Source organism: Kosakonia oryzae, assembly GCF_001658025.2.
GTDB classification, from domain to species: Bacteria; Pseudomonadota; Gammaproteobacteria; order Enterobacterales; family Enterobacteriaceae; genus Kosakonia; species Kosakonia oryzae.
In genome coordinates this window covers 4,132,835-4,190,016 of record NZ_CP014007.2, presented here as the reverse complement: position 1 = coordinate 4,190,016, position 57,182 = coordinate 4,132,835, and the positions used below count along the sequence as shown (strand labels likewise).

The 57,182-nt window shown below is 53.9% G+C and carries 55 protein-coding genes and 1 pseudogene (2 of these 56 running past the window's edge); 44 read left to right on the top strand and 12 right to left on the bottom strand.

All coding sequences use genetic code 11. The features are described from left to right. Positions 1–213, bottom strand: the 5' portion of a protein-coding gene (locus AWR26_RS19930) for a DUF2755 family protein (protein WP_064568237.1). The gene continues 96 nt to the left of window position 1, outside the view; 213 of the gene's 309 nt are visible here — the first part of the coding sequence; its start codon is at positions 211–213; its stop codon lies beyond the left edge, outside the window. Between the two features lie 283 nt (positions 214–496). Between AWR26_RS19930 and AWR26_RS19925 the strand changes: the two genes are divergently transcribed. Next, positions 497–718 (top strand): DUF2754 domain-containing protein, encoded by a 222-nt coding sequence (locus AWR26_RS19925; protein ID WP_043954691.1) that lies wholly within the window; start codon positions 497–499, stop codon positions 716–718. Positions 719–721: 3 nt separating this feature from the next. On the opposite strand, the gene ddlA is transcribed toward AWR26_RS19925, so the two are convergent. Then, positions 722–1,822 (bottom strand): D-alanine--D-alanine ligase, encoded by a 1,101-nt coding sequence (gene ddlA, locus AWR26_RS19920; RefSeq protein WP_064568236.1) that lies wholly within the window; start codon positions 1,820–1,822, stop codon positions 722–724. Positions 1,823–1,973: 151 nt separating this feature from the next. On the opposite strand from ddlA, the gene AWR26_RS19915 reads away from it, so the two are divergent. From AWR26_RS19915 to AWR26_RS19890, 6 genes are all read left to right on the top strand, one after another. Next, the gene (locus AWR26_RS19915) at positions 1,974–2,612 is read left to right on the top strand and encodes an extensin-like domain-containing protein (RefSeq protein WP_064569070.1); all 639 of its coding nucleotides are present in this window, start codon (positions 1,974–1,976) and stop codon (positions 2,610–2,612) included. Positions 2,613–2,787: 175 nt separating this feature from the next. Beyond that, the gene (locus tag AWR26_RS19910; protein ID WP_064568235.1) at positions 2,788–3,978 is read left to right on the top strand and encodes a multidrug efflux MFS transporter; all 1,191 of its coding nucleotides are present in this window, start codon (positions 2,788–2,790) and stop codon (positions 3,976–3,978) included. 268 nt (positions 3,979–4,246) lie between these two features. After that, entirely contained in the window at positions 4,247–4,507 is a 261-nt protein-coding gene (iraP, locus tag AWR26_RS19905; RefSeq protein WP_064568234.1) for an anti-adapter protein IraP, read from the top strand. Between the two features lie 99 nt (positions 4,508–4,606). Beyond that, the gene (phoA, locus tag AWR26_RS19900; RefSeq protein WP_064568233.1) at positions 4,607–6,022 is read left to right on the top strand and encodes an alkaline phosphatase; all 1,416 of its coding nucleotides are present in this window, start codon (positions 4,607–4,609) and stop codon (positions 6,020–6,022) included. Positions 6,023–6,113: 91 nt separating this feature from the next. Further along, positions 6,114–6,434 (top strand): phosphate starvation-inducible protein PsiF, encoded by a 321-nt coding sequence (psiF, locus tag AWR26_RS19895; protein WP_064568232.1) that lies wholly within the window; start codon positions 6,114–6,116, stop codon positions 6,432–6,434. A 181-nt stretch (positions 6,435–6,615) separates the two neighbouring features. Next, entirely contained in the window at positions 6,616–8,139 is a 1,524-nt protein-coding gene (locus tag AWR26_RS19890; protein ID WP_064568231.1) for an FAD-dependent oxidoreductase, read from the top strand. Between the two features lie 38 nt (positions 8,140–8,177). Here the strand turns inward: AWR26_RS19890 and proC are convergent, their stop codons facing one another. Continuing rightward, positions 8,178–8,984 carry a pyrroline-5-carboxylate reductase gene (gene proC, locus AWR26_RS19885; RefSeq protein ID WP_064568230.1) on the bottom strand — a complete coding sequence of 269 codons (807 nt, stop codon included), beginning with the start codon at positions 8,982–8,984 and terminating at the stop codon, positions 8,178–8,180. Positions 8,985–9,122: 138 nt separating this feature from the next. On the opposite strand from proC, the gene AWR26_RS19880 reads away from it, so the two are divergent. From AWR26_RS19880 to ppnP, 5 genes are all read left to right on the top strand, one after another. Then, entirely contained in the window at positions 9,123–9,584 is a 462-nt protein-coding gene (locus AWR26_RS19880) for a YaiI/YqxD family protein (RefSeq protein ID WP_007373463.1), read from the top strand. A gap of 270 nt (positions 9,585–9,854) precedes the next feature. Next, entirely contained in the window at positions 9,855–10,379 is a 525-nt protein-coding gene (aroL, locus tag AWR26_RS19875) for a shikimate kinase AroL (protein WP_043954681.1), read from the top strand. Between the two features lie 49 nt (positions 10,380–10,428). Beyond that, the gene (gene yaiA / locus AWR26_RS19870; protein ID WP_007373465.1) at positions 10,429–10,620 is read left to right on the top strand and encodes a protein YaiA; all 192 of its coding nucleotides are present in this window, start codon (positions 10,429–10,431) and stop codon (positions 10,618–10,620) included. A 219-nt stretch (positions 10,621–10,839) separates the two neighbouring features. Further along, complete coding sequence (locus tag AWR26_RS19865) at positions 10,840–11,517, top strand: AroM family protein (RefSeq protein WP_064568229.1); 678 nt, start codon at positions 10,840–10,842, stop codon at positions 11,515–11,517. An 86-nt stretch (positions 11,518–11,603) separates the two neighbouring features. Beyond that, positions 11,604–11,888, top strand: coding sequence for a pyrimidine/purine nucleoside phosphorylase (gene ppnP, locus AWR26_RS19860; RefSeq protein WP_043954677.1), 285 nt, complete (start codon positions 11,604–11,606; stop codon positions 11,886–11,888). Positions 11,889–11,933: 45 nt separating this feature from the next. Here ppnP and rdgC read toward each other — a convergent pair whose 3' ends face one another. After that, entirely contained in the window at positions 11,934–12,845 is a 912-nt protein-coding gene (gene rdgC, locus AWR26_RS19855; RefSeq protein ID WP_064568228.1) for a recombination-associated protein RdgC, read from the bottom strand. Positions 12,846–12,945: 100 nt separating this feature from the next. Here rdgC and mak point away from each other — a divergent pair, with 100 nt between their 5' ends. Next, complete coding sequence (gene mak, locus AWR26_RS19850) at positions 12,946–13,854, top strand: fructokinase (RefSeq protein WP_064568227.1); 909 nt, start codon at positions 12,946–12,948, stop codon at positions 13,852–13,854. Positions 13,855–13,981: 127 nt separating this feature from the next. Here the strand turns inward: mak and sbcC are convergent, their stop codons facing one another. Together sbcC and sbcD are read right to left on the bottom strand one after the other, a co-directional pair. After that, positions 13,982–17,122 (bottom strand): exonuclease subunit SbcC, encoded by a 3,141-nt coding sequence (gene sbcC, locus AWR26_RS19845; RefSeq protein WP_064568226.1) that lies wholly within the window; start codon positions 17,120–17,122, stop codon positions 13,982–13,984. Further along, positions 17,119–18,321, bottom strand: a complete 1,203-nt coding sequence (gene sbcD, locus AWR26_RS19840; protein WP_064568225.1) for an exonuclease subunit SbcD — start codon at positions 18,319–18,321, stop codon at positions 17,119–17,121. Before sbcD ends, sbcC begins: the two co-directional genes overlap by 4 nt. A 201-nt stretch (positions 18,322–18,522) precedes the next feature. Here sbcD and phoB point away from each other — a divergent pair, with 201 nt between their 5' ends. From phoB to proY, 4 genes are all read left to right on the top strand, one after another. Further along, positions 18,523–19,212: a phosphate response regulator transcription factor PhoB gene (gene phoB, locus AWR26_RS19835; protein WP_007373472.1), complete on the top strand. Its 690-nt coding sequence runs from the start codon at positions 18,523–18,525 to the stop codon at positions 19,210–19,212. A gap of 21 nt (positions 19,213–19,233) precedes the next feature. Continuing rightward, positions 19,234–20,532, top strand: coding sequence for a phosphate regulon sensor histidine kinase PhoR (gene phoR, locus AWR26_RS19830; protein ID WP_064568224.1), 1,299 nt, complete (start codon positions 19,234–19,236; stop codon positions 20,530–20,532). Positions 20,533–20,938: 406 nt separating this feature from the next. After that, on the top strand, positions 20,939–22,258 hold the full coding sequence (gene brnQ, locus AWR26_RS19825) for a branched-chain amino acid transporter carrier protein BrnQ (RefSeq protein ID WP_064569069.1): 1,320 nt from the start codon (positions 20,939–20,941) through the stop codon (positions 22,256–22,258). A gap of 84 nt (positions 22,259–22,342) precedes the next feature. Then, on the top strand, positions 22,343–23,692 hold the full coding sequence (proY, locus tag AWR26_RS19820) for a proline-specific permease ProY (protein WP_064568223.1): 1,350 nt from the start codon (positions 22,343–22,345) through the stop codon (positions 23,690–23,692). A 68-nt stretch (positions 23,693–23,760) separates the two neighbouring features. Here the strand turns inward: proY and AWR26_RS19815 are convergent, their stop codons facing one another. Further along, positions 23,761–24,702, bottom strand: coding sequence for a 2-hydroxyacid dehydrogenase (locus tag AWR26_RS19815; RefSeq protein ID WP_064568222.1), 942 nt, complete (start codon positions 24,700–24,702; stop codon positions 23,761–23,763). A gap of 228 nt (positions 24,703–24,930) precedes the next feature. On the opposite strand from AWR26_RS19815, the gene malZ reads away from it, so the two are divergent. From malZ to AWR26_RS19795, 4 genes and pseudogenes are all read left to right on the top strand, one after another. Beyond that, positions 24,931–26,748, top strand: coding sequence for a maltodextrin glucosidase (gene malZ, locus AWR26_RS19810; protein ID WP_064568221.1), 1,818 nt, complete (start codon positions 24,931–24,933; stop codon positions 26,746–26,748). A 334-nt stretch (positions 26,749–27,082) separates the two neighbouring features. Then, a pseudogene (locus tag AWR26_RS19805) lies at positions 27,083–27,551 on the top strand (hydrolase). Between the two features lie 47 nt (positions 27,552–27,598). Then, on the top strand, positions 27,599–28,144 hold the full coding sequence (locus tag AWR26_RS19800) for an antibiotic biosynthesis monooxygenase (RefSeq protein WP_064568220.1): 546 nt from the start codon (positions 27,599–27,601) through the stop codon (positions 28,142–28,144). Between the two features lie 18 nt (positions 28,145–28,162). Further along, on the top strand, positions 28,163–30,031 hold the full coding sequence (locus tag AWR26_RS19795) for an amidohydrolase (protein ID WP_064568219.1): 1,869 nt from the start codon (positions 28,163–28,165) through the stop codon (positions 30,029–30,031). Between the two features lie 61 nt (positions 30,032–30,092). Here the strand turns inward: AWR26_RS19795 and AWR26_RS19790 are convergent, their stop codons facing one another. Continuing rightward, positions 30,093–30,695, bottom strand: coding sequence for a peroxiredoxin C (locus AWR26_RS19790; RefSeq protein ID WP_064568218.1), 603 nt, complete (start codon positions 30,693–30,695; stop codon positions 30,093–30,095). Between the two features lie 115 nt (positions 30,696–30,810). After that, a complete protein-coding gene (acpH, locus tag AWR26_RS19785) occupies positions 30,811–31,392 on the bottom strand; it encodes an ACP phosphodiesterase (protein WP_064568217.1) in 582 nt (193 codons plus the stop codon). Between the two features lie 183 nt (positions 31,393–31,575). Here acpH and queA point away from each other — a divergent pair, with 183 nt between their 5' ends. The 10 genes from queA (at position 31,576) to AWR26_RS19735 (ending at position 44,312) form a co-directional block, all read left to right on the top strand. Beyond that, the gene (gene queA, locus AWR26_RS19780; RefSeq protein WP_064568216.1) at positions 31,576–32,640 is read left to right on the top strand and encodes a tRNA preQ1(34) S-adenosylmethionine ribosyltransferase-isomerase QueA; all 1,065 of its coding nucleotides are present in this window, start codon (positions 31,576–31,578) and stop codon (positions 32,638–32,640) included. Between the two features lie 205 nt (positions 32,641–32,845). Further along, positions 32,846–33,973, top strand: coding sequence for a tRNA guanosine(34) transglycosylase Tgt (gene tgt, locus AWR26_RS19775; RefSeq protein ID WP_035887253.1), 1,128 nt, complete (start codon positions 32,846–32,848; stop codon positions 33,971–33,973). Positions 33,974–33,995: 22 nt separating this feature from the next. Then, positions 33,996–34,328 (top strand): preprotein translocase subunit YajC, encoded by a 333-nt coding sequence (gene yajC, locus AWR26_RS19770; RefSeq protein WP_007373486.1) that lies wholly within the window; start codon positions 33,996–33,998, stop codon positions 34,326–34,328. A 28-nt stretch (positions 34,329–34,356) separates the two neighbouring features. After that, a complete protein-coding gene (gene secD, locus AWR26_RS19765; protein ID WP_071892756.1) occupies positions 34,357–36,204 on the top strand; it encodes a protein translocase subunit SecD in 1,848 nt (615 codons plus the stop codon). A 10-nt stretch (positions 36,205–36,214) separates the two neighbouring features. Next, a complete protein-coding gene (secF, locus tag AWR26_RS19760) occupies positions 36,215–37,186 on the top strand; it encodes a protein translocase subunit SecF (RefSeq protein ID WP_007373488.1) in 972 nt (323 codons plus the stop codon). A 215-nt stretch (positions 37,187–37,401) separates the two neighbouring features. Further along, a complete protein-coding gene (locus AWR26_RS19755) occupies positions 37,402–38,034 on the top strand; it encodes a response regulator transcription factor (RefSeq protein WP_064568214.1) in 633 nt (210 codons plus the stop codon). A gap of 35 nt (positions 38,035–38,069) precedes the next feature. Next, positions 38,070–38,795, top strand: a complete 726-nt coding sequence (locus AWR26_RS19750; RefSeq protein WP_082934121.1) for an Hpt domain-containing protein — start codon at positions 38,070–38,072, stop codon at positions 38,793–38,795. A 55-nt stretch (positions 38,796–38,850) separates the two neighbouring features. Then, positions 38,851–41,295: an ATP-binding protein gene (locus tag AWR26_RS19745; RefSeq protein WP_064568213.1), complete on the top strand. Its 2,445-nt coding sequence runs from the start codon at positions 38,851–38,853 to the stop codon at positions 41,293–41,295. 129 nt (positions 41,296–41,424) lie between these two features. After that, positions 41,425–43,119: a glycosyl hydrolase family 18 protein gene (locus AWR26_RS19740; RefSeq protein WP_064568212.1), complete on the top strand. Its 1,695-nt coding sequence runs from the start codon at positions 41,425–41,427 to the stop codon at positions 43,117–43,119. A 263-nt stretch (positions 43,120–43,382) separates the two neighbouring features. Beyond that, complete coding sequence (locus tag AWR26_RS19735) at positions 43,383–44,312, top strand: lytic polysaccharide monooxygenase (RefSeq protein ID WP_064568211.1); 930 nt, start codon at positions 43,383–43,385, stop codon at positions 44,310–44,312. Positions 44,313–44,697: 385 nt separating this feature from the next. Here AWR26_RS19735 and AWR26_RS19730 read toward each other — a convergent pair whose 3' ends face one another. Beyond that, positions 44,698–45,381 (bottom strand): LuxR C-terminal-related transcriptional regulator, encoded by a 684-nt coding sequence (locus AWR26_RS19730; protein ID WP_064568210.1) that lies wholly within the window; start codon positions 45,379–45,381, stop codon positions 44,698–44,700. A 274-nt stretch (positions 45,382–45,655) separates the two neighbouring features. On the opposite strand from AWR26_RS19730, the gene gspG reads away from it, so the two are divergent. The 13 genes from gspG to AWR26_RS19665 all read left to right on the top strand — a co-directional run bounded on the left by gspG (position 45,656) and on the right by AWR26_RS19665 (position 55,664). Then, entirely contained in the window at positions 45,656–46,075 is a 420-nt protein-coding gene (gene gspG, locus AWR26_RS19725; protein WP_043954658.1) for a type II secretion system major pseudopilin GspG, read from the top strand. 2 nt (positions 46,076–46,077) lie between these two features. Then, the gene (locus tag AWR26_RS19720) at positions 46,078–46,527 is read left to right on the top strand and encodes a lytic transglycosylase domain-containing protein (RefSeq protein ID WP_064568209.1); all 450 of its coding nucleotides are present in this window, start codon (positions 46,078–46,080) and stop codon (positions 46,525–46,527) included. Between the two features lie 5 nt (positions 46,528–46,532). After that, complete coding sequence (locus tag AWR26_RS19715; protein WP_064568208.1) at positions 46,533–47,711, top strand: type II secretion system F family protein; 1,179 nt, start codon at positions 46,533–46,535, stop codon at positions 47,709–47,711. After that, positions 47,711–49,351 (top strand): GspE/PulE family protein, encoded by a 1,641-nt coding sequence (locus tag AWR26_RS19710; RefSeq protein ID WP_064568207.1) that lies wholly within the window; start codon positions 47,711–47,713, stop codon positions 49,349–49,351. Before AWR26_RS19715 ends, AWR26_RS19710 begins: the two co-directional genes overlap by 1 nt. Then, positions 49,329–50,000 (top strand): hypothetical protein, encoded by a 672-nt coding sequence (locus AWR26_RS19705; RefSeq protein WP_064568206.1) that lies wholly within the window; start codon positions 49,329–49,331, stop codon positions 49,998–50,000. The genes AWR26_RS19710 and AWR26_RS19705 overlap by 23 nt, the downstream gene beginning before the upstream one ends. Before the next feature lie 152 nt (positions 50,001–50,152). Next, a complete protein-coding gene (locus tag AWR26_RS19700) occupies positions 50,153–50,665 on the top strand; it encodes a hypothetical protein (RefSeq protein ID WP_064568205.1) in 513 nt (170 codons plus the stop codon). 4 nt (positions 50,666–50,669) lie between these two features. Next, positions 50,670–51,203, top strand: coding sequence for a hypothetical protein (locus AWR26_RS19695; RefSeq protein ID WP_064568204.1), 534 nt, complete (start codon positions 50,670–50,672; stop codon positions 51,201–51,203). Next, on the top strand, positions 51,200–51,694 hold the full coding sequence (locus tag AWR26_RS19690) for a hypothetical protein (protein WP_064568203.1): 495 nt from the start codon (positions 51,200–51,202) through the stop codon (positions 51,692–51,694). The genes AWR26_RS19695 and AWR26_RS19690 overlap by 4 nt, the downstream gene beginning before the upstream one ends. An 11-nt stretch (positions 51,695–51,705) precedes the next feature. Then, positions 51,706–53,577 carry a secretin N-terminal domain-containing protein gene (locus AWR26_RS19685; RefSeq protein WP_227121589.1) on the top strand — a complete coding sequence of 624 codons (1,872 nt, stop codon included), beginning with the start codon at positions 51,706–51,708 and terminating at the stop codon, positions 53,575–53,577. After that, positions 53,574–54,047, top strand: a complete 474-nt coding sequence (locus tag AWR26_RS19680) for a type II secretion system protein (protein ID WP_052502048.1) — start codon at positions 53,574–53,576, stop codon at positions 54,045–54,047. The genes AWR26_RS19685 and AWR26_RS19680 overlap by 4 nt, the downstream gene beginning before the upstream one ends. Continuing rightward, the gene (locus AWR26_RS19675; RefSeq protein WP_064568201.1) at positions 54,022–54,396 is read left to right on the top strand and encodes a type II secretion system protein; all 375 of its coding nucleotides are present in this window, start codon (positions 54,022–54,024) and stop codon (positions 54,394–54,396) included. Before AWR26_RS19680 ends, AWR26_RS19675 begins: the two co-directional genes overlap by 26 nt. Next, positions 54,383–54,919: a type II secretion system protein gene (locus tag AWR26_RS19670; protein ID WP_139227852.1), complete on the top strand. Its 537-nt coding sequence runs from the start codon at positions 54,383–54,385 to the stop codon at positions 54,917–54,919. The genes AWR26_RS19675 and AWR26_RS19670 overlap by 14 nt, the downstream gene beginning before the upstream one ends. Then, the gene (locus tag AWR26_RS19665; RefSeq protein ID WP_064568199.1) at positions 54,909–55,664 is read left to right on the top strand and encodes a prepilin peptidase; all 756 of its coding nucleotides are present in this window, start codon (positions 54,909–54,911) and stop codon (positions 55,662–55,664) included. Before AWR26_RS19670 ends, AWR26_RS19665 begins: the two co-directional genes overlap by 11 nt. A 54-nt stretch (positions 55,665–55,718) precedes the next feature. On the opposite strand, the gene AWR26_RS19660 is transcribed toward AWR26_RS19665, so the two are convergent. After that, a complete protein-coding gene (locus tag AWR26_RS19660; protein ID WP_064568198.1) occupies positions 55,719–56,603 on the bottom strand; it encodes a nucleoside-specific channel-forming protein Tsx in 885 nt (294 codons plus the stop codon). Between the two features lie 294 nt (positions 56,604–56,897). Next, positions 56,898–57,182: the 3' portion of a SadB/YajI family lipoprotein gene (locus tag AWR26_RS19655; RefSeq protein WP_007373509.1), read on the bottom strand. 258 nt of this gene lie beyond the right edge of the window; only the last 285 of its 543 coding nucleotides appear in the window; its start codon lies beyond the right edge, outside the window; the stop codon is at positions 56,898–56,900.

Here is a 57,182-nt window from a genome sequence, read left to right as displayed (position 1 = left end):
GACGCCAAACCCCAGTTCAACGTGGGGGCGGGAGGCGTCCTGAACTTGCATCAATCTTTCGAACACGCCTGGCGCGTGTACCAGCAGGTTCAACAACTGCGCGCCAGCCCAGAAGCAGAGCAGGACAAACAGGGCATAAGCCAAATTGCCTGGCCTTGAGGCATCACGTTTTTTCACGCCCGTGAAGGGTTTTGACAGGGAAAAATCAGCCATAAGACCTCCGGTACTCTTTTTTACTCAATTCGTTGCTTACCTTTCCGTGATGCAGCAGCGTATGCTGGTCAGAATTCAGGCTAATTGTGACAGTTGTGTCCTGTTGTCAACATCAGAATGGTGATAATTTCCCACCGGGAAGGTTTCCGGTTGAGAGATTTTTGTTGACGCTCACATTTTTGTAACGTTTTCATTACTCAAGTAACATTTCAGATTTTCCATACATCACACAGACCTGAAAACCAGGCTATGCGATGATGCCTTTTTGACTGCCGGAGTTGTCATGAAGCTGCCTGCGAAAATACGCCGTGACTGGCACTATTACGCGTTTGCGATTGGGTTGATTTTTATTCTGAATGGGGTCGTTGGCCTGCTGGGGTTTGAGGCCAAAGGCTGGCAAACCTATGCCGTCGGGCTGGTGACCTGGGTGATTGGATTTTGGCTGGCCGGGTTGATTATCCGCCGCCGCCCGGAAGAGGAGGAGGCAGCGGATAAAGCAAAATAATGCTTAACCGTTGACGGAAATTTTCAGCGTGCTGTTCACCTGATGGCGCGCGATAGCCAGTTCAATCAGGCGGGTGATCAGATCAGGGTAGCTGATGCCGCTCGCCTGCCACAGTTTTGGATACATGCTGATGTTGGTAAAGCCCGGCAGCGTGTTGATCTCATTGATAACGACTTCGTTGTCCGGCGTCAGGAACACATCAACGCGCGCCATCCCTTCACAGCCCAGCGCCTGGTACGCCTGCACCGCAATCTGACGAATCTTATCGTTGATCTCTGGCGCGATATTCGCAGGCACTACCACCTGTGCGCCGTTTTCATCAATGTATTTGGTGTCGTAAGCGTAGAACTCGCTGTGCAGCACGATTTCGCCGCAGGTACTGGCTTGCGGATCGTCATTGCCGAGCACTGCGCATTCGATCTCGCGGCCTTTGATGCCTTTCTCAACGATCACTTTTTTGTCGAACTCAAACGCCAGGCGCACCGCTTCATGATATTGCGCTTCGCTGGTCACTTTGCTGACGCCAACGGACGAGCCCTGGTTGGCCGGTTTGACAAACAGCGGCAGGCCGAGCTGCGCTTCAACGTCGCTAAAGGCGATCTGCTGACGGTTGGCGCGCGTCAGGGTAATAAATGGCGCGATAGCTAATCCGGCATCGCGCAGCAAACGCTTGGTGACATCTTTATCCATGCAGGCCGCCGAAGCGAGCACATCGGAGCCGACAAACGGCAGGTTTGCCAGACGCAGCATGCCCTGCAAGGTGCCATCTTCGCCCAACGTACCGTGGACGATAGGGAAAATCACATCAACATCCGGCAGCGGCGCGCTGTTTTGCGCCTGAATAAGCTGCTGCGCAGTGTTGCCCGGCACCAGCGCCACGCTGTTTTGCGACGGATTCAGCGCAATACGCGCCGGATCGCTGGCGTTAAGCAGGTAATTATTCGCATCGCTGATATGCCATTGACCCTGTTTATCAATCCCCAGCAGCACAACCTCAAAGCGCGACTTATCCATGGCATCGACAATATTTTTTGCTGACTGTAACGACACCTCGTGTTCCGCTGATTTGCCGCCGAAGACGACCCCTACCCGCAGTTTTGCCATTTCTACGTTCACCCACACTTATTCACAAAACACATACCATAGCACGTCGAAACGCACGATTCGCGGCCTTCTGCCATAATGTTTTGAGGAAAACTGAGGGGGAGACGTGCGCGTAAAGAGCCTGTTCGTTGTCTGCACTCTGCTGGCGCTGATGCTGGTGGGTTATCGCTATTTACCGTCTTATTACAATCCTTTCGCGCCGCTACAGTTGAGCGATCCGCCGGGGCGCATCACCCAGTTTAAGTTACGCCGCCTGTCGCCGTCTGCCTGTGCCGCACTGCTGGCACAGGCCAATCAGCAGCGGCTTGTGACCTCCGTTGCGGTAGCGAACAGCGGCGGCGACTGCCCATTAACCGATGTGGTGCGGGTGCGTGATTTCGGCGTGGTGAAACTGAGCAGCAGTTTTCTGGCAAGCTGCCCGCTGGCGCTCAGCTCCGCGTTGTTTATCGAACAGCAGGCGCGGCCGCTGACCGAACGTTTTACCGGCCAGGCGCTGGTACAGATTGACCATCTGGGCAGCTACGCGTGCCGCAATATCTATAATCGTGCTGATGCGCGGCGTAGCGAGCATGCCAGTGCGGAAGCGTTGGATCTGAGCGCCTTTCGCCTGGCGGATGGCCAGCGGGTAACGGTGCTCAATGGCTGGCGGCAGCCTGAAACACAGCCGTGGTTACGGGCGATGCTGAGCGCCAGTTGCGGCTATTATGGCAATGGTCTGGGACCCGAATACAATGCCGCTCATGCCAACCATTTTCATCTGGGGATGCGCGGTTTCGGGCTCTGTCGCTAACGCTAAGCATAATCCACTGTAAGAGCAGGGTTTTTATGCGTGCGCTGTGGCGGTGTGCGATGAGGGACAGATAAAACACCGAATTCGCCGTAACCGCATCTCTGGTGACTCATCCGTGGCGCATTCTTGTTAACCTGTGCGCTGTTTGTCAAAACTTCAACAAATACCCGTACTTATGGAATCCTGGAAGGTCAATCTTATCTCGGTGTGGTTCGGCTGTTTTTTCACCGGCCTCGCCATCAGTCAAATTTTGCCGTTTTTGCCGCTATACGTTGCGCAGTTGGGCGTGACCTCGCACGAAGCGCTGTCGATGTGGTCGGGGCTGACGTTCAGTGTGACCTTTCTCGTCTCTGCCATTGTGTCGCCGATGTGGGGGAGCCTTGCGGATCGCAAAGGGCGCAAGCTGATGTTGTTGCGCGCCTCGTTGGGCATGGCGATTGCCATTCTGTTGCAGGCGTTTGCTACTAACGTCTGGCAGTTGCTGATCCTGCGCGGCATCATGGGGCTAACTTCCGGTTATATTCCGAATGCCATGGCGCTGGTGGCATCGCAAGTTCCGCGCGAGCGCAGCGGCTGGGCGTTGAGTACGCTCTCAACCGCACAGATCAGCGGCGTGATTGGCGGACCGCTGATGGGCGGTTTTCTGGCCGACCATTTAGGGTTGCGCATCGTGTTTATTATCACCGCGATGTTGTTAATCGTGAGCTTTCTGGTCACGCTGTTTCTGATTAAAGAGGGCGTGCGCCCGACGGTGAAAAAGGGCGAACGGCTGAGCGGCAAAGCGGTGTTCTCCACCTTGCCCTATCCGGCGCTGGTCATCAGTCTGTTTATCACCACGATGGTGATTCAGTTGTGTAACGGTTCTATCGGCCCGATCCTCGCCCTGTTTATTCAGTCGCTGTCGCCGCATACCACCAATATTGCTTTTCTCAGCGGATTGATCGCTGCTGTACCCGGTGTTTCAGCGCTGATTTCCGCACCGCGCCTCGGCAAACTGGGCGACCGGATTGGCACCTCACGAATTTTGATGGGCACGCTGGTTTGCGCGGTGGTGTTGTTCTTCGCCATGTCGTTTGTCACGTCGCCGCTACAGCTAGGCATTCTGCGCTTTATGCTCGGCTTTGCCGATGGTGCCATGCTGCCAGCGGTGCAGACGCTGTTGCTGAAATACTCCAGCGATCAAGTGACCGGACGTATCTTTGGCTATAACCAGTCGTTTATGTATTTGGGAAATGTCGCCGGGCCGTTAATGGGCGCATCGGTATCGGCAATGGCGGGTTTCCGTTGGGTATTTATCGCCACCGCTGTGGTAGTACTGATTAATTTCTGGCAATTGGTACTGGCATTTCGCCGGGTGAAACACTAATGCTGCAAACGGGCCGAAAATTCTTTTTCGGCCTTACTATAATTATTTCTTATATAAAATAATGCTTCAGCCGTTTCGTATTCCTTTTTTTAGCTTCGCTAACAGATTAATTGGTTTGACTTAAGTTTCCAGAGAAACGTTTCGTTACCCCTTTTATTTTTGTGTGTTTAAGGAGTGTGAAAAAATGCACAAAATAAGAGATGTATTTTCTTTGCAACATCAGAACTGAGTGCTAACGTCTTCCCATCTCACATAAGGAAATCGTGCTATGAAAAATCTCATTGCTGAGTTGTTGGTTAAGCTTGCGGAAAAAGAAGAAGAGTCGAAAGAGCTGGTCGCTCAGGTGGAAGCGCTGGAGATTGTGGTCACTGCGCTGCTGCGTCAAATGGCCGCTTCTGAACAACAGGCGCTGATTTTAAGTATTGAAGGTGCGCTGGACGAAGTGAGACAAGGAACGCATGTTACCGAACAGGACACGGAGTTGCTGCAACAGTACCTAAAGAAGCTTTTAAGGCATCCGCGTAGCTAAATCTCTGGCCCTTCACTGCTGTCATCTGGCTGTCATACGCGCTGCCTATAGTCGCTCTGTTTTATTTTCTTTAAGTATTTATACATGGAGAATAGTAAAGTGAAACAGAGCGCATTATACCTCGCATTATTACCTGTGTTGTTTACTTCTATTATTTATGCAGAAACAACGGATACCTCCGTTCTTGAACATCGTGCTGCTCAGGGCGATATTTCCACGCCTGGCGGCGCGCGTCGTCTGACTGCCGATCAAACCGCTGCATTGCGTGATTCACTCATCGATAAGCCCGCCAAAAATATTATTTTGTTAATTGGCGATGGCATGGGCGATTCCGAAATTACCGCCGCGCGAAATTATGCCGAAGGCGCAGGTGGGTATTTTAAAGGGATTGACGCATTACCGTTAACCGGCCAGTACACGCACTATGCGCTGGACAAAAAAACCGGTAAACCGGACTACGTGACGGATTCTGCCGCCTCGGCCACCGCCTGGAGTACTGGTGTCAAAACCTACAACGGTGCGCTCGGCGTCGATATTCATGAAAAAGATCATATGACCATCCTCGAGATGGCGAAAGCGGCGGGGCTGGCGACCGGCAACGTCTCTACCGCTGAATTGCAGGATGCCACTCCGGCTGCGCTGGTTTCACATGTGATCTCCCGTCGCTGCTACGGTCCGACGGTGACCAGCGAAAAATGCGCCCTCAACGCGCTGGAAAAGGGCGGTAAGGGCTCGATCACCGAGCAACTGCTGAATGCCCGCGCGGATGTGACGCTGGGCGGCGGCGCGAAAACCTTCAACGAAACCGCGACGGCGGGCGAGTGGCAGGGGAAAACGCTGCGCGAACAGGCTCAGGCTCGCGGTTATCAGATGGTGAGCGATGCCTCTGCGCTGGCGGCCATTACCGAAGCAAACCAGAATAAACCGCTGCTCGGCCTCTTCGCCGATGGCAATATGCCGGTACGCTGGGAAGGGCCGAAAGCGTCGCTGCACGGCAATCTCGATAAACCCGCCGTGACCTGTACGCCGAATGCTAAACGTACCGACAGCGTACCGACATTGGCGGCAATGACCGAAAAAGCTATTGATCTGCTGAGCAAAAACGAGAAGGGCTTCTTCCTGCAGGTGGAAGGCGCGTCTATCGATAAACAAGATCACGCAGCGAATCCGTGCGGTCAGATTGGTGAAACTGTCGATCTGGATGAAGCGGTACAGAAGGCGCTGGAATTTGCGAAAAAAGACGGCAATACGCTGGTGATTGTCACTGCCGACCACGCGCACGCCAGCCAGATTATCCCGCCGGATACCAAAGCGCCGGGGCTGAGCCAGGCGCTGAATACCAAAGATGGCGCGGTGATGGCGATAACCTACGGCAACTCGGAAGAGGAGTCGATGGAGCATACCGGTACGCAAGTCCGCATTGCGGCTTACGGCCCGCGTGCCGGCAATGTGGTGGGGTTAACCGATCAGACCGATCTGTTCTACACCATGAAAGCGGCACTGAACCTGAAGTAATGGCTGCCCGGCGGTAAATCTCTGCCGCCGGGTGGTTTTTTCAGTAATTAAGACCATCCTTAAAGGGTCACTTTGACAGAAGGATGGAGCAATGAAAATAACAGTTCTGGTTACCCTCATCTTCGGTCTGTTGTTTGTCAGCGCGCTCAGCGCGGCAGAAAAAACACTGACCCCGCAACAACAACGTATGACGCTTTGTAATCAACAAGCCAAGGCACAAACCCTGACAGGCGATGCCCGTAAGACGTTTATGAGCAACTGCCTGAAAAATACCAAAACGGAGCCCGGGCAAAAAAGCCTGACGCCGCAGCAGCAGCGGATGCGCGAATGTAATGCGCAGGCGACGCAGCAATCGCTGAAAGGCGAAGATCGCAGCAAATTCATGAGCGGCTGCCTGAAAAAACCGCAGTAATTCAGTGGGGTGGGCGTTCCGCTTCGCTCACCCTTTTACGCTTCCTCCCGCGTTCTTATTGCCCGTTCCTCAATCTCTGCCAGGCTTAAACGGTGAGCAATGTTTCGCTTTGGTCTCTCTTGGTGGTTGTGCGCTGTCCGGCGTTACGCCCGTTTTTGCAACACTGACCCGGGAGAAAAATATGAATTATCACTACGTTACCGATTTAAATTCCCTGCCGGAAAACCAGCCGGTGAAAGTTGATGTCGCAGGGACGTCGATGATCCTTATCCGTACCCTTGCGCAGGTTCGCGCCTTTCAAAGTAAATGCCCACATGCTGGCGCGCCGCTGGAGCAGGGCGCGGTATGCGATGGCAAACTGGTTTGCCCCTGGCATAAAGCCAATTTTGATATCACCAATGGCGAGTGGCGCGAGCCGCTGGCGCTGAAGAGCCTCAAACAATATCCGGTCACCCTCGAAGGGAACCGCGTACTGGTTAGCCCGCGCGCGCTCTCGCCTGCCAGCCATACGCTGATCCGTGGTGAACGCCCACAAACGGCGGTGATCCTCGGTACCGGCGCAGCAGGCAGCGCGGCGGCCATCACTCTGCGTGATGCCGGGTTTAACGGCCATCTGATCCTGATTGATAAAGAGGATAGCGCGCCTTATGACCGCACGGCGCTCAGTAAATTTGTCCCCGCCGGGAAGATGAAGATCAGCGAAGTCCCGCATATTCTCGACGATGCCTTTTACAACCAGCCCGGCGTGGAGAGCCTGCGCGAAGAGGTAACCGACCTTGATTGCGAAGGGCATCAACTGACGCTGGCGAATGGCCGTCACGTTGCGTTCGACAAATTGCTGCTGGCCACCGGTGGGCAGCCAGTATGGCCGGAGATCCCCGGCAACCATCTGGCGGGCGTTCATGTGCTGCGCGATATCCACCAGGCGCAGGCGCTGCTCAATGAAGTTGAACAGGAGCAGCAACTGGTGTTGATCGGTAATAGTTTTATTGCGATGGAGCTGGCAGCCGCGCTGCGCAATCAGGATATCGATGTCACGGTGGTGTCGCGCCATGCTTTGCCGTTTGTGCCGCAATTTGGCGAAGAGATCGGCCAGCGCTTCTTCAATCTGCATCAACAAAACGGCGTGAAATTTGTCACCGGCGAGCCGGTGGCGCTGGAAGGCAACGGCCACGTACAAGGCGTGACGCTGAAAAATGGCCGCACGTTGCCCGCGCATGTGGTGGTTTTCGCCACGGGCGTACAGCCTGCTACCGGGCTGGCGCACGATCTGCATCATGAAGAGGACGGCAGCCTGACCGTGGATGAAACTCTCAGCGCGGCGCCGGATGTCTGGGCCGTCGGCGATATTGCCAGCTACCCGGCGCCGGAAGGGCGTCGCCGTATTGAGCACTGGCGCGTGGCGCAACAGCAGGGAAGGGTGGCCGCTCTCAATATGCTTGGCGAGCATCGTCCATTTGATCGGGTGCCGTTTTTCTGGACCATGCAATACGGTAACCGCTTCGAATACCTGGGTTACACCCGCGAGTGGGATAGCATGAAAATGCTCGGCTCGTTTGACGACAAACGTTTTGCCGTGCTGTACGGCGAAGAGGGCATGCTAAAAGCGGTGCTGAGCTGCGGCGAGAACAGCGCCACTGCGGGATTGCTGTTGAAGATGCAAAAGCCCCTTAGCATGAAAACGGCCAGCGAATTGCTGGCCTGACAGGACTGCGCCCTCTCCTGCCAGGGAGAGGGCGGCGGTTATTTGCTCAGTTTTTCTGATTTGTTCATACAGGCTGCCATCGCCTCAATCACCGCTGCGCGGAAACCGCGCTCTTCCAGCACTTTGACCGCTTCAATGGTGGTGCCGCCAGGCGAGCAGACCATATCTTTTAACTCGCCGGGGTGTTTTCCGGTTTCCAGCACCATCTTCGCGGAACCCATCACCGCCTGCGCGGCAAATTTATAGGCCTGCGCACGCGGCATACCGCCCAGCACGGCGGCATCGGCCATCGCTTCGATAAACATAAAGACATAGGCGGGCGCAGAGCCGCTCACGCCAACAACCGGATGGATCATCGCTTCGGCAATCACTTCCGCTTCGCCAAAGCAGCGGAAAATATTCAGCACATCCGCCGTGTCTTCCGGCGTGACCAGCGCGTTAGGGGTAATGGAGGTCATGCCCGCATTAACCAGCGACGGGGTATTGGGCATTGCCCGTACAATTTTGCGATCGTGCCCAAGCGCGCGCGCCAGTTGATCGAGCGTCACGCCTGCGGCAATCGACACCACCAGCGTCTCTTTATTCAGGCTGGAGGCGATTTCGCCCAGCACTTTCACCATGATGTTCGGTTTCACCGCGCCGAAGACGATATCGGCAATCTGCGCCACTTCCTGCGCGCTTTGCGCGGCGTTAATACCAAACTGATCGTGCAGAGCGGCCACTTTATCCGGCGACGGGGTATAGACCCAAATCTGTCCTGGCAGCACCTGCCCACTGGCAATCAGCCCGCCGAGAATCGCCTTGCCCATATTGCCGCAGCCGATAAAACCGATTTTTTTCTCCATCACGTTTGTCTCTTTTGCTTGTCATTGTGTGTGGCGTATAGCTTAACGTGGAATGGCAATCAGGGCTAAAGCTAAAAGATCTCTGCTTTCCCCAGGGGGAAATTAAAGCGACAATGCGCCACCAACTGAGGAGCGAGAATGGCGATTTGGGTTGATGCGGACGCTTGTCCGAATGTGATTAAAGAAATTTTATTCCGCGCCGCCGAGCGCACGCAGACGCCGCTGACGCTGGTGGCGAACCAGAACATCCGCGTGCCGCCGTCGCGCATCATCCGCTCGCTGCGCGTTCCGGCAGGGTTCGACGTGGCCGATAACGAAATCGTACGGCTGTGCGAGGCGGGCGATCTGGTAATTACCGCCGATATTCCACTGGCGGCGGAAGTGCTGGCCAAAGGTGCGGCGGCGCTGAACCCGCGTGGTGAACGCTATACTGAAGCGACAATCCGCGAAAAGCTGACGATGCGCGACTTTATGGATACGCTGCGCGCCAGCGGGATTCAGACCGGCGGCCCGGATAGCCTGTCGCAGCGGGATCGGCAGCAGTTTGCCGCCCAGCTTGATAAATGGCTGCTGGAGGTTAAACGCCGTCAGCCGGAGTAAATTCGGAATCGGCAGGCAGGATATGCTACTGTTTGCCGTTTCGCAGACTTGCCAGCCTTAAGTAGATTCAGTAAGGTTGCCGCTACACTGTCGCCACAGAATCTTTACAGGTTGAACCTATGTCAAATCAGGTTTCATTTGTATCTCATGCCCTGAGCGACATTAATGTGTAACGTTATTTTTACGATTAGTATTGTACTCGCTTGATGATATCATCGCTGTCTTATTTTCCGTCCCTCCTCGCGTGGGACCTGGAGGGAACACCTGCTCATGACGCTACCCATTTTTTTAGTCGGCGCACGCGGTTGCGGTAAAACCACTGTGGGCCAGGCGCTGGCGCTGGCGCAGGGATGTCAATTTATCGATACCGATTTCTGGTTACAGGAAACGGCTCAACAGACCATCGCGGATATCGTTGCCCGTGACGGGTGGGAGGCGTTCCGCGCCCGGGAAACTGAAGCGCTGAAGGCCGTCACCGCGCCCGCGCGGGTGATCGCCACCGGCGGCGGTATTATTTTAAGTGAATGTAATCGGCACTTTATGCGCGAAAAAGGCATCGTCGTTTACCTTTGCGCGCCTGTCGCGGTGCTGGCGGACAGGCTGGAAGCCTTTCCGGAAGAGGGGCAGCGACCGACGCTGACCGGTAAGCCGATTAGCGAAGAGGTTAGCGAAGTGCTGGCGCTGCGCGATGCTCTGTACCGCGAAGCGGCGCACCATGTGGTGAATGCGGCGCAGTCGCCCGACCAGGTGGTATCTGATATTGAGGCGGCATTACAGCTGGCGCGCGCCAGTTAGCGAAACGATTGTCTATACTTATAGCTCGACCGGAAAATGAGGAAGAGCTATGCCGACAAAACCGCCTTATCCGCGTGAAGCCCGCATTGTTGCGATTGAAAAAGGCACGGGAAACCAGACCGTCACCTGGTATCAATTACGCGCCGATCATCCGAAACCGGACTCTTTGATCAGCGAACATCCCACCGAGCAGGAAGCGCTCGACGCCAAAAGGCGTTATGAAGATCCTGACAAAAGCTAAGTCGGGCGACGATTCTTCTGACTGAACGCCTGAACATTACAGAAACGGACTTGTATCACATTTTTTGACTGGCTTAACGTTGTTCAACGGTTACTATTGCATGGTTGCTGGAATTTATTTGAACACGGGAGTGTGATGTTCTCTTTACACGGCATAAGCTGTACTGCCGTGTAAAGAGAGCAAATAAGAACGAGTAGTATTGAAAGGCGGGAAGTAGAAATGAGTGCAACTTTGGCGATCCTGACCATTGGTGTAGTGCCGGTGCAAGCAATTTTACCGCTCCTGACGGAGCATATTTCTGAGCAGCAGATCACGCATATCAGCCTGCTGGGGAAGATGGACCCACAAGAGGTGCGTGAGGAGTACGGCGCAGAAGCTGGCGAGTTCGCCATTCCGACGCGATTACGCGATGACAGTCTCGGCATGGTCTCCCGCACAAAAGTGGAGCGTGATTTGCAGAGCGTTATCGAAGTGCTGGATAACCAGGGCTACGATGTCATTCTGCTCATGAGCACCGCCGATATCCGGGGATTTGTAACGCGCAATGCGATTTTAGTCGAACCGCAGCGCATTATTCCGCCGCTGGTGGCGTCAATTGTTGATGGGCATCAGGTGGGGGTAATTGTTCCGGTACCGGAACTGATGGCGCAGCAGAAGAAAAAGTGGACGGTTCTGGAAAAAGAGCCTTATTACGAACTGGCGCATCCTTACCTTGCGACAGAAAGAGAATTTATTGATGCCGGGCGAGCGCTATTGGAGCGGGGTGCGGATGTGTTGGTGCTGGATTGTCTTGGTTTCCATCAGCAGCACCGCGATTTGCTCCAGAAGGCGCTGGATGTCCCGGTATTATTGTCTAACGTACTGGTGGCGCGACTCGCATCTGAACTGCTGGTCTAGTCGCAGCGCTGTGCAATTTTGCGTGACAGAAGTGAATCCCGGCCCCTATAGTGGCTTTTCATACATTTTCTTTATAAGGGCCAGTCATGCTTCAAAGTAACGAATACTTTTCCGGTAAAGTGAAATCCATTGGTTTTACCAGCAGCAGCACTGGCCGTGCCAGCGTGGGTGTAATGGCGGAAGGGGAATATACATTTAGTACCGCGCAGCCGGAAGAGATGACGGTGGTCAGCGGGGCGCTGAATGTTTTGCTGCCAGGGGAAACCGAGTGGAAAACTTACACGGCGGGCGAAGTATTCAATGTGCCTGGCCAGAGTGAATTCCATTTGCAGGTTGCTGAGCCGAGCTCCTATCTCTGCCGCTACCTGTAATGCAAAACGCCCGGAAAACCCGGGCGTTTCTCTTTTGCGGAAGGCTCAGCGCTGAGCTTCGCCGCCCAAACCTTCCACCAGACTTTGAATCAACGCCGCCAGCTCGCCGGTCATCAGAATAAAATCGGCATCAAAGCGCTGGGCATAATCTTCCCGGTCGATATCTTCGTTCTGATCGCGAATTTCGTCGCAGAACTTCAGGCGTTTCACTGAACCGTCGTCGCAAATCATAAACTGGATGCGCTGCTGCCAGTCGAGCGCCAGCTTGGTCACCACTTTCCCGGCTTCAATGTGTACCGCGATTTCGTCGCTCACCAGATCCTGCTTTTTCGCGCGGATCACGCCGCCATCTTCCAGCATCGCTTTCAGCTCTGCTTCGTCCAGCAACTGGAAACCCTGCGCCACGTTACCGGAACGCACCCACTCGGTCAGCGTCAGCTCAATCGGGTTTTCCAGCGCCAGCGGCACAACCGGCAGCGAACCGAGGCTTTTACGCAGCAGCGCCAGCGTATCTTCTGCTTTTTTGGCGCTGGCGCAGTCAACCATAATTAAGCCGTTAACGGTGTCGATCCACATCATGGTCTGGCTGAAACGACTAAACGCGCGCGGCAGCAGCGAATGCAGTACTTCATCTTTTAGCGAATCTTTTTCCGTTTTCTTCAGCTTGCGGCCCTGTTCGGCTTCAAGACGGGAGATTTTCGCTTCCAGCGCCTGTTTAACCACCGGCGTCGGCAGAATTTTTTCTTCTTTACGGGCGCAGATAATAATCTGACCATTGGCGGTATGGGTCAGTGCGTCGCTGTGTGAACCCATCGGTGGAACCCATCCGGTTTTCGCCATATCCTGACTACCGCATGGAGTAAACGATAGTGGGGCAAGCTGTTTTTCCATCTCTTCCGCTCGCAGCGCCACATCGCGGCTGAGACGGTATACCATTAAATTTTTGAACCACAGCATGATTTTTTTCCACGGCCTTGTCGTTAAATGCAGCGGGCATGATAGCGAATTGTTGTCCGCCTTGCATTGCTAATGCGTGGTCCACCATGAGGAGTTTGATGTGCGTATCGGTATCGATTTAGGTGGTACAAAAACAGAAATTATTGCGCTGGGCGATGGCGGCGAAGAGCTTTTCCGCCATCGGCAGGCCACGCCGCGCGACTATCTGCAAACCATAGAGTTGATTGCAACGTTGGTGGATCTGGCGGAAAAAGAGACCGGCCTGCGGGGAACTGTCGGCATGGGGATCCCTGGTTCCATTTCGCCTTATACCGGAGTGGTGAAAAACGCCAACTCCACCTGGCTGAACGGTAAACCGTTCGACAAAGATTTAAGCCAGCGGCTGCAACGGGAAGTGCGGCTGGCCAACGATGCCAACTGTCTGGCGGTGTCCGAAGCGGTGGATGGCGCAGCGGCCGGGGCGCAAACGGTGTTCGCGGTGATCATTGGCACCGGTTGCGGTTCCGGCGTGGCGATCAACGGACATGTGCACACCGGCGGTAACGGCACGGCGGGCGAGTGGGGGCATAATCCGCTGCCGTGGATGGACGATGACGAACTGCGGTATCGCGCCGAAGTGCCCTGTTACTGCGGCAAGCAAGGCTGTATCGAAACCTTTATCTCTGGCACCGGCTTTGCCACGGATTACCAGCGCTTAAGCGGTAATGCGCTAAAAGGTAATGAGATTATGTGTCTGGTCGGCGAGCAGGATGCGGTGGCTGAACTGGCGCTCAGCCGTTACGAACTGCGGCTGGCGAAGTCGCTGGCGCACGTGGTCAATATTCTCGATCCGGATGTGATTGTCCTTGGCGGCGGCATGAGCAATGTCGACAGGCTGTACCAGACCGTTCCTCTGCTGGTGCGCAACTGGGTGTTTGGCGGCGAATGCGAAACGCCGATCCGCAAAGCGCTGCACGGCGATTCCAGCGGCGTGCGCGGCGCGGCCTGGCTGTGGCCGCAGGGCGAGTAAAACCACAGGCGGAACAGCGGCTTCGCAGGCCGGATAAACAACGGCCCTATCCGGCGAAAGAAGCCGCCACCGGTTGTTTTGCCGGAGGGCGGCTTCGTTTTATCCGGCCTGCGCAACGGCACGTTACCTACGAAACCGCATATTTCCCATCGAGCTTGCTGTAACCCAACCCATTGATTTTCTTCACCTTGATCTGCACCGGGATCCGCTCTTTCATCGCCTCTACATGGCTGATCACGCCAATGGTTTTGCCGCTGGCATTCAGCGCATCGAGGGCGTCGAGCGCGGTATCCAACGTTTCGCTGTCGAGTGTGCCAAAGCCTTCATCAAGGAACAGCGAATCGATGCGGGTTTTATGGCTGACCAAATCCGACAGTGCCAGCGCCAGCGCAAGGCTGACAAGGAAGCTTTCGCCGCCGGAGAGCGTACGCGTATCGCGCACCGCATCCGCCTGCCAGGTATCCACCACTTCCAGCTCCAGCGCCTCGCTGGCTTTGCGTTTCAGCAGGTAACGGCCATGCAGGCGCGTAAGCTGGTTGTTCGCCAGCCAGACGAGGTTATCCAGCGTCAGTCCCTGCGCGAATTTGCGGAATTTATCTCCCTCTTTCGAGCCGATAAGCGCATTGAGATGACCCCAATCGTCATACAACGCGCTGGCCTGCCCGATCTCCTGCAACACTGCCTGCTGGCGCGCACGGTTATCGGCATCCTGTTTTAACTGCTGGCGGAGTTCTCCCTGGCGAGTGGTGTTTTCGCGCAATTGACGTGAAACCTGTTCCAGCGCCTGCGCGACGCTGTCGGCGGTGGCGTTTTCCTCCAGCCCGACAGGCGGCTGCGCCCGATGGGCGGCAACGGCTTGTTCGGCGCTGGCGGCCAGCGCCTGTTTCTGCTGGCAATCGGCATCAAGTTTTTGGCGCAGTTGCTCCAGCCGCTGGCGTTCGTCATCGGAAAGCAGCGCACTGAGAAACGCGTGTTTATCGGCAAAGACGCTATTTTCCAGCGCCGCAAGGAACTGTTTCTCCAGCGCTTCGGCCGTTTCGCTCTCCTGCGCCAGTTGCTGGTGCAGGGTTTGCCATTGGCTTCGCAGCGACACACAGTTGTCATGCACCTGTCGCCAGCCTTCCAGCGCCACGTTTTGCGCTTCGGTGGGCGTTTCGTCGGTGGGCAGCGTATCGAGGATGGGCGTAAGCAGTGCGATCTGCTCTTGCAGCGCGATCTGCTGTTGCTGCTGCTGTTGCCATTGCTCGGCTTCCTGCGCGCGTGCCGCCAGCCACGCGGCTTCTTCGCCTTCCGGCGGCAGAGTCAGATCCAGTTGTTGCAGCGCCGCAGCCAGCGTGTCGCGGCGGGTGGTGACTGCCTGCTGGTATTGTTCGCTCTGCTGTTGCAGTTCATTGATTTGAAAAAGTAATGTCTGGCGCTGGTTGAGCAGATAGAGCTGGTGTTCATACGCATCCTGCGCGCTTTGCCAACTGGTCAATCCGCGGTGCGGATCCAGCGTAACGTTCAACTGCTCGCACAGCGCGGCCCACTCCTGCAACCCCGTTTGTTCATCCTGCTGGAGCGTGTGGACTTCGCGCGCGTCTTTTTCATAGCGCTCGGCTAAGCCTTTCAGCCGCTCGCCCAGCGCCACGCCTTCTTCTTTTACTTTTTGCACTTCATCAAACAGCAGCTGACGGCGAGCCTGGTTCACGCCCGGCTCGATCGTCTGGTAGTGGGCAACCGCCGGATGTTCTGTAGCGCCGCACAGCGGACAGGGCTGACCCGCCTGCAGACGTGCGCGATCGCTCTCCAGACTTTTGATGGTCTTTTCCAGCTCGCAGATGGTGGTGACTTCTGTCAGCAACTGGTTTTTTTCTTTATACAACGCGCGTTTTTGTTCCCGCTCTGCGTTGAGCTTTTCCTGCTCGGCTTGCAGATCCCGCAGGCTTTGCTGGCGCAGGCTCAGTTGTTTACGCAGCGGGGCGAAGCGGGCGTGCAGGGCGGCGAGCTGCTGGCGCAGAGGGCGATGTTGTGCGCACTGCGCCATCGCCGCAGCCGTCTCTTCCACCGTCAGTTCCAGCGTGGCTTCCGGCAGCGTTTGCAGTTTCTGCTGATGTGTCAGTACGCGCTGTTGCAGGCTTTGCCACTGCTTTTTCTCCTCTTCCAACTGGTTAAACAGCACGCGCCAGCCGGTCAGTTCGCTGTGCCAGCGCTGGAAGAGGGCATGTTCGTCCAGCCAGCTGGCAACCGTTTTTTGACTGCCGAGCAGAACGGCATGCTTCTCGACGGCGGTTGCGCGGATACGCGCGCGCTGTAGCAGGCTGGCATGTAAGCGAGTATTTACTTCTTCACTCTGGCTGCGGGTACGGGCCAGCGCTTTATGCTGCTCTTCAAGACGTTCCCACAGCGGGCGTAACTGCAAGGCTGGTTGCGCCAGGGCAAGCCGCGCTAGCTGTGGCTGTGCGGCGGTCAGCGCCTGCTGCGCCTGCACCTGCGCGGCTTGCGCCCGTCCGAGCGCGGCACGGAGTTCGGCTTCTCGGTTTAGCCATTGCGCCTGTGCCTGCGTGGTTTGTTGCCCGGCCAGCAGCGTTTTTTCTTGGTCAGTAAGCGCCTGCAAACCTGTATTCAGTTGCTGGCGCTGTTCATCATTGAGCAGTACCACGCCTTCCGCCTGCGCCTGTAGCTGTTCCAGCCGGGTTTTAGCCGCTTTATGTTTCTCAAACACCATCGCTGAAATCTGGCCATAGATTTCCGTGCCGGTCAGCTCTTCCAGCAGCTCGGCGCGTTCGCGCGGTTTGGCATTAAGGAACGCGGCAAACTGCCCCTGTGACAGCAGCATTGAGCGGGTAAAGCGGCCATAGTCCAGCCCGGTTAATGAGGCGGTGAGATCGAGTTTATCTTTGACTTTATCGGCGAGGATTTTGCCGTCGGCGCAGGCCGCCAGCTCTACGCGCGGCGCTTGCAGGTTGCCATCTGCCTGACCGCGCGCGCGGCTCTGGCTCCAGAAAGCGCGGTAAGCAATGCCTTTTACTTCAAATTCCACTTCCGCCAGGCACTCGGCGGTATCGCGGGTCATCAGATCGTTTTGCGATTGTGACAGGGTGCTAAGGCGCGGCGTTTCGTGGTACAGCGCCAGACAAATGGCGTCGAGCAGGGTGGTTTTTCCTGCGCCCGTCGCGCCGGTAATGGCGAACAAACCGTTGCTGGCGAACGGCTCTTCGGTAAAGTCGATTTTCCATTCGCCTTTCAGCGAGTTGAGGTTTTTTAACCGCAAACTGAGGATCTTCATGCCTCTTTCTCCGCATCCAGCGCCTGGCGCGCTTCACTGAACAAGGCTTGCAGGCGCGCCGTCTGCATCTCATCGATCTCTTCCTGCGCCAGGCGGCGGGCGAAGACCTCTTCAACTTTCAATTCACTGAGCGTTTCCCGCAACTCCCCGGCGAGGATCCGCTCCCGCTGTTCGCGGCTGCGACGCACCAGCAGTACTTCGACGGGCAAATCTTCGGTGACTTGCTGAATTTTACGTTGCATATCAGCCAGATATTCGTGGCTTTCAATTTCAATATCCAGCCAGACTGGCGTATTGGCGGGCGCATCGCGCCACTGTTCAAGCTGGCGGCAAATCCCGGAGAAATCGCCTTTGATCACCGCCAGCGGCTGCGTGGCCGGAACGTCGAGCGCGGTCACTTCCGCCAGCTTGCCGTCGCTGAACGTGACCAGATTGACGCTTTTACGCTTTCCGGTTTCATCAAAACTCAGCGCGATCGGTGAACCGCAGTAGCGAATGTGCTCCAGGCCGCCAATTTTCTGCGCGCGGTGAATATGCCCAAGCGCAATATAGTCGGCTGGCGGGAAATTCTCCGCCGGGAAGGCATCCAGCGTGCCGATATAGATGTCACGTACTGCGTCACTTTTGCTGGCGCCGACGGTGGTTAAATGGCCGCTGGCGATAATCGGCAGCGCCTGCTCGCCGCGCAGAATGCAGGCGGCGTCATACTGCTTCTGATAGTAATCGGTAATGGCCGCCAGCAGATGTTGCTGTTTTTCCTGCCCTGATAATCCGGCCTGGCTGATAACCATGTCGCGCGGGCGTAAAAACGGCACCGGACAGAAAACGGCGCCGGGCGTACCCTCCCGACGTTTGAGCCAGAATGGCGCAGCGCCGGCGCTGGCGACCACGGTGGTCTTCAGGTAAGCGAGGATCTCTTTCGATTCATTCAGCGTCGCCACGGAATCATGGTTGCCCGCCAGTACCACTAACTGGCAGCCGGTTTGCTGGAGTTTCACCACAAAGCGGTTATATAACTCGCGGGCATAACTGGGTGGGGAACCGGTATCAAAGATGTCGCCTGCGACAATAATGGCGTCCACCTGGTGTTGTTCTGCCGCATTCAGCAGCCAGTCGAGAAAGGCGTCATGTTCGGCAGCGCGGCTTTTACTGTAAAAGTTCTGACCCAAATGCCAGTCTGAAGTGTGAATAATGCGCATAGCAATTCCGTGGCGAAAATGGATAAACGCGATTATAACATTCAGGATGTTAGAGACATTAACTGCGTGAATATTCGCGCTGTCATAATGCTGCGGGCAGGGTCATCTGGTGGTCATGTTATTCATAAATCTGTCATAAAACTGACGCATAATGGCGCCGCTATACAAACTGACGACTTATACGAGAAAACAGGGCGAATTATGGCGAGACGAATTCTGGTCGTTGAAGATGAAGCACCGATCCGTGAAATGGTGTGCTTTGTGCTCGAGCAAAATGGATTTCAACCGGTAGAAGCTGAAGATTATGACAGTGCGGTGAACCAACTTAACGAACCCTGGCCAGACCTGGTTTTACTGGACTGGATGTTGCCTGGCGGTTCCGGTATTCAGTTTATTAAGCACCTGAAACGCGAGGCCATGACCCGTGATATTCCGGTGATGATGCTGACGGCGCGCGGCGAAGAGGAAGATCGCGTGCGCGGTCTGGAAACCGGTGCGGATGATTACATTACCAAACCCTTCTCACCGAAAGAGCTGGTTGCCCGTATTAAAGCGGTGATGCGCCGTATTTCACCGATGGCGGTGGAAGAAGTGATTGAAATGCAGGGACTTAGCCTTGATCCCTCTTCGCATCGCGTGATGACCGGCGAAAATCCGCTGGATATGGGGCCGACGGAGTTTAAACTCTTACACTTCTTTATGACCCACCCGGAACGCGTGTACAGCCGTGAACAACTGCTGAACCATGTCTGGGGAACCAATGTTTACGTCGAAGACAGAACGGTTGATGTCCATATTCGTCGCCTGCGCAAAGCGCTGGAACACAGCGGTCACGATCGTATGGTGCAAACGGTGCGCGGCACGGGATATCGTTTTTCGACCCGTTTCTGAAATTTGACAGGAGTGTGACGCGTGCTGGAACGGCTGTCATGGAAAAGGCTGGTGCTGGAGCTCCTCCTTTGTTGTCTACCCGCCTTTATACTCGGCGCGATTTTCGGTTACCTGCCCTGGTTTTTATTTGCCGCGGTAACCGGGCTGCTGATCTGGCATTTCTGGAATTTACTGCGCCTCTCCTGGTGGTTGTGGGTCGATAAAAGTATGACTCCACCGCCCGGCACAGGAAGCTGGGAGCCGCTGTTATACGGGCTGCACCAGATGCAGATGCGTAATAAAAAGCGGCGGCGCGAGCTGGGCAATCTCATCAAACGCTTTCGCAGCGGTGCGGAATCGCTGCCGGATGCGGTCATTCTCACCACCGAAGAAGGGTCGATTTTCTGGTGCAACGGCCTGGCGCAACAGCTGCTGGGGCTGCGCTGGCCGGATGATAACGGGCAGAACATCCTGAACCTGCTGCGCTACCCTGAATTCACGCAGTATCTTAAAAAACAAGAATTTACCCGACCACTGAATCTGGTGCTGAACAGCGGACGCCATCTGGAGATCCGCGTGATGCCTTACAGCGAACAGCAACTGCTGCTGGTGGCGCGCGATGTTACGCAGATGCACCAACTGGAAGGCGCGCGGCGTAACTTTTTCGCTAATGTCAGCCATGAGCTGCGCACGCCGTTGACAGTGCTGCAAGGTTACCTGGAGATGATGCAGGAGCAGACGCTGGAAGGCGCGCCGCGCGAAAAAGCGCTGCATACCATGCGTGAGCAGACATCGCGGATGGAAGGGCTGGTGCGCCAGTTGCTGACGTTGTCGAAAATTGAAGCTGCGCCGACGCTGCCGCCAAATGAGACCATCGATGTGCCGATGATGCTGCACCTGGTTGAACGGGAAGCGCAGACGCTCAGCCAAAAAAAGCACCATCTGGAGTTTGAAGTCGATAACGCCTTAAAAGTGCTCGGTAATGAGGAGCAATTGCGCAGCGCCATCTCCAATCTGGTCTATAACGCGGTGAATCATACGCCCGCCGGAACGCACATTATTGTGCGCTGGCAGCATGTGCCGCAGGGGGCGGAATTCAGCGTTGAGGATAATGGCCCGGGGATTGCTGCCGAACATATTCCGCGTCTGACCGAGCGTTTTTACCGCGTCGATAAAGCCCGTTCCCGACAAACCGGCGGTAGCGGCCTTGGGCTGGCGATCGTGAAACATGCCGTCAATCATCACGAAAGCCGTCTTGATATTGCGAGTACCCCCGGTAAAGGCACGCGCTTTAGCTTTGTTCTGCCGGAACGTCTGGTTGCCAAAACTCCTGCTGCCTGACGCCCCTGTCAGCTTATCTTTCCAGCGGCCTGTCAAAACAGGCCGCCATTTTCTGCTGTTTACCCACGATGAAACCTATTTTGTACGGGTGATGCTTTTTTGTTCGCATGATCAGCCATGTGTTTTTCTTATAAATGGAGTATTGGACTGGTTATTTGTCTTGATCCAGCATATCCATCTGGTTTTGCGATCCCATCTTGCCTTCAAACGTTATAAGCGTTTAAATTGCGCCCCTGACGTTGTCAGACCGACTATGTTTACGTGGTAAATCGAAAAACTATACTCCGCCACGTTGCATATGAAGCATTTCCCGCTGATTTTTCTCGGTTTATACGCGTTATTGTCCGGCAGGGAAGGCGAAAAATTCACCATTATTTACAACACCACATCCACAGGCAGTAAACTTATGACCTATCACTTAAAACCACGAGACATTGTTGCTCTGGGCTTTATGACCTTCGCCTTGTTCGTTGGCGCAGGGAATATCATTTTTCCGCCGATGGTCGGCTTGCAGGCGGGTGAACACGTCTGGATGGCGGCGTTTGGTTTTCTGATTACCGCCGTAGGCCTGCCGGTGCTGACCGTCGTCGCGCTGGCCAAAGTGGGTGGTGGTGTGGATAGCCTGAGTACGCCGATCGGTAAAGTCGCTGGCGTACTGCTGGCAACCGTTTGTTATCTGGCGGTAGGGCCGTTGTTCGCCACGCCGCGTACGGCGACCGTTTCGTTTGAGGTGGGGATTGCGCCGCTGACCGGCGATGGCGCGATGCCGCTTGTGATCTACAGCATCGTCTATTTTGCGCTGGTGATTCTGGTATCGCTCTATCCGGGCAAACTGCTGGATACCGTGGGCAACTTCCTTGCTCCGCTGAAAATTATTGCGCTGACCATTCTCTCGATTGCGGCGATCGTCTGGCCGGCTGGCCCTATCAGCCATGCGCTGGAAGCTTATCAGACGGCGCCATTCTCTAACGGCTTCGTTAATGGCTATCTGACGATGGATACGCTGGGCGCGATGGTGTTCGGTATCGTGATCGTGAATGCCGCCCGTTCGCGCGGCGTGACCGAAGCGCGTCTGCTGACCCGCTACACCGTCTGGGCCGGGCTGATGGCGGGCGTGGGTCTGACGCTGCTCTATCTGGCGCTGTTCCGCCTGGGTTCAGACAGCGCGACGCTGGTGGATCAATCCGCTAACGGCGCAGCGATTCTGCATGCTTACGTTCAGCACACCTTTGGTGGCGCGGGCAGCTTCCTGCTGGCGGCGTTGATCTTCATCGCTTGCCTGGTGACGGCGGTTGGCCTGACCTGCGCCTGCGCCGAGTTTTTCGCGCAGTATCTGCCGCTCTCTTACCGTTCGCTGGTGTTTATTCTGGGCATCTTCTCGATGGCGGTCTCCAACCTGGGGCTGAGCCACCTGATTCAGATCTCCATCCCGGTGCTGACGATGATCTACCCGCCGTGCATCGTGCTGGTGGTGCTGAGCTTCAGCCGTTCGTGGTGGAACAACTCCACCCGCGTAATTGCGCCGGCCATGTTTATCAGCCTGCTTTTTGGTATCCTTGACGGCGTGAAAGCATCCGCCTTTGCTGAGCATTTACCAGCCTGGACACAGCGTTTGCCGCTGGCGGAACAGGGGCTGGCCTGGTTGATGCCGAGCCTGGTGATGGTGATTCTGGCGGCAGTCTGGGATCGCACCGCCGGGCGTCAGGTGACTTCCAGCGCGCATTAACAGTTGCGGATACGGTTTGTTTAACCACGGGGTTTGGCGCTCCGTGGTTTTTTATTTTTGTGTTGAATAATGGCAGTGGAAACAATGGAAAGTACGAATAAGCTGAAGCGCGGGTTAAGCACTCGCCACATCCGCTTTATGGCGCTGGGATCGGCGATCGGCACCGGGCTGTTTTATGGCTCCGCCGATGCCATCAAAATGGCCGGGCCGAGCGTATTGCTGGCCTACATTATTGGTGGTGTCGCCGCGTATATCATAATGCGTGCGCTGGGTGAAATGTCGGTACATAACCCTTCCGCCAGCTCGTTCTCTCGCTATGCACAGGAAAACCTCGGCCCGCTTGCTGGCTATATCACTGGCTGGACCTACTGTTTTGAAATCCTGATTGTGGCGATTGCCGATGTGACGGCTTTCGGCATCTATATGGGCGTCTGGTTCCCGACGGTGCCGCACTGGATCTGGGTGCTGAGCGTGGTGATGATCATCTGCGCCATTAACCTGATGAGCGTAAAAGTCTTCGGCGAACTGGAGTTCTGGTTCTCGTTCTTTAAAGTCGCCACCATTATCATCATGATCCTCGCCGGTTTCGGCATCATCATCTGGGGTATCGGCAACGGCGGGCAGCCGACCGGGATCAGCAATTTGTGGAGCCACGGCGGTTTCTTCAGTAATGGCTGGCTGGGTACGGTGATGGCGCTGCAAATGGTGATGTTCGCCTACGGCGGTATCGAAATCATCGGCATCACCGCCGGTGAAGCAAAAGATCCGGAAAAATCGATCCCGCGCGCCATTAACTCCGTACCGATGCGCATTCTGGTGTTTTATGTCGGGACACTGTTCGTCATTATGTCCATCTACCCGTGGAACCAGGTCGGTACTGACGGCAGCCCGTTTGTCCTGACCTTCCAGCATATGGGCATTACCTTTGCCGCCAGCATTCTTAACTTTGTGGTGCTGACCGCTTCGCTTTCGGCGATCAATAGCGATGTTTTTGGCGTGGGGCGTATGCTGCACGGCATGGCGGAGCAGGGCAGCGCACCGAAGATGTTTGCCAAAACCTCTCGTCGCGGCATCCCGTGGGTGACGGTCATGGTGATGACCGTTGCGCTGCTGCTGGCGGTTTACCTGAACTACATCATGCCGGAGAACGTTTTCCTGGTGATTGCGTCGCTGGCGACCTTTGCCACGGTATGGGTGTGGATCATGATTTTGCTGTCGCAAATCGGTTTCCGCCGCCGTCTCTCTGCCGATGAAGTGAAGGCGCTGAAATTCAAAGTGCCGGGCGGCGTCATCACCACGGTCGTGGGGCTGCTGTTCCTTGTATTTATCATCGCGCTGATTGGCTGGCACCCGGAAACCCGCATTTCGCTGTATGTGGGCCTGGCGTGGATTGCGCTGTTGCTGATTGGCTGGAAGTTTAAAAAATCCGCCTGATGGCGGCTACGCCTTATCAGGCCTGCAGGTTTTGTCGGCCTGATAAGCGTCGTGCCACTGGCAAAAAATCACACCACCGGCGTCAGCATTTTCCCGTCCTGAAAGTAACTCACCAGGTTGTTGATGGTCAGATCCGCCATCGCCTGGCGGGTTTCCGCCGTGTTACTGGCAATATGCGGCAGCAGTACGACATTTTGCAGCTCGCGCAGCGGCAGGGGAATATGGGGTTCGTTCTCAAACACATCCAGCCCCGCGCCGCGTAACTTTCCTTCCTGTAGCACTGCAATCAGCGCGTCGGTATCCACCACGCTGCCACGTGCAATATTCACCAGAATCCCTGCAGGCCCCAGCGCTTCCAGTACTTCACGATTAATGACATGATGCGTTTTCGCCCCGCCGGGTAGCGTCAGCACCAGAAAATCCACTGCCCGCGCCAGTTCAACGATGCTCTGATGGCGTTGCCAGAGACTATTCCGGGCTTCCCGGGGGCTGAAATAGTGGATCGGCATATTGAACGCCGCCGCGCGCCGGGCAACGTCGTGACCGATATTGCCCATGCCGACAATCCCGCAGCGTTTGCCGCTCATTTTCCAGGCCCCAGGAAATGCGGCATGCTCCCATTGCCCCGCGCGGGCGAAGCGATCGGCTTCGCAAATTTTACGCGTCACCGCCAGCATCAGCGCCAGCCCGGTATCGGCGACGCACTCATTGAGCACGTTTGGCGTGTTGCTGACGGTGATCCCCCGGCGACGGCAGGTTTCGAGATCGGTTGCATCAACGCCCACACCAAAACCGCTGATCGCCTCCAGCGCCGGAAGCTGCTCAATCAGCGCGGTACTGATGCCTTTGGCGGCGCGGGTTAACGCACCGCGAATGGCATGCGCATGGTCGCGCAGCAGCGTTTGTGCATCCTGCTGCCAGTATTTATGCACCACAAAATGCTGTTCGAGGGTGGTAATCATCGGTTGGGGAATTTCAGTAATGACAAGGATTTCGGGTTTATTTTTCATACTTATTCCTGGCGGTTATCATTTTTAACAGTATAAAAAGCAGCCAGGCCGGAGACTTCGTGCATCAGCACTAAGCGGGCCTGCAAAAAATCACGCATTTGCCCGGCGGTAGTCCAGCCAGATCACATCTGCGCCCCATCTCTCAGCCCTGTAAAAAAAGCGAAAGAAGGAGGCGGCAGACGCGCGGGTGTGGAAGAGTGGCATCATTTTGAGCAAAGGGGATTTTTGATGTTGAATGCATGGCACCTGCCCGTCGCGCCGTTTGTGAAACAGAATAAAGATCAGTTAATTATCACGCTCTGGCTGAGTGGGATCGGTTTGCCGGAGCGGGTGATGCTGCGCACCGAAATCGACAATGAAGAGACCCCGCTGGCCATGCACCGGCGGCGGAAAACCGCGGCGAACGGCGTCAGTATCTGGCAAGTTGCGCTGGACATCAGCAGCGGGCAACCGCGCCGCCGCTACAGCTTTAAGCTCCTGTGGGAGAACCGGCAACTGTGGTTTACGCCGCAGGGGTTTAGTCGTTTTCCACCCGCCCGGCTCGAACAGTTTGCCATTGATGCGCCGGATGACGGGCCGCAGTGGGTGGCCGACCAGGTGTTCTATCAGATTTTCCCGGACCGTTTTGCGCGCAGCCAGCCGCGCGGTGAACAGCAGGATAAGGTTTATCATCACCATGCCGCTGGTCACCCGATCGTACTGCGCGACTGGGACGATCCGTTAACCGCGCAAGCCGGGGGATCAACCTTTTATGGCGGCGATCTCGACGGGATCAGTGAAAAGTTGCCCTACCTGAAAAAGCTGGGCGTTACCGCGCTCTATCTCAACCCGGTTTTTGTCGCCCCCAGCGTGCATAAATATGACACCGAAGATTACCGCCATGTCGATCCGCAGTTTGGCGGTGACGAAGCCCTGTTGCGCCTGCGGCACAATACGCAGCAACTGAATATGCGTCTGATCCTTGATGGTGTTTTTAACCACAGCGGTGATTCCCATGCGTGGTTCGATCGCCACAACCGTGGCACTGGCGGTGCCTGTCATAACCCCGATTCCCGCTGGCGTAGCTGGTACAGTTTTGACGAGCAGGGCCGCGCCCGAGACTGGCTGGGTTATGCCAGTCTGCCGAAACTCGACTATCAATCGCCGACGCTGGTTGAAGAGATTTATCAGGGAGAGGAGAGCATTGTGCGTCACTGGCTGAAAGCGCCGTGGAACATGGACGGCTGGCGGCTGGACGTGGTGCATATGCTGGGCGAAGACGGCGGGGCGCGTAACAACCTGCACCATATTTCGGGGATCACCCGCGCGGCGAAAGAGACGCTACCGCAGGCCTATATTTTCGGCGAACATTTTGGCGATGCGCGCCAGTGGCTACAGGCGGATGCTGAAGACGCGGCCATGAACTATCGCGGTTTTACGCTGCCTGTGTGGGCGTTTCTGGCGAATACAGATATTGCCTACGATCCGCAGAAAATCGATGCGCAAACTTGCGCGGCATGGATGGATAACTACCGGGCCGGGCTGTCGCACCAGCAGCAGTTGCGTATGTTTAACCAGCTCGATAGCCACGATACGCCGCGCTTTAAAACCGTACTCGGCAAAGATGTTGCCCGGCTGCCGCTGGCGGTGGTCTGGCTGTTTAGCTGGCCGGGAACGCCGTGCATCTATTATGGCGATGAAGTGGGGCTCGATGGAGCGAACGATCCCTTTTGCCGTAAGACCTTCCCATGGGATAAAAAACGCCAGGATGCGCAACTGCTGGCGCTCTATCAGCGTATGGCGAAACTGCGCACGCGTAGCCAGGCGCTGCGTCGCGGCGGCTGCCAGGTGATTTACGCCCAGGAGAATGTGCTGGTGTTTGTCCGTGTCTGGCAGCAACAGCGCGTTCTGGTGGCAATCAACCGCGGCGAAGCCTGTGAAGTGGTGCTGGAGGATTCGCCGCTGCTGGAGAACCGACGCTGGCAAGCGAAAGAGGGAAACGGGCTGGCGCAGGATGGCATTCTCTCATTGCCCGCCATTTCAGCCTGTGTGTGGCTCGGACAGTAAGACTTATTGCGCCAGGTTACAGGGGACGGTGCCTGGCGCAACGGAATAAATCGAATCACGGTGGTATAAATATCATATTTATTCGCGTAACGGGTGATTTCATTTTATTTCGGCTGTCCTCTAAATGTTTTATTTATTTTTTTTAGTGGATATTTTTTTGGAACAATGAGAATGCTAACGCGCTGTATCGCCTGTTTTATTTTCTTTCCGTCCTGAAATAGGAAAAATCAAAAAAAAAGAGTAATTTTCACCACCTATAATCAAGAAGGTTTGCATGCCTGCCTCCGGTATTTATAAAGGGTTGGCATATAACTTATTGAATGGGGTGGTAATCATGTCGGTTCGAGAATTAATATATCCTTTAAATTCCTCGCGCATTTTTATTGATCATCAACCGCAACTGGTTTTCGCTGTTACCACTCTTTTTCGGCAACTCCTTAAAAATAATACAGTTGCGTTGGCGAAAACGGGAAAACTATTTAACCTTCCCGTTATCTACACCCCGGTGGAAAAAAACGTTTCAGTGGTTCTATCTGGCCGGAGTTATTGGCCGGGCATTCCGGTAATTAAACGCTCCTCAATGAATTTAGCGGAGGATGCTGCTCCTATCGAAGCGGAAAAGCGACCGGGCGTAAAAATTGATTTTCCCGGCGCTGATGGCGCTGGAAGCGGGTTATGAAGTGTATGTTGTCACGGATACCGCCGGAGGCACCTCTCTTGCTCGCGAGCATGCAGGCGCTTACGGAATGGGCGTGGGCTACGCTTGTACGAGGGTGCATAGCGCACCGCAATGTACTGCGTAATCCACAAGGCGGAAATGTTCCGCCCCTTCAAAGAGGCTCGTCATTGTATGGCGCAAAATAAGCCGGTAACCCTGGTTATTACCCATTCACTATTGCCTGAGCAAGCGGAGATGTATGAGCAGTGGCTGGGCAAAATCATGCCCGTCGCGGCAGAGTTTCCCGGTCATCTGGGGGCGAATGTTATTCGCCCTGCGGAAGGGCAAAATCTGTGGAATATCATTATTCGCTTTGACACGCTCGAACATCTTTATGCCTGGACTCAATCTGAGACGCGTAATGCACTGGTGAAAGAGATTGCGCCGCTGCTGACCGAGGGAGATAAAACCGAAGTTCACACCGAAGCCGCTTTCTGGTTCACACCCCCGGCGGCACATGTTCGGCGGCCAAAGCAGTGGAAACAGTTTCTCCTCACTCTGCTGGTGATTTTTCCCAGCACCAATCTGGTTCCCTCGTTGACGGGGCTCCTGCTTCCGGGGCTGAAGGGAACCTTACTGCTGCATTTTATTAACGATGCCTGCGTGGTTGCGCTGGTTGTCTGGTTGTGGATGCCCATTGTGACCCGCCTGTTTGCGGGCTGGCTGAAAAAAAACTGACTGCTCAAGGAGTGCGTTATGCCCCACACTGCAACCCTGATATTAACGAAGGGTAAAATTCATACGCTCGATCGCGAAAACCCGCTGGTCGAAGCGGTGGCGATAGCTGACGGTAAGATCCTCGCCACCGGCAGCCACGATCGCATCCTCAGCTATGCGACGGATGCAACGCAGGTGATCGATCTGCGTGGTCAAACAGCGATCCCCGGTCTTAACGATTCCCACCTGCACCTGATCCGCGGCGGGCTGAATTACAATCTGGAGCTGCGCTGGGAAGGCGTGCCGTCGCTGGCGGATGCCCTGCGAATGCTCAAAGATCAGGCGGCGCGAACGCCCTCGCCGCAGTGGGTTCGCGTGGTCGGCGGCTGGAGTGAATTCCAGTTCGCAGAACGGCGCATGCCCACGCTTGATGAGCTGAATGATGCCGCGCCGGATACCCCGGTATTTGTGCTGCATCTTTACGATCGGGCGCTGCTTAACCGGGCGGCGCTGAAGGTAGTGGGCTACACCAAAGAGACGCCCAATCCGCCGGGGGGCGAGATCGTACGCGACGAACAGGGTAACCCGACCGGAATGCTGGTGGCGAAACCGAATGCGATGATCCTCTATTCAACGCTGGCAAAAGGGCCAACATTGCCGCTGGAGATGCAGATCAACTCCACGCGTCAGTTTATGCGCGAACTTAACCGGCTGGGGCTGACCAGCGCCATTGATGCAGGTGGTGGATTCCAGAACTACCCGGAAGATTACCAGGTTATTGAGCAGTTGCACGCCCAAAAGCAGATGACCATCCGCATCGCCTATAACCTTTTTACCCAGCGTCCAAAACAGGAGCTGGACGATTTCTCGCGCTGGACAGATATGTTGAAACCGGGGCAGGGAACCGATTTTTACCGCGCGAATGGTGCCGGAGAGATGCTGGTTTTCTCTGCCGCTGATTTTGAAGATTTCCTGCAACCGCGTCCCGATTTACCGCAGGGCATGGAGGAGGAGCTGGAGCGCGTGGTGCGTCATCTGGTCGAGCACCGCTGGCCGTTCCGCCTGCACGCCACCTATGACGAATCCATCAGCCGTATGCTGGATGTTTTTGAAAAAGTGAATCGTGATATTCCCTTCAATGGACTGCACTGGTTTTTCGATCACGCGGAGACCATCTCTGAGCGCAATATCGAACGGGTAAAAGCGCTGGGCGGCGGGATTGCCGTGCAGCACCGGATGGCGTTCCAGGGGGAATACTTTGTTGATCGCTATGGTAAAGAAGCGGTTAAACAGACGCCGCCGGTGGCAAAAATGCTGGCGCAGGAGGTACCGGTTGGTCTCGGTACTGACGCGACGCGCGTAGCGAGTTATAACCCCTGGACCGCGCTCTATTGGCTGGTTTCCGGGCGAACCGTGGGTGGGTTGGCGATGTATGACGACAATAACCGCCTGTCTCGCGATGTGGCGCTGGAGCTGTGGACGGCGGGTAGCGCCTGGTTCTCCAGCGAACAGGGTAAGAAGGGGCGCATCGTGAAAGATCAGCTCGCCGATCTGGTGGTGCTGTCAAAAGATTACTTCAGCGTAGCGGAAGAGGAGATCAAAGGGATTGAATCGGTGATGACGATTGTGGATGGCAAAGTGGTTTACGCGGCCGGGCCGTTCAGCCCATATTCGCCACCGCCCATTCCAGTTGTTCCTGAGTGGTCGCCGGTTGTGAAGGTTGCCGGACATTACCGCTCAGCACCGCCGGTTGCAGCAAAAGTCGAGATGGCACAGCAGATGCACCAGTGCATCGGCAGTTGCGGTGTGCATGGGCATCAACATGATTTCGCTCGCCGGTCAGCTATTCCCATCTCTGATGCGCAGGCATTCTGGGGTGTCATGGGCTGTTCGTGCTTCGCGTTTTGACGGTTCGCGCAGAGATAACAAAAAGGCCCGCAGTGCGGGCCTTTTTATCAAACGCTGCCGATTACAGGCTGGAGACGTTTTCGCTCAGGTATTTTGCCACGCCGTCTGGAGAGGCGCTCATCCCTTCTTTACCTTTTTCCCACTGCGCCGGGCAAACTTCGCCGTGCTCTTCGTGGAACTGCAGCGCGTCAACCATACGCAGCATTTCGTCGATGTTACGTCCCAGCGGCAGGTCGTTAACTACCTGATGACGCACGATACCGTCTTTATCGATCAGGAAAGAACCGCGCAGCGCAACGCCTGCATCCGGGTGTTCGATACCGTAAGCCTGCTGGATTTCACGTTTGATATCCGCAACCATTGCGTATTTCACCGCGCCGATACCGCCTTTCTCAACCGGCGTATTACGCCATGCGTTGTGAACAAACTCGGAGTCGAAGGAGACGCCAACCACTTCAACGCCGCGCTTCTGGAACTCTTCGTAGCGTTTGTCGAAAGCGATCAGTTCAGACGGGCAGACGAAGGTGAAATCCATCGGCCAGAAAAACAGCACAGTGGCTTTGCCGCTGGTGTGCTGTTTGAAATTAAAGTTTTCAACGATTTCACCGCTGCCCAGTACGGCTGCCGCTGTAAAATCCGGTGCCTGACGAGTGACCAGTACCATATGTACTCCTGTGATTTACAAGGTTAATTAGAACGCAACGCGGGCCAGTATAGGGAGAGGGCGAAAGTGGCTCAAAGCGCCATTGACAATCGTTGAGACAGGTTTTGCCTATCAATTAAAGCGTGCGCGCAATTGCCTGCTCCATCATGCGCGGGTAGAACTGCCAGAACAGGTTTTCCAGTTCGGCGTAGTTGGCGTCGAGATCCTGCCAGGAGTCGCGCAGCGCATCAAGCCGGGGGCGGCGGTTGGCCATGCCGTTGAGTACATTCTGAATAAAGGACATCTCCCGGTAGCGCTCCAGCCAGCGTTCCGACCACAGGTAGTTATTCAAATTTACAAAACGCGGCGGGGACTCCGGCAGAATGGTGGCGACCTGCGAATGGGCATAACGCACGAAATCCTCCAGCGAAAAGTCGGGGGAGAGTTGCGCCCAGTGGCGGGAGAGAAAGTGATCCCACATCACATCCAGCGTGATCGGCGCGACCCGGCGCGTTTGCGCGCGGAATCCTTCCCGGGCGATTTTGACTTCCGGCAGGTTGTCGGTCATCACGTCAATACGGCGGTGCATATAAATGCCGTCCACTACGGCTGGCGCGTAGAGATTTTCCGGGTTGCCGCGAACGAAGTCCGCCAGCAGGTTGCCGGGCAGCGAACTGTCCGCCAGGTGTGCAAGATGCAGGTGCGCTAAAAAATTCATGTTCTGTCCATCATTGTCGATTGCAGGTGTTCCGGCTTTCGCGGCTCCCGGTGGAGCCAGCGCTGGCGCTGTTATACCACTTTCTCTTTTAGGTTATTTTTTGAACCAAAAGCGGCTAACGGTTGCAGCGAAAGGGCGCGGGCACTAGACTACCCGCCTCTTATTTTGTCTTGAGTTAGTGTCATGCGCGTTGCCGATTTTTCCTTTGAATTACCCGAATCCCTGATTGCCCACTACCCACAGCCCGAGCGCAGCAGTTGCCGCTTACTTTCGCTGGATGGCCCAACAGGCGCGCTGACGCACGGTACTTTCACCGATTTACTGGATAAGCTCAACCCCGGCGATCTGCTGGTGTTCAATAATACCCGCGTGATCCCTGCACGCTTGTTCGGCCGTAAAGCGAGCGGCGGTAAGATTGAAGTGCTGGTTGAGCGCATGCTCGATGATAAACGTATTCTGGCACATGTTCGCGCGTCTAAAGCGCCAAAACCCGGCGCGGAGCTGTTGCTGGGCGATGCGGAAGATGTTCAGGCAACCATGGTGGCACGCCACGATGCGCTGTTTGAAGTTGAGTTTCATGATGAGCGCCCGGTGCTGGATATTCTTAACGCCATTGGCCATATGCCGCTGCCGCCGTATATCGACCGCCCGGACGAAGATGCCGATCGTGAACTCTATCAGACGGTCTACAGCCAGAAGCCGGGCGCGGTTGCCGCACCGACGGCGGGTCTGCATTTTGATGAACCACTGCTGGAACGTCTGCGCAATAAAGGCATTGAAATGGCTTTCGTGACCCTGCATGTCGGTGCCGGGACTTTCCAGCCGGTACGCGTCGACAGCATTGAAGATCACATCATGCATTCCGAATATGCCGAAGTGCCGCAGGAGGTTGTGGACGCGGTGCTGGCGGCGAAAGCGCGCGGCAACCGTGTTGTCGCTGTGGGAACCACGTCCGTACGCTCACTGGAGAGCGCCGCGCAGGCCGCCAGCGATGCGCTGATTGCGCCGTTCTTCGGCGATACGCAGATCTTCATTTATCCGGGTTATCAATATCAGGTGATCGATGCGCTGGTGACCAACTTCCATCTGCCGGAATCGACGCTAATCATGCTGGTTTCCGCGTTTGCCGGGTATCAGCACACCATGAATGCGTACCGCGTCGCGGTTGCGCAGGAATATCGTTTCTTTAGTTATGGCGATGCGATGTTTATCACGTACAATCCGCAGGCCATTACTGAACGTCCATAAAAAGGCTATTTTACTTGCCATTTTGCACTTGGGCAGTGCTCGCAATCCTCACGTACTATGTGTACGCTCCGGTTGCTGTGCGCTGTCTGCGTCCAAACTGGCGGCGTCAATTGCACCTTTTTTGCTTGTTGATGAATTCGATGCTGTGGAGTGATTTCACAGCAGATAGTTACCATCAGACTGTCTCTCTGATGCTGGAGAAAAAATGAAATTTGAACTGGATACCACCGACGGACGCGCCCGCCGCGGTCGTCTGGTGTTTGAACGCGGCGTAGTTGAAACGCCGGCGTTTATGCCTGTGGGCACTTACGGCACCGTAAAAGGGATGACGCCGGAAGAAGTGGAAGCCACTGGCGCACAAATTATTCTGGGCAACACCTTCCACCTGTGGCTGCGCCCGGGCCAGGAAATTATGAAACTGCATGGCGATCTGCACGATTTTATGCAGTGGAAAGGCCCCATTCTGACCGATTCCGGCGGCTTCCAGGTCTTCAGCCTTGGCGACATTCGCAAGATCACCGAATCGGGCGTGCACTTCCGCAATCCGATCAATGGCGATCCCATTTTCCTCGACCCGGAAAAGTCGATGGAGATCCAATACGACCTCGGTTCCGACATCGTAATGATCTTCGATGAGTGTACGCCGTATCCGGCCGACTGGGACTATGCGAAACGCTCTATGGAAATGTCTCTACGCTGGGCGAAGCGCAGTCGCGACCGATTCGATGGATTAGGCAACAAAAATGCGCTCTTTGGCATCATTCAGGGCAGTGTTTACGAAGATTTACGAGATATATCGGTCAAAGGTCTGGTAGAGATTGGCTTTGATGGCTACGCTGTCGGCGGTCTTGCTGTAGGGGAGCCAAAAGAAGATATGCACCGCATCCTGGAGCATGTCTGCCCGCAGATCCCTGCAGACAAACCTCGATACCTGATGGGCGTGGGTAAACCGGAAGATTTAGTTGAAGGTGTGCGTCGCGGTATTGATATGTTCGACTGTGTTATGCCGACGCGTAATGCCCGTAACGGTCACTTGTTTGTGACCAATGGCGTGGTGAAAATCCGTAACGCGAAATATAAAAGCGATACCGGCCCGCTCGATGCTGAGTGTGATTGCTACACCTGTCGCAATTATTCACTCGCGTATTTGCATCATCTCGATCGTTGCAACGAAATATTGGGCGCGCGTCTCAATACGATTCATAACCTGCGGTATTATCAGCGTTTAATGGCTGGTTTACGCAAGGCTATCGAAGAGGGTAAATTAGAGCGCTTCGTAGCGGATTTTTACCAACGTCAGGGTCGACCGGTTCCACCTTTGAACGTTGATTAATTAAATAAATGAGGGAATTTGAATGAGCTTTTTTATTTCTGATGCGGTAGCGGCAGCTGGCGCGCCGGCACAGGGCAGCCCGATATCTCTGATCCTGATGCTGGTGGTGTTTGGTCTGATTTTCTACTTCATGATCCTGCGCCCGCAGCAAAAACGCACTAAAGAGCATAAAAAGCTGATGGACTCCATCGCTAAAGGTGATGAAGTACTGACCAACGGTGGTCTGGTTGGTCGCGTAACCAAAGTAGCTGAAACCGGCTATATTGCGATTGCGCTGAACGACACCACTGAAGTAGTAATCAAACGTGACTTCGTAGCTGCCGTTCTGCCGAAAGGCACCATGAAGGCGCTGTAATCATTTCGTTTTCCCAAAGGGAACTGCCGTGTTAAACCGTTATCCTTTGTGGAAGTACATCATGCTGGTCGTCGTGATTATCGTCGGCCTGCTTTACGCACTTCCCAACCTGTATGGTGAGGATCCGGCTGTTCAGATCACTGGTGCGCGCGGCGTCGCCGCCAGTGAGCAAACGCTGATCCAGGTCCAGAAAAATCTACAAGAAGAAAAAATCAACGCGAAGTCCGTGGCACTGGAAGATGGCGCTATTCTCGCTCGCTTTGATTCGACTGACACACAGCTGCGCGCCCGCGAGGTGCTGGTCAGCGCATTAGGCGATCAATACGTCGTAGCTCTTAACCTTGCTCCTGCAACGCCTCGCTGGCTGACCGCCATTAAAGCCGAGCCTATGAAACTCGGTCTCGATTTACGCGGCGGCGTGCACTTCCTGATGGAAGTGGACATGCAAACAGCGCTGACCAAGCTGCAGGAACAGAATATGGACAGCCTGCGCAGCGATCTGCGCGACAAAGGGATTCCTTACACCACCGTGCGTAAGGAAGATAATTATGGCCTGAGCATCCAGTTCCGCGACAGCGCGGCGCGCGATCAGGCGAATACTTACCTGACCAGCCGCCACCGCGATCTGGTGATCACCAACCAGGGCGACAACGTTCTGCGTGCGGTGATGAGCGATGCGCGTCTGAGTGAAGCGCGTGAATATGCTGTTCAGCAGAACATCAATATTCTGCGTAACCGTGTGAACCAGCTCGGCGTTGCCGAACCGCTGGTGCAGCGCCAGGGCGCTGACCGCATCGTGGTTGAACTTCCGGGTATTCAGGATACTGCGCGAGCTAAAGAGATCCTGGGTGCGACCGCTACGCTGGAATTCCGTCTGGTAAACAGCAGCGTGGACGCTTCTGCCGCGGCTGCCGGTCGTGTACCGGGTGATTCTGAGGTGAAACTGACGCGTGAAGGTCAGCCGGTTGTGCTGTACAAACGTGTGATTCTGACCGGTGACCACATTACCGACTCCACATCCAGCCAGGATGAGTACAACCAGCCGCAGGTGAACATTTCACTGGATAGCGCGGGTGGCAACATCATGTCGAACTTCACCAAGGACAATATCGGCAAGCCGATGGCGACCCTATTTGTGGAGTACAAAGACAGCGGTAAGAAAGACGCCAATGGCCGTGCGGTGCTGGTGAAACAGGAAGAGGTGATTAACATCGCCAATATCCAGTCTCGCCTCGGTAACAGCTTCCGCATTACCGGTATCAGCAACCCGGCCGAAGCGCGTCAGCTCTCGCTGCTGCTGCGTGCTGGTGCGCTGATTGCGCCGATTCAGATTGTTGAAGAACGTACTATTGGTCCAACGCTGGGTGCGCAGAACATTACTCAGGGTCTGGAAGCCTGCCTGGCGGGTCTGGTAGTGTCGATCATCTTCATGATCTTCTTCTATAAGAAGTTTGGTCTGATCGCGACCTCTGCGCTGGTGGCGAACCTGGTGCTTATCGTCGGTATCATGTCGCTGTTGCCTGGCGCAACGCTGACCATGCCGGGGATTGCGGGTATCGTGTTAACCCTTGCGGTTGCGGTGGATGCGAACGTACTGATAAACGAACGTATTAAGGAAGAGCTGAGCAACGGGCGTTCCGTCCAGCAGGCGATTCACGAAGGTTATCAGGGCGCATTTTCATCGATTTTCGATGCGAACGTCACCACGTTGATTAAAGTGCTTATTCTGTACGCAGTAGGTACTGGCTCGATTAAAGGGTTCGCAATTACCACCGGTATCGGTGTGGCGACCTCCATGTTTACCGCTATCGTCGGTACCCGTGCCATCGTCAACCTGTTGTACGGCGGCAAACGCATTAACAAGCTGTCTATCTGAGGAGTGCGTTGTGGCACAGGATTATACTGTTGAACAATTGAACCACGGCCGTAAAGTCTGGGACTTTATGCGCTGGGACAACTGGGCTTTCATCATTTCCGGCGGGCTGCTGATCCTCTCCATCGTTGTGATGGGTGTTCGCGGCTTTAACTGGGGCCTGGACTTTACCGGCGGTACGGTTATTGAAATTTCGCTGGAAAAACCCGCGGACATGGATTTAATGCGTGACGCGCTGGAGAAAGCAGGCTTTGCGGAACCGCTGTTGCAGAACTTCGGCAGCAGCCGTGACATTATGGTGCGTATGCCGCCTGCGCAGGGTGAAACCGGCGGGCAGGTACTGGGCAGCAAAGTTGTCAGCGTGATTAACGAAGCGACCAGCCAGAACGCTGCGGTGAAACGCATCGAATTCGTTGGCCCGAGCGTCGGGGCAGATTTGGCACAGACCGGCGGCATGGCGCTGCTGGTTGCGCTGATCTGTATCCTGATTTACGTCGGGTTCCGTTTCGAATGGCGTCTGGCGGCGGGTGTGGTTATCGCTCTGGCGCACGACGTGATCATTACCATGGGCGTGCTGTCGCTGTTCCATATCGAGATTGACCTGACCATCGTGGCATCGCTGATGTCGGTGATCGGCTACTCGCTCAACGACAGTATCGTGGTATCTGACCGTATTCGTGAGAACTTCCGCAAGATCCGTCGCGGTACGCCGTATGAGATCTTCAACATCTCACTGACGCAGACCCTGCATCGTACCTTGATCACCTCCGGCACCACGCTGGTTGTGATCCTGATGCTGTATCTCTTTGGCGGTGCGATGCTGAAAGGCTTCTCGCTGACCATGTTGATCGGGGTTTCCATCGGTACGGCGTCTTCCATCTACGTTGCATCGGCGCTGGCGCTGAAGCTGGGGATGAAGCGCGAACATCTGTTGCAGCAGAAAGTGGAGAAAGAAGGGGCGGATCAGCCGTCAATTCTGCCGTAAGCTTGCTCTCAACGCTAAAAAACCGCAGCCGGTGCTGCGGTTTTTTTATATCCGCTGATTATAAGAACGCCGTTTTTATCCCTGTTTTAAATTAGCCATGGAATTAACAAGGCTATAAGCGAGCATTTCTGTTTTACCCGCAATATTCATTCTGCCTGTTTTTATTTTTTTGTTAGAGTCAGCGGCACTTTCATTTTGCCCGCGAGAATCCAGATGTGCTGAAGCCAAAAAAGGTGCTTATTGCTGACGATCATCCTATTTATCTGATGGGATTACGGGCACTGCTTAACCCACTTTCCAGTCAGTATCAGATTGTTGATGAAGCCATGACCACTGACGAACTGGTAGTGAAGCTTGAGCAGCAACCTGCGGATATTTTAATCACCGACTTCAGCATGCCGGGTACCCGGTACAATGACGGGCTGGCTCTGATACAGCTTGTGAAAAGGCGCTGGCCAGAGCTATTAATCATCGTCGTTACCATGGTGAGCAATCCTGGTCTCCAGCGTTCGCTAATGCGTCTTGGCGTACATCGCGTGCTGAATAAAGCCAGCCTCTCTACCGAATTGTTGCATACGATGAAAAGCCTGACGTCCACCATGGCGGCTGGCCGGATCGGTAGCATCAAAGAGCGAACAACGATGAAAACAACGGTTCACTTAACACCGAAAGAGAATGAAGTTCTGCGTCTGTTGCTGCGCGGAATGACGGTGAATGAAATCAGCGTCAGGCTGAGCCGTACCAAGCAGACCGTTAGCGCGCAAAAGAAGAGCGCGATGCGGAAATTAGGCGCCACGTCGGAGTATGAGCTTTATCAGTCCGTGCAACAGCTCGGATTAATCAGTTAAGTCAACGTGTTATGCAGGGATTGCCACTTCTTATTATGCAGGTTATGCAGGGATTGCCACTTCTTATTATTACTCACCGTTGCGAGCAGCAGTACAGATCACCGCGCGCGCACCCACAAAAGCATATTGCAGGCTTCAACGACGCGCTCGGCCTGCTTAAGCAACGCCAGTACCACGCCATAGCATTCGAGCTCGACGATCAGGAAAAGGCGGGTTGTGACGCCCTGGAAAGCATTCTAGCTGCAGAGCTGGCGGGCGATGTGGCGACAACGCCACTGCTGCTGGGCTGTGGTGATTGGTCGCAGGCGCAGGAGGAGAACCGGCTACGGCTCAAGGGCTTTGATCGATTGCTGCCGCTGATGTTTTCTGATGAGCAGGTGAGGGCTATTTCACTCAGGCCAGAGCCGGATCTGCATGAACTCAGCGCGCTGGCCGGTCACCAGCAGCCGGTTATTGAGGCGATGATCCCAACGCTGCTGAGAACGTTAAGCAGCGATCTCCGTCAACTGGAAAACCTGCAACGTGATGGATCGCTGATACAGATAGCGGATCTGGCGCACCGCATGAAATCCTCTTTTCACCTGTTGGGCATGCGCTATGCCCGGCGCCGTTGCATCACCATGGAACGATTGCCTGCACTACTCCACGAGCAGCGAGTCAGTGAAACGCAGTCCACGAAGATGCGCCATCGCTTTGGTATCGAGGTGCATGAAAGTTATCAATTTTTGCAAAGAGCGTTGGGCGTTACATCGAATGAATAGATCAGACGGGATGGCAAAATACCCGATTTTTCCTTTCCTCAGGCGTGCAGGGGCTATGCTGTGTCTTCTCTGTACGTTTGCTGTGGCGGCGCAGGGTGCCGATGAGGTGAAGGACGCCGGGAGCCCTTTTTTCTCGCCCAACGAAAAACAGTGGATTCGTCAGCATCCGGTCATCCGCGTGCTGGCTTTTGACGCCAGCGCGCCGATGAGTTTTATCGATAAAAAACTGAATTTCAGTGGTATCAGTGCCGATTTGCTGACTATCGTGCGTATCCGTACCGGCCTCAATTTTGTGATCTCCGAAGTCAGCAGTTTCGAGGCGCTGAGCGAAAAGATCGCCGCCGGAGAGGCCGATATGGTGGCCGGTATTCCCGCCGGCCGCCTGCCAGAATTACGTTATTCGCGCGTTTGGTTGACCAGTAAATATACCCTGTTGACGCGGAGCAAAACGCCAGCGGTAAGCACGCTTGATGCGCTTTCTGATCGTTTCGTTGCCGTGCGTGAAGGCACGTTGATCGCACGCTATCTTGCTGCGCAATATCCGCAGATCAAAGTGATCGGCACCCGCAGTCTGACGGATGCTGTGGATATGCTGTCCGCAGGCCAGGTGGATGCGGCGATTGGCATTGAAGCGAACATCGATTATCAAATCAGACGGATTGGCCGCGATAAGATTGATATTTCCAGCCTGCAAGAGGTCAATCCCCTGCACGTCGCTTTCGGTGTTTCCGCAGCCGCGCCGGAACTGCTCTCGATCCTTGATAAAGTGCTGGATACCATTCCGGATAATGATTATCAGCGGCTTGGCAGCGGCTGGCGCTACGAAGGCGGTGCATTCTGGCAGCGCTGGCGGCAACATCTTTGGCAAATCGGCGTACCCGCAACGATGGTATTGATTCTCTCGCTGCTGTGGGGCCTTTCATTGCGACGCCAGGTTAAACAGCGCACGCGCATGCAGTTGCGGCTCAAAGAGCAGCTTACGTATATGTATAACATCATGCATGCCGTTCCCTGGCCGATGGTGGTGCGGAACCTTGAAGGCAAAATGATTGATTGCAATGGTCGCTACCTGGCTGAAATGAAAGTCGCACGCGGCGATGTGCTTGGCGAAACCATCGACGTTTTGCCGTTGCCTGAATATCTGAAACGTGGATTCCGGCAGGATTATGTGGACGTAATTGAGACGGGACGGCCACAGATGGGCGATCGGGTGCTGGCGCTGGATCACAGCACCAAACCGCGTACCGTTTTCCACTGGATCATTCCTTTCCATGATAGCGACGGGGCGATCGGCGGGGTCTGCGGCGGCTGGATGGATGTCACCGAACGCGAAGAGCTGGTGCAACAGCTTAATGATGCCCGGGATGAGGCGCTGGCATCGAGCCGGGCAAAGAGCAATTTCCTTTCGGTGATGAGCCATGAAATCCGCACGCCGCTGAATGCGATTCTCGGCATCCTCGAACTGCAAATTAAGCAGAACGTGAAAGAGCACCACTCTCAGCCGATGCTGGAAGTCGCGCATGATGCGGCAAAAAATTTGCTGACGGTCGTGGGCGATATTCTCGATATTGCGCGCATCGAATCGGGCCGTATGGCCATTGAGCCACAAAAAGAAGATCTGATCGCCTTAACCCGTTCGGTGGTGTTGCTCTTTCAGGAAGCGACCGATCAGAAGCAAATCAGCATTGATTTGCGGGTAATTGGCGGCAATACCTGTCTGTTGAAGATCGATCCCTGCCGCTATAAACAGATCCTCTCTAACTTGTTGAGCAATGCGATTAAATTTACCCACGAAGGGGGCATTGAGGTCATTTTGCAGCATCAACCCACTTCTGATGGCAGGATCGAGGTTGAGCTCACTGTGAAAGACACCGGCATTGGCATCACTCCGGAAGATCAACAGCGCCTTTTCAAACCCTTTACCCAGTTAGGCATGGAAGGAGAAAACTCCCGGCTGGGAACCGGGCTGGGGTTGTTTATTTGCCGTACACTCTGTGACTTGATGAAAGGCACGCTCTCGTTAACCAGCGCGCCAGGTGAAGGGACCACGGTCGTGCTACAGCTTTGTTTGCCCGCAGCGATTGCCAGCGTGGAGAAGCCGCTGGATAAAACGCCCAGGAGCAAATCGCTGACCACCGTTAAGCGGGTATTAATCGTGGATGATTACCCCCCCAATCTCATGCTGTTACGACATCAGCTTGAATTTTTGGGCCACCGGGTGAGCGAAGCGCAGAATGGTGAGGAGGCGCTAACGCTGTGGCGGATGTATGACAATTTCGATTACGCCTTAATTGATTGCAATATGCCGGTGATGGATGGCTTCACGCTGGCGCAGCGGTTACGCGCAGAGGAGCGGGAAAATGACCGCGAGCGGGCAACATTGCTCGGCTTTACGGCCATTGCGCAGGAAGAGGTTCTCGATCAATGCCTGGCCGCGGGAATGGATGGTTGTTTATTTAAACCTTGTTCTCAGGAAGAAATAGCGAAATGGATTAAATAATATCGAGAATATTCAAAATGGACCTCGGTTATTCTCAACCATTACGAGATGTAACGCATTGGAATAAAATTCGCAGCCCCTATTATTGATGACGCATTTTTAATTAACTCTTGTAACAGGAGGTTACTTTTGAAAAAGTTATCATTGGCTGCATTAATTACTACGGCGTTACTCTCTCAGTCTGCACTGGCTGAATCAAATAACCATATGATGAGTTATCTGACTTCCTGGGGATTACCTGCGGACGCGGCTACTCAAATGATGAATGCAGATGTTGATACTTATTTGCTTTCATTCGGTGGTTGGGATCAGGACGGTGCAATTTATACTTCTGATAATATCGCTGGTGATATAGCGTATAACGATTATTGGTTACCGCAGACTTATACATCCTGGACTCAAGTTAAACTGGCTGCACCCTACAAAAAAATGATGGTGGCATTCGGTGGCGCAACATACGAAAGTATTTGGGCGCATCTGGCGAATGACAATAGCCGTGAAAATATTGCTCAGGGTCTGGTAAAACTGCTGCGTAAGGATTTCCCGGTTTATCAAAAAGGCCTGCAGGCGGATCAGGTTCAGGGTCCATGCCTCAGCACTAACGGAAATGGTACCTGTAACCTGGCGAACTACCAGAAAGCGGGCACCGTACAGATCGACGGTATCGACTTTGACTTCGAGAAAACCGCTCGTCTGACTCCGGAAGAGAACAACAACCTGATCAAACTGGTTAAACGCGTACGTGAACTGCTGGGTCCGAACAGCGGCAAACTGATCAGCCTGACGACTTATCACGTGGGTGCTGACCCGCTTGAGTGCTCTAGTTCTTCTGTGACCGAGGGTTGCTCCTTTATTGAAGACGCGCGTTCCACTCACCACGGTGAAGTGCTGGATCTGCTGAAAAACAGCCGCGATCTGTTTGATTTCTACAACGTAATGGCATACGACGCGGGTCCGCGCTTCAAGTATGACGTTGCAATGGCTAACTACGCGAAAGCCGTTGGCGATGCGAAGAAAATCATCCTCGGTAACACCCTGACCACCCAGTGGGGCCCGGAAGGTCGCTATGCTGAAACTCGCGAAAACAACATCGCGCGTGCTGCATGGCAGGCTGCAAATGGCTACGGCGGTGTATTCGTATGGGCGATGGGCGCTAACGATACCGGCCTGAGCTTTGGTGACCAGATCGACTACATCAACGATATGAAGAATGCTGCCAGCGGCGGCGTGCCGGAAACCGGCAACACCGTTCCGGTTGCTCGCGCCAGCTACCAGAAAGAAGTGCAGGGTTCAGCAACGGTAACGCTGGATGCTTCCTCTTCTTATGATGCGGATGGCGACACGCTGACTTACACCTGGACTCAGGTTGCAGGGCCGCAGGTAACACTGAACAATGCGAATCAGCAGAAAGCGACTTTCACGCTGAACAGCACTGATGTGGACACCACGCTGGGCTTCAAACTGACGGTTAACGATGGCAAAGATGATTCTCTGCCGCTGGAGTTTTCCATCAAGCACCTGGCTGACGATGTCGCAGAAGAGCCGGAAGAACCGGGTGAAGAACCAGGCGACGAGCCGGGTGAAGAACCGGGCGAAAACCCAGGCGATAACCCGGGTGAAGAGCCGGGCGATAACCCGGGCAACGGTGACGTCACGGCATGGAACGCTTCTACCATCTATGCTCAGCCTTGCCAGAAAGTAACTTATCAGGGCAAAGTCTGGGTCAACGGCTGGTATGTTCAGGGCGAAGCGCCGTCCGACGCTAACCCGTGGGGCGCATGGCGTCCAGTGGGTTCTGCAACCATGCACACCCAGTGTAAATAATATTTTCACCCTTCGGCGCCCGTTGTGACGCCGAAAAAGAAAACATCAGATATTAATAAAATATTTGTCTGTTCGGAAAATATATATCCAGGCCATATCCTTCGGGATATGGCTTTTTTATTTTGTTATCACCTGGTCATAGCAGAATATTCCCGTGGCAGCGGAGGGAATCTTATAAAGTAATGGAATGTTGATATTATTATTAGAACGATAATTCATTACTTTAACCGGGCAGTAAATACTACACATGGATGGAGTTATTAATGAAATTATCAAAAGTTTTTCTCGCAGTCACAACCCTTTGCATGGCTGGCGGCGCTTTAGCACATGGTTATGTTACCGAACCAGCTTCCCGCGCAGCGTTATGTACTGCTGCTCAGGGAAACCAGAACAAAGATTGTGGCGCAGGCCCGCAGTATGAACCGCAGAGCGTTGAAGGGCCGGATGGCTTCCCGGCTTTAAACGCAGGTCCGGCTGATGGACACCTGGCGAGTGCTGGCGTGGGATCAATGGTTAATCTGGATCAGCAGAGCGCTTCTCGCTGGACTAAGCATCCAATGAAAGCGGGCAAGAACTCCTTTACCTGGAAATTTACCGCTGCGCATAAAACTGGCTCCTGGAAATACTACATCACGAAAGCAAACTGGAACCCGAATCAGCCGCTGACGCGCAACTCTTTTGAAGCCCAGCCTTTCTGCGAGGTTACAGGTAATGGCGCGATTGCGAATACCAATCCGAAGCACGAATGTGACGTACCGGAACGTGAAGGTTATCAGGTAATTATGGCTGCCTGGGACGTCTCTGATACCGGCGCGACCTTCTACAACGTGATTGACGTTGATTTCGGCGGCAACAACCCGGCTCCGGCTCCGGGTGATGAAGAAGAAAACCCGGCACCGGGCGACGAGGGTGATACCCCGGCACCGGGCGACGAGGGTGGTACTCCGGCACCGGGCGACGAGGGTGATACTCCGGCTCCGGGCGACGAGGGTGATACCCCGGCTCCGGGCGACGATACTGTTGCCGCATGGAACGCCACCACGGTTTACTCTGCACCTTGCCAGAAAGTTTCTTATCAGGGCAAAGTCTGGGTCAACGGCTGGTGGACTCGCGGTGACGCACCTTCCAGCGCTAACCCGTGGGGTGTATGGCGTGAGCCGGGCTCTGCTTCCGCGCACACTGCCTGTAAATAAGTCTGCTCTTCTCCGGCGTCCCTTGTGGCGCCGGAATTCTGAGAAGCGCTCGCTCCTCAGAACCCGGATTCGTTCTGCTTCATCATCCCCTCCGCTGCTTCCTTTCTTACTCCTCTTTCGTTAGATACTCGTGCCCCGACATTGCTGCAGCCAGGCTGATTCTGAGCGCCATAGCATGTAAAAGAAGTAAATGGTGAAGGTAATTCAGGCACGGTTTTGCAGGTGCGCGCTTCAGTAACGTGAAGGGAGAAGGCAATAAAAAACCGCTTTGTGAAATAAAGCGGCGTTTTATCGGCGAAAAAAAGCGTGCTGCGAGGGGGAAAACGAGGGATAACAACAGAACCCGCGAAATTCGCCACTGGCGGACATAAATCTGTGTTTGGACTTACATCGCAATATCGAACATACGGGTCTGGAATAGCAGGCAATAAAGCTGGCAGTCTGTTTTTACATTCAGTTTTCCCATCGCGCGTAATTTATGTGCGCTCACCGTTTTGATACTGATGTTCATACGTGTCGATATCGTGGTCAGGGAGAGCCCCCGGCATAATAAGCGTAAGACTTCACTTTCGCGCGTTGACAGTTCCTGCGGGGTGATGGCTTCGCGGCGGAACAGCGAATCCATTAAACCGCGTTCAATATAAACTTCATCCATCATTACGTTGGTGATTGCGCGCCACAACGTGCGTTCGCTGGTATTTCTGCTGATATAGCCTTTTGCGCCCGCTTCAAGAACGATGCGTACGAGGTTGGTATTGTTATAGGGGGATAAGACAATAATTTTAGTTTTGAGATAACGGCTGGAGATCCACTTAACTAACGCAATACCATCTAATTCTGATACTGGGTTACCGGTTTTAACCGTAGTTAGTCCGTAGCCAAGGAAAAGAAGATCAACTTTTTGCGTTGCGAGAATGTTAAGTAATTCTGCTTGCTCACTGGTATCGCCAACGACATCGATGTCTAGTTTGTCAGTATTTATATTGCTGGTTTTTAATGAGTTTATCATCGAGGTCATCCCGCGACGAATAATAGTATGTTCATCTGCAATTAATATATTAATTGACATCCTTAAACCTCATTGCTATCTCCATGAATGTTTACCAGAAAGATACGGATGTTATCGGGGTTTTTCTATCTGACCAGTAAGAAAAATCGACATTATCTCTAAGCGGTTTGGTTTAGCGTTACAGGCAATAAATTGGGTTCTTATCGTATATATAGCGACGTTTCTGGCGGCTTAAAGAATATTCGTTGTACGCGCGGGAGCAATCATCTTTCCTTAAATTGAAAGACCGGGACAATAACAGGGGTGAACAGCAAATTAGAGTGTGTAGGCTATTATGAAAAAAATAGATCTTAAGTTTAAAGCTCAGCAGGGATTTACGCTCCTTGAACTGCTGGTGGTATTAATGATTATTGCATTGTTGGCCGGGTTTGTCGGGCCGAAACTTTTTTCGAATGTCGATCAGGCAAAAGAGAAAACCGCAATGCGTCAGATGCACTCCTTCGCAGATGCGTTGATCCAGTACCGACTGGATACCGGAAGCTATCCGACAGAGCAGCAAGGGTTAAGTGTTCTGGTTGAAAAGCCGTCGGATGCGACCAACTGGAATGGTCCTTACCTGGCACAGCAAATTCCGCAAGATCCGTGGGGCCACGAGTACCAATGGCATAACCCTGCGCGAGCAGAACAAAAAGTTTATGAAGTTGAAATTTCCACCGCAGATAAAAACGGGAAGGATATCACTTACGGATTTTAATTATGATCAGGCTGCTCATCGTGTTAGCTCTGCTCTCCGTGCAGCCAGCGATGGCAAATTGCTGGCGTAACGCTGGCGAACGTTATGGTATCGAACCGGAATTGTTGCAAGCGATTGGCATCGTGGAGTCAGGATTATTACCAGCGGCAATCAATGGAAATAAAAATGGTTCCACGGATATTGGTCTTATGCAGATTAATAGTCAGCATTTCAGCCAATTAAAAAAATATAACATCACGCAACACGCATTAATGAATGATCCTTGCCAGAACATTATGGTGGGAGCCTGGGTTTTAGCGGGGCAGATGCGTTTATTTGGCTATAGCTGGGAAGCGGTCGGCGCATATAACGCCGGCAATGGCCGTGACAGTAAAACTAAAATGCGGCGCAAGCGCTACATAAAGAAAGTTGTTCCCGTTTATCTGCGGTTGAAAAATAAGCATAAGGATTGAGCTTTATGAGCAAAACGCATAGCTGGGAAGTCACTTATTTAGATAATGGCAAACGCAAAAAAATGCGTACTCAGGCAGAAAGCGCAATTGCTGCCCGTCATCAATTACAGCAAGCGGGTCATGCCGTCGTGCGGGTTGTCCCGCAAAAGCAACGGCAGATTAAACGCTTCGCCCTCGGTTTATTTCTTCAGGAACTGGTGGCGCTGCTTGAAGCGGGCCTGGTGGTCACCGAAGCCATCGAAACGCTGCGCGCCTGTTCTACCGATGAGCAGGTTCTTGAAATGCTCGAAAGATTGCTGGAAAAACTCTATGCCGGTTGCCAGCTTTCGCAGGCGATGAGCGCACAACCGGAAATCTTTCCGCCACTACTGGTAAATACGGTGGCTTCATCGGAGCAAACCGGGCATCTGGCCAACGCGCTGAAGCGTTATCACTATTACGAACAACGTATTGAGCAACTGCGTAAACGTATTCGCGGAACGCTCACCTATCCGGTGATTGTGCTGTCAGTAGGCGGATTAATTATCTGTTTTCTTTTGGGTTTTATCGTCCCCAGCTTTTCACAAGTGTTTGAAGGAATGAACACCCTGACGGACAGCGCCCGGCTTATTTTGTGGTGGGGAAATCTGGTCAAGCAGTCGGGACAGGAACTGTTGCTGGCGCTTGTCGCCGGTCTGGCGTTTTTCTTCTTTCTTTTCCGACAGCCCGCAGTGAAACAAACCTTGTTCAGCCTGGTGCTGAAAATTCCCCAGCTCCGGCAGCAACAGTTTCTGGGCATTCTGGTGCGCTTTTACCGCACGCTAGGGCTGCTGATTGAGGGGGGCGTCCCCGTGCCGAATGCGCTGCGCCTGGCAAAAGCCGTTCTGCCAGCCAGCCACCATCAGCGCCTGAATCGCGTGCTGGAACACGTGCTGGCGGGCAATACGTTATCGGAATCTCTTGAAAGCCAGCAACTGACGACGCCGGTTGCCATGCGCCTGATCCAGGTGGGCGAGCGCAGCGGCGAACTGGCGGGAATGTGTGAGCGCATTGCGGCTTTTTATGATGAAGCGCTGGAACGCGCCATCGATTCATTTACCCGCATCTTTGAACCCGTATTGATGATGATTGTCGGCGGGATTGTCGGGTTAGTGGTGTTTTTACTCTATATGCCGATTTTCGAAATGGCAGGGAGCATGTCCTGATGAATGTAATGCCGAATGAGATTTCTACCGTAATCGATCGCCTGCTGGCGCTCAGCGAACCCCAGCGCGGAGAGGCGTTGCAGCAGGTTCTGCTGGAACAGCCGGGCGCTTTAACATGGATGGCGGCGGAACTGGGGCTGAAAGCGCTGACAGCAGAAGATCTGCATGCCGCAGAGATCCATTTTGAACATGTCTCGCTCAACGACGCGGTGGGACGAAAGGTACTGCCGGTGCGCTGGCAGCAGCAAGAGTGGCTGTTGTTGAGCGATCCTTTTTCACTGGATCTTCGCCAGTGGGCGCAGCGTTTGCCGGTCACGCTGGCGATTGCGCCTCCGCTCTGGCTTCAGGAGCAGTTGCAGGCGCTGGCCGGTCAGCAACGCACCATGGATCAGCTTGAACAGCAGGTCAATGAAGGGGCGGAAGATGAGATGATCCTTGAGATCACGCCCGCCATCATCGCCAATGAAGCGAATCCTATTATCAAGCTGCTCAACGCCACGCTGTACGATGCGATGCAGAGCCGCGCCAGCGATATTCACCTTTCGGCCGTTCCCGATGGCCTGGCGGTGAAATATCGCGTCGATGGGGTGATACACGCTATCCGCCATTGCCAGGGGATTCACTATTCCGAACAGGTGATTTCACGCCTGAAAGTGCTCAGCAATATGGATATCTCTGAACGACGGGTTCCGCAGGATGGGCGCTTTAAAGCGATTATTCACCAGCGGCCCGTTGATTTTCGCGTATCGATTGTGCCCGGCATTCATGGCGAAGATGCGGTTCTGCGTGTGCTGGATAAGTCGCACAGCAGTACGCTTAGCCTGGAAATTCTCGGCTTTGACGATCATACCCTGCGGGAAATTCGCCAACTGACCAACCGGCCGCATGGCATGGTGCTGGTGACAGGCCCTACGGGAAGCGGCAAATCCACCACGCTGTATGCCGCGTTGAGCGAGCTGAATAACGGTGAAAGCAAAATCATCACCATTGAGGATCCGGTTGAGTATCAACTCAATGATGTCCTGCAGATCCCGGTGAATGACAAAAAAGGGCTGACTTTTGCCCGCGGCCTGCGCGCCATTCTGCGTCACGACCCGGACACCATTCTGGTCGGGGAAATTCGTGACAGCGAAACCGCAGGTATTGCCGTACAGGCGGCGTTGACCGGGCACCTGGTGTTGTCCACGGTGCATGCCAACGATGTGTTTAGCGTACTTGAACGTTTTCTCTATATGAACGTGGAAACGGAAAGCTTATTGACCGCCTTGCAGGGCGTACTTGCCCAGCGACTGGTGCGCAGCGTGTGCCCGGATTGTCAGGAAGAGGTTGCGCCGACTGAACAGGATCTGGCGCAGTGGCAGCAGAGCGATCTCAAACATCTGCAACCGGTGTGGCGCAAAGGGCGCGGTTGCCCGTCCTGTCGGCAGAGCGGTTATCGCGGACGGCTGGCACTGGCGGAGATACTGCCTTTTAACGATGTGATGAAAGAGGCGCTGCAGTCGCGGATGCCGGTGCGGCAACTGCGAGAAATTGCGTTAGCACAAGGGTTTGTCCCTCTGCATAACGTGGCCATTCGCGCCGTTCTTGAAGGGAAAACCACATTTCAGGAGATTAACCGTGTTATCACTGCGCCCGCGTAAATTTTTGTGTGAAATCTATGAGCATCATCTGGCGCTACGCTGTGCGGGTAACCACATCGGCGAGTGCGAAATCACCGATGATGCCATGCTGGAAGAGGCGATTGATGGTCTGATTGCACCGCATGTCGGCCGTATGCCGTGGCGCGACACGCTGGCATTCTGGCTGGAAAGCAGCCGGGTTCACCACTTTACGGTGCCGTGGCAGGAGGGGATCACCAACCCGGAAGATTTTCGCGGTTACGCGGCTTCCCTGGCAATAAAGCAGTGGCCTGGCGAACAAGAGCGGTCGCTTAAGACCGATTTTATCTCGGTTAACTACGCCTCAACGGCACTGGCCGCCACCATTGACGATCGCCTGTGGCAAATACTGCTGCGCATCGGCCAACAGCGAAAACTGCGCGTGGAGGGCATTGCGATTGAATTTCAGGTGCAACTGCATCCCTGGTTGCGGCAGTTGCCGCAGGAGGCGCTGTTTTGTCTGCGCGGCGCGCATTCCAGCATTTACGCAGCGCGCCAGCAGGGCGAGTGGCATCAGGTCTGGCGGCTGAATAATGACAGTGACGGAGATGCACAGCGGCAACTGGCGCTGGTGGCGCGATTGATGGGGCTTGATAATAATGCGCCGCGTCATTTCCTGAATGCCTGTTAGTACGCTGATAATAAAGTGAACTGAAAACATATCTTTTGGCTAAGCAGACCATTTTTCTGACTAGTACTATATCCGTAGTATGCCGTTAGTTTTATTTTGATGGTCTGTATTCAGAACGTCATTTATCAAGACTGTCATTCATGGGAAGAATTATGTCTTTTGAACTCCGTCTAAAAGGAATGCCGTTCCTTTGTAACTATTCACGTTCCGTTTATGCGTGCCCTGTTATTATTATCGCGCTGATCCTGACGTTATATTTATGTGTGACGATGTTTGATCAATATCAGGAACATCAGATTCTTGATCAACAAAATCAGCATATGACTGCGGCAGTCGACAGACAAAATGAGATTGCCCGTGCGCTAAAAGTCAAAGCGCAACAAAATCAACCAAATGAAAAAGCATCGGTTTCTATTATTTCGATGCTCAACCCTGTTGCGCAGCTACTCACTTCTGATATTGCGATTGTTTCTCTGGATGCTAACCCAAATAAGAAAATCGTCACGCTGGATGTCAGTGCAACATCATTATCGGCACTGATGGATTTTAGTGCGCGACTTGAGCAAATTCCTGCCCGGGTAGAGTTAAAAAATCACACTCCAGCCAAGAACGCTACCGATAAATGGGCCGTGAATGCGACTCTGATGATCATTTTTGCAGGTTAATCATATGAGACTTTCCTTATCCAATATTCACTGGAGGCTCTCTTGCCTTCTGGAAAAAACGGGGAAAAAAACGCTATTTGCGCTGTTAGTGCCTGTTGCTTTGTTGTGCTATCAGCATATTTATATACTGCCTGATATTACCCGGCTGCGTGATGACAACTCGCTTTTACAGCAACAATTAAAGAAACCGCTACCGGTATTGGCTAACGATAAAGTGCAATTGCAAAACGCGCTGAACGAGACCGAATATCAGCAAGTTAAAACCCTGTTTGATATTCTCCAGCAGAATGATTTACAGGTTGATGGCAGCCATTATCAGTTCAGCAAAGAAGACAAAACCCGCCAACGCAAGCTTTCGCTCGATATTCCGCTGCAAGGGAAGTGGGCCGGATTAACCCATTCGCTGAGCAAGATGAGAAGCAGTCTGATTTTTAGTGTCGACAGGGTATCGGTTACGCGTGCGAACCCGGACGGTGAGCATTTGCAAATCAATCTGCAACTGACGCTTACGCTGACGTCACGTCTGGAGCCATCATGAAAATACCGTTATATCTGAAAGTGTCGCTGGTATTCACATTGAGTCTGGTGGTATGGGCGCAATTCTTTGGTGATGATTCAGCCGGGGCGTTATCCGGCACGCCGACGCGATCCGCCGTCACACAAAAAGTGCAGGAAGATAAAAAACCTGTTGTGCGTGACGAAAGCGATGAACTGGCTGATTTATTTCCTGTTTACACCCTACCCGTAGAAGAGGAAATCTCTACGGCCCCGGTAGTACAGGAAGTTGCTTTTCCTTTTCAACTGGCAGGGCTCTGGTTAAGCGATAGCGAGAAAATCATCATTATTACGGATGGCACGCGAAACTGGTTGCTTTGTAGCAATTGTGGAAAGAAAGACTTTATTCAGCCAGGTGATTTAATCACCCCGGACTGGAAATTGCAGGCAATAGAACCTGACCACGTGACAATTAAAGCAATGTCCGGCCAGGTTGAAAAACGTATCGATCTTAATTCTCTGAAAATTAAATAACCGTGAAGCAGATGAAAAAAAATATCCTCAGCGTTGCCTGCTCGTTAATCCTGTTAACAGGCTGCGCAAGCGACAGGCTTCCAGAGCCTGAAAAAGTGAATATTGGTAATATTGACTCCCTGGTCAGCGAAATACAGCAGATTGATAACTCGATTAAGACCAAACCGGGTGATATTGAACTGCGTACTGAACGTCAGTCCATGGTTACCCAATTGGTTAATTATTATCTGTTGGCAGCCAACCAGGCCGTTGCGCGTAATGACTACCTCTCCGCGACGAAATTCTGGCGTTCAGCATTGTCGTACCAGCCAGGAAATTTTAGCGCGCAACAGGGGCTTAAAAAAATCGAAGGCTCTCGTGCTCTCGACAAATTATATCAACAGGCTGTTGTCCTGTATAAAACTGATCCGGAACTGGCGTTGCAAAAAATCCAGCAGGTTCTTGAGGAAGATCCTAACTGGCCGCAGGCTGCTGAAATGCGCGATCATCTGATGCGTGAAATTGCAGTGCAGAATCAGCCGGAAACGAAAATGAACCGTGAGCTGCGTAAGCCGGTGAGTTTTAATTTCCAGAAACATAAGTTGATGGATATTTTCGCTTCGATTAGCAAGATCACCGGTATTAATATTATTTACGATAAAGACGTTCCGGAAACGGCCACTGCCAGCCTGATCGCTAACGATACAACGGCAGAAAATGCCCTGAATTTGCTGCTGCTCTCTAATCAGTTACGTAAGAAGATACTCAACAGCAATACCTTGCTGATTTATCCCGCCACGGCGCAAAAAGAGAAAACCTATCGCGACACGTTAGTGAAAACGGTGTTCCTCGGCTATGCCAAAGCGAAGGATCTCAATGTTGCGCTGCGTAACCTGATTAAGATCCGCGATGTTCATGTCGATGAGCGGACCAATTCGATCACGTTTCGTGGGCCGCGCGAAAGCGTAGAGAAGGCTGAACAATTGCTGATGACCCTCGATCGCCCGGAAGCGGAAGTGACGCTCGGCGTGGAAGTGCTGGAGATTAACGCTAAAGACGAAGAAATTCTCGGCATCAACTTCCCGGGCCAGGTCGGCGTTGGTTTTAACGCCAGCGAAGACAGCACCAATATTCCGCTGAATGGGTTTAACCAGGGCAATATGTTTATCAACCTCGGCGCCAGCCAGGGGATCACCGCCAATCTGCAAAAAGTGCGTTCACATGCGCGAGTTCTCGCCAATCCGCGAATTCGTGTGAAAAACAATAAAAAAGCGGTGATCGATATTGGCGAGCGTATTCCGGTATTGACCAGCAGTATTTCAGAGAGTTTTTCTCAGGAGCAGGTTGAGTATCAGGATGTCGGGCTGAAACTGGAAGTAACGCCAGATATCAGCGTTGATAGCACCATCTCCATGGATGTGAAATTCAATCTCAGTACCATTGGCGGCGCTGAGCATTCGAAAGACGGCGTGGCGTATTACCGCACCAACAACCGTGAAGCCACGACTGTGTTAAGTAGCCAGAATGGCGAAACACAAGTGCTGGCAGGGCTGATTAAAGAGAGCGACAGCGATGAGATGACCGGCTTACCTGGATTATCCGATCTGCCGCTGCTGGGCAAACTTTTTGGCAGCAACGATAACAGCACAGAGCGTACGGAAGTGGTGTTGCTGATTACGCCAACCATTGAACGTAACATCGATCTGCCAGGAACCCATATCAATACTATTGAGATGGGCAGTGAAGAGTCGCAGGGAGAGAGCGGTTATCTGCCTTCCGCCCAACAAGCGAATGATAAAAAAGAGACCTTTACACCACCGCCACTGATGCCGCCAGCGGATTTCCCGCCGGCCGGTAAACTGCCTGCGCCGACGCTGGCGAAAAGCGAGGGGGATGCGCGGTGAAGTTTCAGCGTGGCTTTACGCTGATCGAAATGATGGTCAGTCTGGCGCTGCTGGCAACGCTTGCCAGTGCCGCCATTCCCATCTATCAGCGTCATGAGCAGCAGCGTAATGAAGAGGAGTTGCGCGTTGCGCTGCGTGACATTCGCACTGCAATCGATCGTTACGGGCAGTTGGTTGAGGAGGGGGTCATTGAGAAAGATGCCGATATGACCAACTGGCCTGCTTCGCTCGATCTGCTGGTTGATGGCGTGGTGAATAAAAAGTCGCCGAACAAAGAAAAAATCTATCTGTTGCGCCGCATCCCGCGCGATCCCTTTTGTGACTGCGACGGCAGGAAGAACACCGAAACCTGGCGGGTGCGCGCATCCACCCAGGCGCCGGGAGAGACGACAGGTGGTAAGGATGTCTGGGATGTCAGCTCCACCAGCAGCCAGCCAGGATTGAATGGAATACCCTATGCGCAATGGTGAAAAAGGCTTTACTCTCATTGAGTTACTGGTCGTTATGGCGATCATCGCCACGTTAATGACGCTGGTGGCACCGCGTTTCTTCGGCCAGACCGAATATGCGAAAGTGGTGGTGTTAAAACACAACCGTAATGCGCTGCGCTCAGCGATTGCGGCGTATCGTCACGATCGCCTGCTCGGCCCGGAAGAGCTGGAAGATCTGGTGAATAATGGTTATCTGTTTGAAATTCCGATGGATCCTGTGGCCAATACCCGCGATAACTGGGATGTAAAACGCGATGATGACGGCCAGATAACGGATGTCACTTCTCCCTCGCTGGAAGAAAAGAGCTCGTCAGATGATGAGGAGTAGCCAGCGGCAGGGGGGATTCACCTATCTGTGGGTGTTACTGATGCTGACGATGCTATCGCTGGCGCTGCTGAAAGAGAGCAGTTACCGCCAGGCGATTTATCGGCAGCAGCAGGAAGAGGAGCTATTTTTCCGCGGCGTGCAGATCCGTAATGCCATTCAGCAGTATCAAAAAGCGGGGAATGGCTGTCTCCCGCTGAGTTTTGACGATCTGCTGCGCGATCCTCGCGGTAAAAAAGTGGTTTATCACCTGCGCCGCTGGTTTACCGATCCGTTAACCGGCTCGCGGCAGTGGGGGATGAGCTACGACAAACAAGGCCGCTGGGTGGGCGTCTTCAGTAAAGGGAAAGGGCGACCGCTTCGCACGGCAGCGTTTCCGAAAGCGCTGGTGGATTTTAAAAAAGCAGACACCTATGCGAAATGGATCTTTAAAGTGGACGACGCGGCAAACGCGCCGCTGCCGTCAGCTTGCCGATCGGCTGACGGCAAAACGCACGGCATAACGGTGAAACAAGATGATCGATAATATGCTCTTTTTTGCCTTACTGGGCGCGATCCTCGGCAGCTTTGCCAATGTCGTCATCTATCGCTTGCCCCGTATGATGCACGGGGAAGCATTCACTCTGAGCTGGCCGCCTTCGTTTTGCCCGCATTGCCGACAGCGAATCAGAAAGCGTTACAACGTTCCCCTGCTTGGCTGGCTCTGGTTGAAGGGGCGCAGCCAGTGCTGTCATCAGCCCATTAGCTGGCGCTATCCTGGCGTTGAATTCGTCATGGCGCTGCTGTTTGCGCTGCTGATCGGCTGGCAGGGCGTTAGTGCGGCCAGCCTCCTCGATTTGTCATTGCTGTTCTTATCGGTTGTCATGCTGTTTATTGATTATGACTACCTGTTGCTGCCCGATAAATTGACGTTGCCCTTTCTGGGGCTGGCGATGTTATCGGCATGGGCAAAACAGCCAGACAGTGCGGCAATAAGCGGTATTGTTGTGGGCGCGGCGGTGGGCTTTCTTATCCCCTGGGTGTTGCATCGCCTGTTTCTGTGGCGCAGCGGGCAGGACGGGATCGGCGCTGGCGATATGAAGTTGTTTGCCGGTATCGGCGCCTGGCAGGGCTGCGAAGCGCTATTTCACATCATGCTTATCGCGTCGCTTTTAGGCCTGGTATATGGCTATTTCATTATTAAAGCCAGGCGTTCGGACGTTTTTCCCTTTGGCCCGGCGATAATTATTGCAGCCGTTGGCTGGCTGTTCGGGGCAATGTTTACTGCGTGACAGGAATAAAAAAAGCCGATCGTGCGATCGGCTTTTTTGTCATGGCGCGCGGGCTTAGAAGTTGTAACCCACCACCAGGTAACCACCCCAGCCGGTAGCGTGTACATTGAAGTCGCCGTTGCCGAAGTTCAGACCGGCGTCGTCGTTCCACTGGCCGCCGTGGTGCCAGTAACGGGCAACAACAGAGTAGTGCCAGTGATCGTAACCCAGAGAGAGGATGTGACTGGAGGCGATGGAATCATTGGTACGGGCTTTGATGCCGTTGTTCGCGTAACCGCTGTCATCACCCAGATCGGAGCCCCAGTCGAAGTTGGTAAAGCCGATGTAGCTTAACTGGCCGCCCCACAGGGTGGTGATCGGGACAAAGTATTTCACTTTGAAGCGGTAGCCGTCCCATTCGTTCTGGTTAGCGGCACCGTAGTTCTGCCACTGATATTTCGCATACACGTTCAGGGAGAGGCTCATCGGCAGGCCGGTGTCGATGTCGGTACCGAGACCCATATACCAGGTGCTCTGACGACCAGAGGCATTGCGGCCCATGTCGTAGATGTAGTTGTTCGCGAAGTACCACTCTTTGAACGGACCGAAGCTCAGATCGGCACCCGTCAGTTTATCGATGGAGAAACGCGGTTCGATTTCCATAAACAGCGGAGAACCGTGGTTCCAGATACCTTTCGCATCTGTATTACCGCCGAAGAATACCGGCGCATCCGCATAACCGTAGAAGTCAAACCAGTCTTTTTTGGCGAAAGCTTCGTACTCAAGGTAGGTATCGTTGCGGATCTGCGGTCCGAAGCGGGTGTGATAACTGCCCACCACGTTGACGCTCTGGTGCCACCAGTCGGAAACGTATTCAGGCTTAGCGTTATCCGCTGCGTTTGCAATAAAAGACGCAGAAAGCGCCAGAGCAGCACCGGCTGCGAGGATTGTTTTTTTCATCTTTTCGCCACTGATTGAGATCCCAGAAGGGAGTGAAAGAAAGCATTTGCTGAATTTATGGGTATTCCATATTTATGGGCGCTTATTATAAGTATCCACGCTCACAAAAATATGTGTTGTTTCACATTATTGACATATACGTAATCGATTGCGCTCACGTTTGCGTGCAATAAACGGGGGGATTGTACTGGCATTTACCAATATTGCAAATTCGTGAATGTGATGACCGAACGTTGAAAAAGAAGAAAAAGCGTTACAAAACGCAATAAAGGGCGACATCGTCGCCCTGGAGAATTACTGTGCGCTGGCGGGTTGAATATCGTGGATACGGACGAAACCTAATTGCTCCGGCGTAATGCCGTTTAGCTGCAACGGAATATCGACGTCGCTTGGCGCAAGCGTGCTGGCCGGTGCGTTAATAAGCTGATTTTGTACGTTAACTTCCTGGTAATTCTGCGTGGTACCCTGAATCTGTCCCCACTCAACCGTACCGCTAAACGCCGGTAACGGATCGTTCGATTCACCCTGAATGCGCAGCAGAACGCGGGTTCCGGCGGCATTTGGCGCGACGTTTTGCAA

Excerpts from the sequence above, each read along its gene's own strand:
- AWR26_RS19925 (WP_043954691.1), top strand. The coding sequence starts at position 497 with ATGAAGCTGCCTGCGAAAATACGCCGTGACTGGCACTATTACGCGTTT.
- ddlA (WP_064568236.1), bottom strand. The coding sequence starts at position 1,822 with ATGGCAAAACTGCGGGTAGGGGTCGTCTTCGGCGGCAAATCAGCGGAA.
- AWR26_RS19915 (WP_064569070.1), top strand. The coding sequence starts at position 1,974 with ATGCTGGTGGGTTATCGCTATTTACCGTCTTATTACAATCCTTTCGCG.
- AWR26_RS19910 (WP_064568235.1), top strand. The coding sequence starts at position 2,788 with ATGGAATCCTGGAAGGTCAATCTTATCTCGGTGTGGTTCGGCTGTTTT.
- iraP (WP_064568234.1), top strand. The coding sequence starts at position 4,247 with ATGAAAAATCTCATTGCTGAGTTGTTGGTTAAGCTTGCGGAAAAAGAA.
- psiF (WP_064568232.1), top strand. The coding sequence starts at position 6,114 with ATGAAAATAACAGTTCTGGTTACCCTCATCTTCGGTCTGTTGTTTGTC.
- AWR26_RS19890 (WP_064568231.1), top strand. The coding sequence starts at position 6,616 with ATGAATTATCACTACGTTACCGATTTAAATTCCCTGCCGGAAAACCAG.
- proC (WP_064568230.1), bottom strand. The coding sequence starts at position 8,984 with ATGGAGAAAAAAATCGGTTTTATCGGCTGCGGCAATATGGGCAAGGCG.
- AWR26_RS19880 (WP_007373463.1), top strand. The coding sequence starts at position 9,123 with ATGGCGATTTGGGTTGATGCGGACGCTTGTCCGAATGTGATTAAAGAA.
- aroL (WP_043954681.1), top strand. The coding sequence starts at position 9,855 with ATGACGCTACCCATTTTTTTAGTCGGCGCACGCGGTTGCGGTAAAACC.
- yaiA (WP_007373465.1), top strand. The coding sequence starts at position 10,429 with ATGCCGACAAAACCGCCTTATCCGCGTGAAGCCCGCATTGTTGCGATT.
- AWR26_RS19865 (WP_064568229.1), top strand. The coding sequence starts at position 10,840 with ATGAGTGCAACTTTGGCGATCCTGACCATTGGTGTAGTGCCGGTGCAA.
- ppnP (WP_043954677.1), top strand. The coding sequence starts at position 11,604 with ATGCTTCAAAGTAACGAATACTTTTCCGGTAAAGTGAAATCCATTGGT.
- rdgC (WP_064568228.1), bottom strand. The coding sequence starts at position 12,845 with ATGCTGTGGTTCAAAAATTTAATGGTATACCGTCTCAGCCGCGATGTG.
- sbcC (WP_064568226.1), bottom strand. The coding sequence starts at position 17,122 with ATGAAGATCCTCAGTTTGCGGTTAAAAAACCTCAACTCGCTGAAAGGC.
- sbcD (WP_064568225.1), bottom strand. The coding sequence starts at position 18,321 with ATGCGCATTATTCACACTTCAGACTGGCATTTGGGTCAGAACTTTTAC.
- phoB (WP_007373472.1), top strand. The coding sequence starts at position 18,523 with ATGGCGAGACGAATTCTGGTCGTTGAAGATGAAGCACCGATCCGTGAA.
- brnQ (WP_064569069.1), top strand. The coding sequence starts at position 20,939 with ATGACCTATCACTTAAAACCACGAGACATTGTTGCTCTGGGCTTTATG.
- proY (WP_064568223.1), top strand. The coding sequence starts at position 22,343 with ATGGAAAGTACGAATAAGCTGAAGCGCGGGTTAAGCACTCGCCACATC.
- AWR26_RS19815 (WP_064568222.1), bottom strand. The coding sequence starts at position 24,702 with ATGAAAAATAAACCCGAAATCCTTGTCATTACTGAAATTCCCCAACCG.
- malZ (WP_064568221.1), top strand. The coding sequence starts at position 24,931 with ATGTTGAATGCATGGCACCTGCCCGTCGCGCCGTTTGTGAAACAGAAT.
- AWR26_RS19800 (WP_064568220.1), top strand. The coding sequence starts at position 27,599 with ATGGCGCAAAATAAGCCGGTAACCCTGGTTATTACCCATTCACTATTG.
- AWR26_RS19795 (WP_064568219.1), top strand. The coding sequence starts at position 28,163 with ATGCCCCACACTGCAACCCTGATATTAACGAAGGGTAAAATTCATACG.
- AWR26_RS19790 (WP_064568218.1), bottom strand. The coding sequence starts at position 30,695 with ATGGTACTGGTCACTCGTCAGGCACCGGATTTTACAGCGGCAGCCGTA.
- acpH (WP_064568217.1), bottom strand. The coding sequence starts at position 31,392 with ATGAATTTTTTAGCGCACCTGCATCTTGCACACCTGGCGGACAGTTCG.
- queA (WP_064568216.1), top strand. The coding sequence starts at position 31,576 with ATGCGCGTTGCCGATTTTTCCTTTGAATTACCCGAATCCCTGATTGCC.
- tgt (WP_035887253.1), top strand. The coding sequence starts at position 32,846 with ATGAAATTTGAACTGGATACCACCGACGGACGCGCCCGCCGCGGTCGT.
- yajC (WP_007373486.1), top strand. The coding sequence starts at position 33,996 with ATGAGCTTTTTTATTTCTGATGCGGTAGCGGCAGCTGGCGCGCCGGCA.
- AWR26_RS19750 (WP_082934121.1), top strand. The coding sequence starts at position 38,070 with ATGCAGGTTATGCAGGGATTGCCACTTCTTATTATTACTCACCGTTGC.
- AWR26_RS19745 (WP_064568213.1), top strand. The coding sequence starts at position 38,851 with ATGCTGTGTCTTCTCTGTACGTTTGCTGTGGCGGCGCAGGGTGCCGAT.
- AWR26_RS19735 (WP_064568211.1), top strand. The coding sequence starts at position 43,383 with ATGAAATTATCAAAAGTTTTTCTCGCAGTCACAACCCTTTGCATGGCT.
- AWR26_RS19730 (WP_064568210.1), bottom strand. The coding sequence starts at position 45,381 with ATGTCAATTAATATATTAATTGCAGATGAACATACTATTATTCGTCGC.
- gspG (WP_043954658.1), top strand. The coding sequence starts at position 45,656 with ATGAAAAAAATAGATCTTAAGTTTAAAGCTCAGCAGGGATTTACGCTC.
- AWR26_RS19720 (WP_064568209.1), top strand. The coding sequence starts at position 46,078 with ATGATCAGGCTGCTCATCGTGTTAGCTCTGCTCTCCGTGCAGCCAGCG.
- AWR26_RS19715 (WP_064568208.1), top strand. The coding sequence starts at position 46,533 with ATGAGCAAAACGCATAGCTGGGAAGTCACTTATTTAGATAATGGCAAA.
- AWR26_RS19710 (WP_064568207.1), top strand. The coding sequence starts at position 47,711 with ATGAATGTAATGCCGAATGAGATTTCTACCGTAATCGATCGCCTGCTG.
- AWR26_RS19700 (WP_064568205.1), top strand. The coding sequence starts at position 50,153 with ATGTCTTTTGAACTCCGTCTAAAAGGAATGCCGTTCCTTTGTAACTAT.
- AWR26_RS19695 (WP_064568204.1), top strand. The coding sequence starts at position 50,670 with ATGAGACTTTCCTTATCCAATATTCACTGGAGGCTCTCTTGCCTTCTG.
- AWR26_RS19690 (WP_064568203.1), top strand. The coding sequence starts at position 51,200 with ATGAAAATACCGTTATATCTGAAAGTGTCGCTGGTATTCACATTGAGT.
- AWR26_RS19685 (WP_227121589.1), top strand. The coding sequence starts at position 51,706 with ATGAAAAAAAATATCCTCAGCGTTGCCTGCTCGTTAATCCTGTTAACA.
- AWR26_RS19675 (WP_064568201.1), top strand. The coding sequence starts at position 54,022 with ATGGAATACCCTATGCGCAATGGTGAAAAAGGCTTTACTCTCATTGAG.
- AWR26_RS19670 (WP_139227852.1), top strand. The coding sequence starts at position 54,383 with ATGATGAGGAGTAGCCAGCGGCAGGGGGGATTCACCTATCTGTGGGTG.
- AWR26_RS19665 (WP_064568199.1), top strand. The coding sequence starts at position 54,909 with ATGATCGATAATATGCTCTTTTTTGCCTTACTGGGCGCGATCCTCGGC.
- AWR26_RS19660 (WP_064568198.1), bottom strand. The coding sequence starts at position 56,603 with ATGAAAAAAACAATCCTCGCAGCCGGTGCTGCTCTGGCGCTTTCTGCG.